Origin of the sequence: Streptomyces luteolus (assembly GCF_029968015.1) — a bacterium.
Classification (GTDB): Bacteria; Actinomycetota; Actinomycetes; order Streptomycetales; family Streptomycetaceae; genus Streptomyces; species Streptomyces luteolus.
On sequence record NZ_JASCIS010000005.1, the window covers coordinates 168,900 to 223,831 of the forward strand.

The following is a 54,932-nucleotide window of genomic DNA, read 5'->3' on the forward strand; positions in this document are numbered from 1 at the left end:
ATGAGCTCCACGCCGGGGCACATCGCGATGATGGTGCACTTCCTCGCGGTGGGCATGGTGTTCTTCTGGCCGATCATGGGCGTCGACCCAGGGCCGCACCGGCCCGGCTATGTGATGCGGATGCTGGAACTGTTCGCCGGCATGCCGTTCCACGCGTTCTTCGGCATCGCGCTGATGATGGCGACCCAGCCGATGGTCGGTACGTACATGAACCCGCCGGCCTCGCTCGGCATCGACGCCCTGGCCGACCAGGAGGCGGCCGGTGGCATCGCCTGGGCGTTCAGTGAGATCCCGTCGGTGGTGGTGCTCGTGGCGCTGCTGTTCCAGTGGCGCAAGTCGGAGGAGCGCGAGGCCCGCCGCAAGGACCGCGCGGCGGACCGGGACGGCGACAAGGAGCTGGAGGCGTACAACGCGTATCTGGCCTCGCTGAACGCGCGAGGGCACTAGGCGCGGTTTCGGTCGCCCTGGAGGGCGGTTTCGGTCGTGCCCGAAAGACCTTTTCTTCCGTCGGCGGCACGGGGTTCCTTGGGTCTTGTGCAGCGGCTGTCGCTGCACGGCAGGGCGACCAGGGGGAAGAAATCATGGTGAGCAAGATCCGTACGGGCCTGGTGGTAGCGGCCGCCGCTCTGGGCACGGCCGCGTTCGCCGTTCCGGCCGGGGGCGCACAGGGCTCGGCGAGCAGCGTGCGGGCGCCGGTCTGCAGGGGCGAGACGATCAGGATCGACGGGGGCACGCTGGAGTACGGAGAGTGCTCCTCGAACGGAATGCGCCAGGTCACCGGCACCTTGAACGACAACAAGAACAACGACCGCTGCGTCCGCAGCAAGGTCGTGTTCGTGCCGAACGGTCCGACCGTCAAGGACAAGGACTGCGGCGGCGCCAAGACCAAGGTCACGACCGGCTGGCACAAGGCATCCGACGCCAAGGTGTACCTGAGCGGCTGAGGAGTGCACCGATCAGGCCCTCGGAACGCGCAGTTCCGGGGGCCTTCTGTTACGCACGCTGGCGGAACCGGGCCCGGGCGCGAGACCATGGCACCAGGTCACCGGTGGACACCGGCCGGGTGTCTGCTCGGGCGCGAGGAGGGTGTTGCGATGCCCGGTTCCACGAAGATGCCCAGTTCCACGAAGACGATGGGGGTGGCCACCGTCGGAGCGCTCGTCGCGGTGACGGGCTACACGGTCGCCCTCGGCAGCAACGGCTGGCTGTGGTTCGGCTGGATCGTGCTCGGACTGATCACGGCCGCGATCGCGTTGTCCAACCCGGCTCCCTGAGGGCCCGCCGTCCGCGCCGTGCCCGTGCGGCCCGCCGTCCGCGCCGTGCCCGTGCAGGGGCGTCCGTACGACACCTGTGAGCAGGCGAACGGGCCCCGCCCCCGGGGGATGGGGGCAGGACCCGTTCGGGGTGTGGGCGGTCAGGCCACGGGGGCGATGGACCGTCCCGCCCAGTCGGGGGCCGCCTCCGTGAAGGAGGTCAGCCGGGCCTGGATCTCGTCCGGGAAGGGCGTGGTGCGGCCGGCCTGCTGGTCGACGTGGAGGGCGAGCAGCTCACTGGTGGCCACCGGCTCGGCGCCCTCGGGGACCGGGGACTCGGCCTCGTCCAGGACGAAGAGCTCGTGCACGAAGTGCGCCTTCTTCGCGGCGGCTCCGAGGATCCGGGTGCGTACGGCGAGGTGGGCGCCCTCGGGGACGTCGTTCAGGTACCGGATGTGCGACTCGACGGTGTAGAGGGAGCAGCCGCTGGACTCGCGGTACGCGGAGTGCAGGCCCGCCTCGATCATCATGGCGTCGGTGGCGTGGCCGAAGACGAGGACGTAGAAGGCCTCGCTCATGTGGCCGTTGTAGTCGATCCACTCCGGCCTGACCGTGCGGTGCAGCAGGGGGAGGGCCTGCTCGGGGGTGGTGGTCATGCGGTCTCCTGGTGCTTTTCGTGCTGTGCGGCGCGCTGGGCACGCCGCTGCTGCGGCAGGCGGCCGGTCGCGCGCAGGACGTCGATGACGCCCTGGTCGCGTTCGGCCACCAGGTCCGCGATGGTGCGTTCCCCGGCCTCCTCGTCGCAACCCTCGACCACGGCGTCGTACAGCTTCTTGTCCAGCTCCGGGGCCTCCAGGCGGGTCCACGGGGACTTCAGGGAGGGGCCGAAGTGGTCCAGCATGTGCGCCATGCCACCCTCGCCGCCCGCGAGCGCGAAGGTGAGCATCGGGCCCATGAACGCCCAGCGGAGGCCGGGGCCCTCGGTGATGGAGTCGTCGATCTCCCGCACCGTGGCCTCGCCGTTGGCAACCATGTGCAGGGCCTCGCGCCAGAGGGCTTCCTGGAGGCGGTTGGCGATGAAGCCGGGCACCTCGGCCTTCATGGTGATCACGGACTTGCCGGCCACGTCGTAGAAGCGGGAGGCCCAGTTCACGGCGTGCTCGGCGGTCCGCTCGCCGCCGACGACCTCGACGAGCGGGATCAGGTACGGCGGGTTGAAGGGGTGGCCGACGACCAGGCGGCCGGGGTCGGCGGCGGTGGTCTGCATGTCGGTCATCGGGTAGCCGGAGGTCGAGGAGGCGATGACGGCTCCGGCCGGGGCGGCCGCGTCCAGCTGGGCGAGCAGGTCGCGCTTGAGCTCCAGCTTCTCGGGGGCGCTCTCCTGCACGAACTGGGCGTCGGCGACGGCCTCTTCGAGGGTGGCGGCCACGGTGAGCCGGTCGCGGGAAGCGCCGTCGGCGAGGCCGAGCTGGGTGAGCGCGGGCCAGGCGGCGTCGACGAGGCGGCGCAGCTTCAGCTCGGCGTCGGGGGCCGGGTCCCAGGCGGTGACGTCGTACCCGCGGGCCAGGAAGTGGGCGACCCAGCCGCCGCCGATCACGCCGGCGCCGATGCAGGCGACGCGGGTGACGTCCTCGGGGGCGCAGGGGGCGGCGGGGGTGTTGATTGCGGTCATGAGGGGTCCTCGGGCAGGGGTGTTCGGGGTGCTTGCGAAGGGGTCAGGCGCGGGGCTTGAGGCCGAGCTTCACGCGGGCCTCGTCCGGGCTGACGACACGGGCGCCGATGGACTCGGTGATCTGCACGGCGCGCTCGACGAGTTGGGCGTTGCTGGCCTTGTTGCCCTTGCCCAGGTAGAGGTTGTCCTCCAGGCCGACGCGGACGTGCCCGCCGAGCAGGATGGACTGGGCGACCCAGGGCATCTGCATGCGGCCGATGGCGAAGCTGGCCCACTGGGCGTTCTCGGGGAGCATGTTGACCATGGACTGCAGGACGCCCGGGTCGGCGGGCGCGCCCCACGGGATGCCCATGCAGAGCTGGAAGACGGTGGGGTCGTCGAGCAGTCCCTCTTCGCGCAGCTGCTTGGCGAACCACAGGTGGCCGGTGTCGAAGATCTCCAACTCCGGTCGTACGCCGAGCTGTTGGATGCGCCGGGCGCCCTGGCGGAGCATCTCGGGGGTGGAGACGTAGAGGTTCTCGCCGAAGTTGAGGGAGCCGCAGTCGAGGGTGCAGATGTCGGGGAGCAGTTCGTCGACGTGCGGGAGCCGGTCGAGGCCGCCGACGAGGTCGGTGCCGGGCAGCTCGCCGAGCTTCTCCAGGGGCTGGACGGGGTCGACGACGAGGTCGCCGCCCATGCCGGCGGTGAGGTTGATGATGACGTCGGTGCCGGTCTCCTTGATCCGCTCGACGGTCTCGCGGTAGAGCCGCGGGTCGCGGGAGGGGGCGCCGGTCTCGGGGTCGCGTACGTGGATGTGCACGGCGGCGGCCCCGGCCTCGGCGGCCTCGACGGCGGACTTGGCGATCTGCTCGGGCGTGACGGGCACGTGCGGGCTCTTGCGGACGGTGTCGCCGGCGCCGGTGAGCGCGGCGGTGATGATGACGTCCTGGTTCATGGGCATGCTGAACTCCCTTTTCTGGTACGGGACATGACGGGATATGACGGGGTATGAAGAAGTCGTTGGGGTGCTGCCCGGGGGCGGGGGTTGCGCTCAGCGCGCGGCGAGCGCCGTCTCGACGTGGGCGAGCAGGGCGCGCCGCATGTCGTCCGCGCTCGTGCCGGGTTCGCCCGGGGTGGTCGCGAGGACCTGGGAGGCGAGGCCGTCGATCAGGGCGGTCAGGGTGAGCGCGGCGGCCTCCGGGTCGACGGGGCGGAAGGCTCCGGCGGCGACGCCTCGGCGGATGACGTCGGCGACGGTCTCGCGCCACTGCCGGTAGTACTCGACGTGCAGCCGGCCCACGACGGTGGAGCGGGCGGCCTCCGCCCACAGGTCGAGCCAGACGCTCCACTGGCGGCGCTGCCGTCGGGTGTCCGGGGTCTGCAGCTCGATCAACTGCCGTAGTTCGCCCGCCACATCGGCCGCTTCCGCGATGTGGGCGGCGCGGCGGGCGGTGTCCTCGTCCATGCACCAGCGCACGGCCGCTTCGAGCAGGTCGTCACGGCCCGGGAAGTGGTAGTGGATCGCGGCGGTGCTGGTGGCGCAGGCCTCGGCGATGTCGGCGACCCGGACCGCGTGGAAGCCGCGTTCGGCGATGAGCCGGACCGTCTCCCGCACGATCTGCAACGGCCGCCCGCCGTCCGCCGGCGCCGGTCCCGCCGTACGCCGTGTACGTGCCGCGGCCCGTCCCGTGGCGGCCTCGTCCGGCCGGCCGCCTGAGCCGAGCAGCCAGGCCGCGTCGACGTTCCCGGTGTCCGCGACGCGGGCCAGCTCGGCGACGGTGAAGCGGCGGGCTCCGCTCAGGGAGCGGGAGAGCTTGGACGGGTCCATGACGATACGGCGCGCGAACTCGCGCTGGCTGACGCCGACGGCGGCGATCACCTGACGGACGCGTTCCGCCACCTCGCCGCCGGTGTCACCGACTCGGCTTCCCGGTTCCTGCTGCATGGTGGACGACCGTACCCGCGTGTTGAGATAACCGCAACACGCTCCTCCTGCCCCTTCTGTCGCTTCCCCTCTAATGCTGGGCTTTGAGCGGACACTCCGGCGGTGTTGCGATGGCGACTGACTCATCAGTCGGCTTGCGCAACACCAGGCGGCGGGCCCATCGGCCCCGGCCCCGTCTCCGTACCCACTCCCCCGTGAGCGTCAGGAGCACGACCGTGCCGAACGAGAGCAGCAGGCCGTACACGGGGCGGTCGGCGAAGGCGGCTCCGCCGAGGGCGCCGACGGCCACGCTGAGGACGGCCCAGACGCTCGCTCCGATCACGTCGAAGAGGAGAAAGCGGCGTACGGGATAGCGGACGCCGCCCGTGCTCAGGCCGGTCACCACACGCCCGCCCGGGACGTACCGCCCGGCCACGATCAGCAGCGCTCCGTGCCGCGCGACCAGGGAGTGGGCGGCGGCGAGGCGGCACCTGCCCTTCTCACCGCGGAGCAGCAGAGCCGTCAGGCGGGGGCCCGCGCGGCGCCCCACTCCGTACCCGCCGAGGTCGCCCGCGACCGCGCCCGCCGCGGCCAGGACCGTAAGCAGGGCGAGGCGGCCCGGGTCGGCGCCGATCAGGACGGCGGCGGTGACGACCGTGCCCTCGCTCGGCATGAACGGAAGCAGGGCGTCCAGGGCGGCCGTGCCGAAGATGACCAGCCACAGCCAGGGCGAGTCCAACAGGCCCTGCAGGAACGCCACATAGGGGTCGAGCCAGTCAGCCATGGCGCCTCGGCTGGTCCCGGAAGACCGACTCCTGCGCGGCCGCCGCGAGTTCCCGCCGGTCGCTGCCGGGGCCGGTGGGCAGCGGTGCGTGGGCGCGGATCCGGACGGCCAGGCCGTCCGCCCGCGCCACCCGGTGCAGGGAGGGGACGAAGCCCTCGTCGCCGAGGAATCCGGCGACCGCGCTCGGCCTGCCGTGCTGGAGATAGCTCAGGGTGACCGGGCGGACGGGCACGCTCGCGTCGATCGCGGCCTGGAACATCGCGCGGCGGAATCCGCCGCCCGCGGCCGAACACCAGGTGGTGCCCTGCGGGAAGACCGCGACAGTTCGGCCCGCGGCCAGGAACTCCCGCACCCGGTCGACCGCTCGGGGCAGCGCGCGCAGACTGCCGCGGTCGATGAAGCAGGTGTCGACGCGGCGGGCGAGCGGGCCGACCACCGGCCAGCGGCCCACCTCGCGCTTGGCGACGAGCGTGACCGGCTCACAGGCGAGCAGCGCCACTATGTCGAGCCAGGAGATGTGGTCGGCCACCACGAGCGTGCCGGTCCCGGGGACGGTGAGCGGGACGTCGCCCGCGTCCAGGCGCACGTCGAGCGAGGCGAGGAGGGCGCGGGCCCGGTCGCGTACCGCCTCGCCGTCGCGGGTCGCGGACGGGGAGGCGAGGGCGCCGGCGACGACCTGCCCGAACGCGGCGTAGCGCCGGACGGTGGCCAGGCGGGGCACGGGCGGGGCGGCCGGGCGGGCGCAGCGCGGCGTGCAGGGCGAGGCCGGAAACCAGGGGCTCTGCGGCCGGGGTGGCGCGAGGGAGGCACCGGGTGGGGCGAGGGAGGCTCCGGGTTGCGCGAGGGAGGCGCCGGGTGGGGTGACGGGGGTCGAGGCGGCCGTGGCGACCGGTCCGTTCACTGCTCCTCCCCCAGGAAGTACCGGCGGTAGCGGTCGTTGATGCGGTCCATCGGCAGCAGGACGTAGAAGTCCGCGACGTCGAACTCCGGGTCGTGGGCGGGTGCTCCGCACATCCAGGCGCCGAGCCGCAGATAGCCGCGAAGGAGCGGCGGCAGGTCGGCGGGGCGGGCCGGGCCGTCGAGGGGGCCCGAGGGGTGCCAGGGGCGGTGCGGGTGGACGCGCAGTTCGGGCGGCGAGGCGTGCTTGCCGTTGCCGAGGAGCCAGGCGCTGCTCGCGGCCCGGCCGCCGTCGGCGAGCGGGACGGAGGCGCAGCCGCCCAGGTACTTGTGCCCGGAGAGCAGCAGATAGCGCGCGAGGGCCGCCCAAAGGAGGTTGATCACCGCGCCGCTGCGGTGCTCGGGGTGGACGCAGGAGCGGCCCGTCTCGACCAGCTGGGAGCGGATCCCGGCCAGGTCGGTGAGGTCGAACTCGCCGTCGGAGTAGAGCCGTTGGGTGCGTCCCGGGGGGATCAGGCGGTACGTCCCGACGACCTCGCCGGTGCCCGCGTCGGTGACGACCAGGTGGTCGGCCACCGCGTCGAAGTCGTCCACGTCGTGGCCCGGCAGCGGGGTGTGCAGGCGGGCTCCCATCTCGCCTGCGAAGACCTGGTGGCGCAGGCGCTGGGCCGCGCGGATCTGATCGTCGGAGTCGGCGATCGCGACCGCGTAGCTGCTCGAGGCCGCGACTACAGTGGACGGTGCAGGACTGGGCATGACGAACCCGCTTTCTACGCAGGGGAAGGCCCGCGCGGGTCGTGGCTGATGACCGCGCGAGTCGGCTCGGTCGTGCACGGGCCGTCGAGTTGCCGCTCGGCGGCCCGCCTCACCCCACGGTGCAGTCGTCCGGTGAACAGGTCAAAGATTTCTGACAGTTGTCAGGGAAGGATGAGGGACATTCAGGGTTGCCTCAGGGTTACTCGCGGCGCGGCGGCTCGCGCGGCCTCCCGACCGCCGGACCGCGCTCTCCCCGGCACTCCTGCGACCTGGTAAAACGCAGTGTCGACATGGCCCTGCCGAGTGAGGAGCGACCCTCTTGTTCTACTACGTGCTCAAGTACGTGCTGCTTGGTCCCCTGCTCAGGCTGGTCTTCCGGCCGCGGATCGAGGGCCTGGAGCACATCCCCGAAGACGGTGCGGCGATCGTCGCGGGGAACCATCTGTCGTTCTCGGACCACTTCCTGATGCCCGCCATCCTCAAGCGGAGGATCACCTTCCTGGCGAAGGCCGAGTACTTCACGGGCCCCGGCGTCAAGGGCCGGCTGACCGCGGCGTTCTTCCACAGCGCGGGCCAGATCCCGGTGGACCGCTCGGGCAAGGAGGCGGGCCAGGCGGCGATCCGGGAGGGGCTCGGGGTGCTCGGCAAGGGCGAGTTGCTCGGCATCTACCCGGAGGGCACGCGCTCGCACGACGGCCGGCTCTACAAGGGCAAGGTCGGCGTCGCCGCGATGGCGCTGAAGGCTCATGTGCCGGTGATCCCGTGCGCGATGATCGGCACGTTCGAGGCGCAGCCTCCGGGCCAGAAGCTGCCGCGGTTCCAGCGCGTGACGATTCGTTTCGGCGAGCCTCTCGACTTCTCCCGTTACGAGGGCATGGACGGCGAGAAGGCCGTGCTGCGGGCGGTCACGGACGAGATCATGTACGCGATCCTGGGGCTCTCGGACCAGGAGTACGTGGACCGGTACGCGGCCGTGGTCAAGGCCGAGGAGCAGGCGGAGGCGCAGGCGGAGAAGGAGCGGCAGGCGGCGGCCGGAGGCCGCAGGTTCCCCAAGCTGCCCGGGCGTTGAGGGGCCGCTCGCGCACTTGGGCGCCACCCTGTACCCGGGCCAGTGGACCTCAAGCGACGACCGCTCCCGCGCGCCCGCGAATCTGCGGTCAGCAGAACACCCTGGGACGAAGGGCCCTGAGCGTCGTACGTTCCAGACATGACTCATGCGCTGGTGATCGGGGCCACAGGACAGATCGGGCGGGCGGCGGTGCGCGCGCTCGCGCAGGACGGCTGGGACGTCACCGCGGCGTCGCGCGGCGCGACCCCTGACGCGGACCGGCCGGAGGGGGTGCGCACGGCCCGCCTCGACCGCGAGGACGACGCCGCTCTCGCCCGGCTGATCGGCGACGGCGTGGACGTCGTGGTGGACGTGGTGGCGTACGGCCGGGGCCACGCCCGGCAGTTGAGGGCCCTGTCCGACCGCATCGGCTCGGCGGTGGTGATATCGAGCGCGGCGATCTACGAGGACGAGCAGGGCCGCAGCTTCCTCACCCAGGACGAGCCGGACGGGCACCCGCGCTATCCGGTGCCGCTCCCCGAGTCGTACCGCAGGCTGGCCCCGGGCGAGACGTACGGCGGGCGCAAGGTGGTCCTGGAGGACGAACTCCTCGCCGCCGGGGACACGTTGCCGACGACGCTGCTGCGCGCGGGCGCCGTGCACGGACCGCACTGCACCACGCCGCGTGAGCTGTACTTCGTCAAGCGGGCCCTGGACGGCCGGCCGCGGCGGATCCTCGCGTACGGCGGGGCGAGCAGGTTCCATCCGGCGAGCGTGCACAACATCGCGGAGCTGGTGCGCCTGGCGGCCGCCAGACCGGGTTCACGCGTCCTGAACGCCGCCGATCCGACGGCGCCCACGGTGGCCGAGATCGGCGCGGCGATCGACGCGCTGCTCGGCGTGGAGTCGGAGACGGTCCTGATACCGGGCGAGCCTCCGGCGCCGACGGTCGGCAGCACTCCGTGGAGTCTGGCGCACCCGCTGGTGCTCGACATGTCGGCGGCGGCACGGGAGTTGGGCTACCGCCCGGTGGTGTCGTACGAACAGTCCCTCCCCGAGACCGTCGAGTGGCTCGGCGCGCGGCTGCGCGGCAAGGACTGGCGGGAGGCGTTCCCGGTGATGGCGGCGGCGTACGACCCGATGGGCGACCTCTTCGACTACGAGGCGGAGGATGCGTGGCTCGCGCGGCGCGGGACCACCGTCTGAACCGGCGGAGAGGCGGGCGGAGTTGTCGCCGCCCGCCTCTCGGTGCCGCACCGGTCCGGAAGGAGGACCTACGGCTTGGGCGCGGCGTGCGGGGCGCACGTCACGTCGCGGCTGCCGGTCTTCCCGCGCAGCAGGTAGCTGTCGACCCGCTGGTTGACGCAGGAGTTGACCAAGTTGGTCACACCGTGCGAACCGGCGTCCTTCTCGGTGATCAGGCGGGAGCCCTTGAGCCGCTTGTGCAGCTCGACCGCGCCCTCGTACGGCGTGGCCGCGTCCCGCTCGGACTGGACGATGAGGACCGGCGGCAGGCCCTTGCCGGACTTCACGTCGACCGGGGTCTGCTGCTTCACGCCCCAGGTGGCGCACGGCAGGTTCATCCAGGCGTTGGCCCACGTCATGAAGGGGTGGTCCTCGTGCAGACGCGTGTTGTCACGGTCCCACTTCTTCCAGCTGGTGGGCCACTTGGCGTCGGTGCACTCCACGGCGGTGTAGACGGCGTTGCCGTTCTCCGCGGAGATGTTGCCGGCGGTGTCGGACAGGTCCGGGCCCGCGGCCTCGACGAGGGCCTTCTCGTCACCGGCGAGGTACTTGCTCCACACCTCGGCGGTCGACACCCACGCGGAGTCGTAGTACGGCGCGCCCTGGAAGAAGCCGATCAGCTCGGCAGGGCCGACGACGCCACCGATGGGCTCCTTCTTGGCGGCGGCCCGCAGCTTCAGCCACTGGGCCTCGACCTTCTGCGGGGTGTCGCCGATGTGGAAGGTGGCGTCGTGCTTCGCGACCCACTTCTTCCAGTCCTCCCAGCGGGTCTGGAAGGCGACGTCCTGGTCCAGGTTGGCCTGGTACCAGATCTTCTCCCGGGACGGGTTCACAACACTGTCGACGAGCATCCGCCGCACGTGGTCCGGGAAGAGCGTGGCGTACACCGCGCCGAGGTACGTCCCGTAGGACACCCCGATGAAGTTGAGCTTCCGGTCGCCGAGCGCGGCGCGGATCACGTCCAGATCGCGGGCGGTGTTCGGAGTCGTCATATGCGGCAGCATCTCGCCGCTGCGCTCCTTGCAGCCCTCCGCGTACTCGGCGGCGAGCTTGCGCTGCGCGCGCTTGTCGGCCTCGGAGTCCGGCACCGGGTCGGGCTTGGGCGCCTTGACGAACTCCTGCGGGTCGACACAGGAGATGGGCGCCGAGTGACCGACACCGCGCGGGTCGAACCCGACGAAGTCATAGGCCTCGGCGGTCTTCTTCCAGAGCGGGGCCTTGGTGGTCACGCGCAGCGGGAAGCGCATTCCGGAGCCGCCGGGGCCGCCGGGGTTGTAGAGCAGGGAGCCCTGCCGCTCGCTCTTGGTGCCGGTGCTTCTCGCCCGGTCGACGGCGATTTTGATCTTCTTGCCGTGCGGCTTGCTGTAGTCGAGCGGAACGCTGACCCAGCCGCACTGGACGGGCTTCGCGAGCCCCCAGTCCGCCGGGCAGTCCTTCCAGTCGATCCCCGTCTTCGCCGCCCGCGCCGCGGCGATGGCCACGCCGCGCGCCTCGGAGACGGTGCGACGGCCGCTGTCGGCGTTCGCCGCCGGAGCCGCCATCGCACCCGCTATGAGGGTCCCCGCGATCAGAGTGCCGGCCGAGCCGAGCACCGCTGTGCGTCTCAAGTGGTACCTCCCCCAGATCGTTTCGATCAGATCGTCACGCGTTCTCAGGTCGTCACGCGCTCTCCGGGGGATCCTTGCGTCTGACGGGTACCTGGCAACAGATCGGACAGATGTTCTTTGCCAATCCGATAACCGGTGGCCCCTGCTCCGCTCAGCGGTGGCCCCGCGCGAGGGAGTTCACCGTGTCGGGGGTGGCCGCCGCCCGCTCCCTCACCCGGCCACCCGTCGTACCGCCTCGTCCAGAACCCGCCGCAACCGCAGCGCGTCGGACGCCACCGCCGTCACCAGCAGTCCCGGACCGGCGAGCGGGGTCAGCGCGGCGAGCTCGCCCAGCATCTGCGGCCGCATCGGGGCGTGCGCCAAATCCGGTCGTACGACGACGCGTTGACCGATCGCGCGATGTCGGCCAAGGCAGCGAGGGAGCTCACCGTGTCACCGACCGCCCTGCCGCTGCCCGCTCGCTCACGGGACCACCCGTCGTACCGCCTCGTCGAGAACCCGCCGCAACCGCAGCGCGTCGGACGCCACCGCCGTCACCAGCAGTCCCGGACCGGCGAGCGGGGTCAGCGCGGCGAGCTCGCCCAGCATCTGCGGCTGCACCGGGGCGTGCGCCAAATCCGGTCGTACGACGACGAGTTGTCCGATCGCGCGATGCCCGGCCAGGGCGGCGGGGCCGTCCCAGCCGCCGGGTGCGCCGGGGCCGCAGGCCAGCTCCTGGTCGAGCAGGACCCGCCCCTCGCAGCGCACGGTGAGCCGACTGGTGAGACCGCCCGGCTCCTCCCCCGCCCGCCCGAGCACCTGCTCCTCGCGCAGCAACAGGCGGGCCCCGGAGGCGAGTTCGGCCCGGGTGGTCACGCGCAGCTCGCTGCCGTTCGCCGAGATCAGCTGCTCGGGCAGCCAGCGCAGCTCGGCGCCCTCCTCCACGCTCAGCCGCACGTCGTAGTGGGCGGGCCGCTTCGACTGGCCGGGCAGCGCGATGGTCGCGGCCGTCGAGGTCACGTCGAGCCGCGCCCCCGGCCCCGCCTCGGCCGACACGGTCAGCCGGTCGCCGCCCAGCGGGGCGCTCATCGCGCCGACGAGGGCGACGCGCGCCTCCCGGCCCGCGCTGCGGATCCGCCGTACGGCGAGGGGCCCTTCGCCGTCGAGTACGGGGAGCCGGCTGGTGCCGCGGGCGTCCGCCTCGGCGCGGATCCGGGCGGTGGCCCGCAGCCCCCCGTCCGCCTGGGCCTGCCCCGCGGGCACGCTCACGCGGCGGTCCAGGCGGCGATCCGCTCCCGCACCCAGGCGGCGACCTCGGACACGCCCTCCTCGGACCTCAACGACTGGAAGACGACCGGGAGTTCGGCCCGCTGCGCCTTCGCGTCCCGCGCCATCCGCTGCAGATCGGAGCCGACGTACGGGGCGAGGTCGGTCTTGTTGACCACGAGCAGGTCGGCCGTCGTCACGCCGGGGCCGCCCTTGCGGGGGATGTCGTCGCCGCCCGCCACGTCGATGACGAACAGCTGGGCGTCGACCAGACCGCGCGAGAACGTGGCCGTCAGGTTGTCGCCGCCGGACTCGACGAGCACCAGGTCGAGCGGCCCGACCTCGTCCTCCAGGTCCTCGACGGCCTCCAGGTTGGCGGAGATGTCGTCGCGGATGGCGGTGTGCGGGCAGGCGCCGGTCTCGACGGCGGCGATCCGCTCGGGCGGCAGCACGGCCTCGCGCAGCAGGAACGCGGCGTCCTCGCGGGTGTAGATGTCATTGGTGACGACGGCGAGGGACAACTCGTCGCGCAGGGCCCGGCAGAGCGCGGCCACGGTCGCGGTCTTCCCGGACCCGACGGGCCCACCGAGCCCGACCCGCAGCGCCCGCCGCCGCCCGTCGGGCCGCACGGCATCGGCACTGACGGCGGCGGGACCGTCGTGGGTGTGGGAGTGGTCGAGGTGCATTTGGGGCTCCTAGGGGTTGTCGGGTTCAGGGGTCAGGGGGCGCGGCCTCGGGGGCTCCGCCCCCGGACCCCCGCTCCTCAATCGCCGGAGGGGCTGAATTTTGCGGCTGGGGCTCAAAATTGAGCCCCTCCGGCGATTGAGGAGGCCCGTCCGGCGAGGCCACGCGGCGCCAGCCGCATATCGGACGCTGCGGGAAGGGGCGGGGCGGGGAGCAACTACGACGCGAACAGCCGTACCGCCCAAGCCGCATGGGCCTCCGCCCCGATGTCCAGGAGCGGCGCGGAGGACGCCGGCAGGGCGTCGACGCCCTCGATCGGCACCCGCCGCGCGCACTCCGCCGCGTCCGCCGCGACCCGGTCCAGGTCGGGGGCGAGCCGGGCCAGGACGGCGGTCGCGTCGAAGGGGTCGAGGCTCAGGAGGCGTACGACCGCAGTGGCGGGACCGCTGACCGACTCGTACGCCGCGACGTACACCGCGTCCTCGGGCCCGAGTCCGGCCGAGCGCGCGGCGAGGCCGAGCACGACGGGCTGGTGGGCGCCCTTGGGGCGTACGGACGCGAGGGCGTCGAGTTCGGCCGACGGCCAGGTGGCGCGGGCCGCCCGCATCATCTGCCGGCCCAGCTTCCGCGCGGCGGTGCGCAGGGCGGCCGACGGGGTGCGGGCGTCCGCGGCCTCGTCGAGCTCCAGCGGGTCGACGCCGACCGCGGCTGCGGCGGCGAGGGCGGCCGCGACCAGGCCGCTGGTGTGCAGTCGGCCGCGGCAGAACTCCGCCAGGTCGGCCGCGTCCTTGATCCGGCCTGCGGCGACGGCGGCCTCGGCCCCGCCGGAGTGCGCGTGCCCTCCGGCGGGGAAGCGGCCGTCGGCCAGGACCAACAGGGTTGCTCTGTTCATCGCTGTGACCCGGCGCTCAGAAGAGGAAGTACCGCTGGGTCATGGGCAGTTCGGCGGCGGGCGCCGACTCGATCAGCTCGCCGTCGACGGTGACGGCGAAGCTGTCCGGGTCGACGTGCACCCGCGGCATCGCGTCGTTCTCCCGCATGTCGGCCTTGGTGACCCCGCGCGTACTGGCGATGGGCGCGAACTCCTTGCCGACGCCGAGGCTGCCGAGGCGTTCGGGCAGACCGTCGTCGAGGGCGGACCGCGTGACGAAGTTCAGCGAGTTCCCGGCGGCCGCGGAGCCGAGGGCGCCGAACATCCGCCGCGGAAGGACCGGCTGGGGCGTGGGGATGGAGGCGTTGGCGTCGCCCATCTGCGCGTAGGCGATCTGTCCGCCCTTCAGGACGACCAGCGGCTTGACGCCGAAGAACGCCGGGTCCCACAGGACGAGGTCGGCGAGTTTGCCGCTCTCGACGGAGCCGATCTCGTGGTCGAGGCCCTGGGCGGCGGCGGGGTTGATCGTGTACTTGGCGACGTACCGGCGTACGCGATGGTTGTCCGCGCGGACGTCGCCCGGCAGGAAGCCGCGGCGCCGCTTCATCACGTGCGCGGTCTGCCAGGTGCGAAGGACGACCTCGCCGATCCGGCCCATGGCCTGCGAGTCGGAGGAGATGATCGAGATGGCGCCGAGGTCGTGCAGGACGTCCTCGGCGGCGATCGTGGACGGCCGGATCCGGGACTCGGCGAAGGCCAGGTCCTCGGGGACGGCCGGGTTGAGGTGGTGGCAGACCATCAGCATGTCGAGGTGCTCCTCGACGGTGTTGACGGTGTGCGGCCGGGTCGGGTTGGTCGAGCTGGGCAGCACGTTGGGCTCGGAGACCACGGTGATGATGTCGGGCGCGTGCCCGCCGCCCGCGCCCTCGGTGTGGTACGCGTGGATGGAGCGTCCGGCGATCGCGGCGAGGGTGTCGGCGACGAAGCCCGCCTCGTTCAACGTGTCGGTGTGGATGGCGAGTTGGGCACCGGACGCCTCGCACACGTTCAGGCAGGCGTCGATCACGGCCGGGGTGGCGCCCCAGTCCTCGTGGATCTTGAACCCGAGGGCGCCGCCGCGCAGTTGGGCGTGCATGGCGTCGGCGGACATGGTGTTGCCCTTGCCGAGCAGGCCGATGTTGAGGGGCGTCGAGTCGAGGGCGGCGAACATCCGGCCCAGATGCCAGGAGCCGGGCGTGATCGTGGTGGCCTTGCTGCCCTCGGCGGGTCCGGTGCCGCCGCCGACGAGGGTGGTGATGCCGCCCGCGAGCGCGGCGTCGACGAGGGTCGGCGAGATGAAGTGCACATGCGCGTCGATGGCACCGGCGGTGACGATCCGGCCGTTGCCCGCGATCACCTCGGTCTCGGGTCCGATGACCAGGTCCGGGTGCACCCCGTCCATGGTGTCGGGGTTGCCGGCCTTGCCGATGCCGGTGATCCGGCCGTCCCGGATGCCGATGTCGGCCTTGACGATGCCCCAGTGGTCGACGATGACGGCACCGGTGATCACGGTGTCCGGGGCGCCCTCGGCGCGGGTGACGCAGGACTGCCCCATGGACTCGCGGATCACCTTGCCGCCGCCGAACACGGCCTCGTCGCCGGAGCGTCCGGGCCCGCCGCTGCGGTCCTCCTCGATCTCGATCAGGAGGTCGGTGTCGGCGAGCCGGATCCGGTCACCGGTCGTGGGGCCGAACAGATCGGCGTAGGCGGCACGGGTCAGTTCAGCCATCGAGGGCACCTCCGGTCTCACCGCGCAGGCCGGGTACGCGGCGCAGTCCTGCGAGGGGGACGAGTTCGACGTCGACGGGGATGCCGGGTTCGAAGCGGACGGCGGTGCCCGCGGCGATGTTCAGACGCAGTCCGCGCGCGGCGGAACGGTCGAAGTCCAGGCCCGGGTTGGCCTCGGCGAAGTGGTAGTGGGAGCCGACCTGGACGGGCCGGTCGGCGGTGTTGAGGACGGTCAGCGGGGTGACCGGGGCGCCGGCGTTGAGGACGACGGGCTCGTCGGCGTACAGGATCTCTCCGGGGACCAGCGGCTGGAGGGAGACGGCGGCGGACGCGTGTTCGGCGGGTGACTCGAAGGGCATCGGCAGGACTCCCCGTCAGGCGATCGGCTCGTGCACGGTGACGAGCTTCGTCCCGTCGGGGAATGTCGCCTCGACCTGGACGTCGTGGAGCATCTCGGGGATGCCCTCCATCACGTCGTCGCGGCTGAGCAACTTCCGCCCGGACGACATGAGTTCGGTGACGCTGCGGCCGTCGCGGGCGCCTTCGAGCACGTGCGAGGTGATCAGGGCGACCGCCTCGGGATGGTTGAGGCGCAGCCCGCGTGCCCTTCGCTTCTGAGCCACGTCCGCGGCCACATGGATGAGCAGTCGCTCCTGCTCGTGCGGGGTCAGTTGCACGCGTGCCACCTCACAGTCCGTCATGGTCCGCCTGTGTGCGGGCAGGCGTGACCGGCATCGTCCTGGCCGAGGAGGCCGCTGGGGCGCAGCCTCCACCAGGACGCAGGCGGAGACTAGTTGTGTTCAACATCTTGTTGACTCGGGTTTGGGCGTCCCGCCGGAAGACATTGCACGCTAATGCCGAAGTTTTTCCTGCGCGTTAACTGACCTTGGGTACTTCCATACGCATCAGGGCCCGCAGCCCGCCCTCCAGCTGCTCGACCTCCGCGTCCCCGAACAGGGCCCGCTGGGCGATGAAGCCCTGCGCGAGCGCCATCATGGTGCGCGCCACGTGGTCGGGCTCGACGTCGTCCGGCATGAGCCCCGCCTCACGGTAGGCGTCGACCAGCCCGCCCCACGCGGCCCTCATCTCCACGAACCCCTGCCGCAGCGGCGCCGCCAGCTCCTCGTTGCGCAGCGTCTCGGCCCACACCTGGAGGACGAGGCGCGGGAACTCGATGCTGCCGCCGCCGACCCGCCCGTTCAGGACGATGTTCAGCACCTGCCCGAGGAGCTTGTCCGGCAGCGGCGGCGGGTCCTGGTTGGCGGCGTCCTCGAAGGCTCCCCTGACGGTGCCGAAGACCTCGCCGACGATGGCGGCGATCAGCTCTTCCTTGCCGCTGAAGTACCGGTAGACGGCCCCGGCGGAGAGCCCGGCCTCGCGCAGCACGTCCTGCATCGACGTGGCGTGGAATCCGCCCTGCGTGAAGCTGCGGACGGCGCCGTCGATGATCTGCCGACGACGGGCGTCGAGGTGTTCCTGGGATACGCGAGCCATGGCCTCAAACTAAAACGAACATTCATTCTTGACAAGGTTGCAGCGGCGGCGGGACAGTGGCCGCATCACGTAAAACGAACGGTCATTCTCTATACGGTCCCGATACGAGCGGAGCCCTGCCATGTCCGCCACACCCACCCCCGGCACGCCCACCCCGGCAGCACCGAGCCCGGCCGCCGGGCGGCCCCGGCACGTGCTCGCGGTGCTCGTCCTCATCCCGGCCGTCGTCGCGCTCGCCCTGTGGGCCTTCGCCTGGCCCGCCGCTCGTACGGCGCCGCGCGACCTGCCGATCGCGGTCGCCGGCGCGCCCGCCGCTGTGGTCGGCCTGGAACGCCAACTGGAGCGCAAGGAGGGCGCGTTCGAGGTGCACCGGTACGACGACGAGGCGGCCGCGCGCGCCGCCATCGAGGACCGGGACGTATACGGGGCGATCGTCGCCACCGAGCGCGGGCCCCGGCTGCTCACCGCCTCGGCCGCGAGCCCCGTCGTCGCGCAGATGCTCAAGCAGACGGCCACGGCCCAGGCACCGAAGGGCGCCCCGGTGCAGGTCGAGGACGTGGTGGCGGCTCCGCCCGGCGACCCGCGCGGGGCGGTCCTCGGCACGAGCGTGCTGCCGATGGCTCTTGCTGGGGTCGCGGCCGGTGCGGTGGTGACGCTGCTCGGCCTGCGCGGGGTGCGCGCCGCCTGCGCCCTGGTGGGCGCCGCCGCGCTGGTCGGCGTCGTGGCGGCCGCGCTGACGCACAGCTGGCTCGGGGCGCTGACCGGCGACTGGTGGACCGAGGCGGGAGTCCTCGCCCTGTCGACGCTGGCGGTGAGCGCGGCCGTGGCCGGACTCGCGGCGGTGCTCGGCCGCGCCGGGATCGCCCTCGGCGCCCTGACCGTGGTCCTGATCGGCAACCCCTTCTCCGGCATCGCCTCGGCACCCGAGCTGCTTCCGGAGCCCGCGGGCGCGATCGGCCAGTGGCTGCCGCCGGGCGCGGGGGGCACGCTGCTGCGCTCGGTCTCGTTCTTCGACGGCGCGGCGGCGTCCAGGCCCGCGTGGACACTCGCCGTGTGGGCGGGGGCGGGGCTGGTGCTGATTCTGGTCGGTGGGGCGGTGCGGGTGCGGCGGGCCGGCTGAGGCCGGGCCTCTCCCCTCCCCGCCCCTTCCCGACTGTGCCGATATGCGGCTGGCGCCGCGTGGCTGCGGAGCTTCGGGGGCTCCGCTCCCGGACCCCCGCTCCTCAATCGCCGGAGGGGCTGAATTTCAGCCCCCCGTAGCCCCCCGATGCTCCGCCGCGATGCCGAACCGCTGACGCTCTCCCGGCGCGGACGCGCCTGAGCCGACCGTCGAGACGGCGCTGATCACCTGCTCCTCCGGCGCCTCGGCCGGCTCGGGCGACTCCTGCAGGCGGCGCAGATCCTCCGCCGAGACCAGGGCCACGAGCGGTTTGCCGTGCCGGGTGACGACCACGCGCTCGCCGCCGTACACCACACGGTTGATCAGGTCGGCGAGCTCAGCGCGGGCTTGCGTCACCGGAATCTCGTAGGCCATGGGTCCATCATATCGTCACGTACGTCCTGTACATTTTTTACAGAACGCGCGATGCCGTGCCCCGAAGGAGCCCGCCATGAACCTGAACCGGAACCGCCCGTACGCACGCCATGTCCTGCCGGAGTTCACCGAGCGCACGAGTTCGGGGACGCGCACCCGGGACCCGTACTCGAAACTCCTCGAGGAGCGGATCATCTTCCTCGGCACGCCCATCGACGACACGGCGGCCAACGACGTGATGGCGCAGTTCATGTATCTGGAGCACAGCGCGCCCGACCAGGACATCTCGCTCTACATCAATTCGCCGGGCGGCTCGTTCAGCGCGATGACCGCCGTGTACGACACGATCCGGTACGTGAGTTGCGACGTGGAGACGGTCTGCATGGGCCAGGCCGCCTCCGCGTCGGCCGTGCTGCTCGCGGCCGGAACTCCGGGGAAGCGTTCGATGCTGCCGGGGGCCCGAGTCCTCATCCACCAGCCGGAGTTCACCGAGCCGATCCAGGGCCAGACCAGCGATCTGGCGATCGAGGCGGCCGAACTCCAGCGCGTCAGGGCCCTCTTGGAGGAGATGCTCGCGCGGCACACGGGGCAGAGCCGGGAGCGGATCTCCGCCGACATCGAGCGGGACACGATCCTCGACGCCGTACAGGCCCGGGAGTACGGCCTGGTGGACCGGATCATCGACAGCCGCAGGTCCACCCTGCTCGCGCCCGGCGACGACTGAGGGGACGCGATGCTGCCACCGGATCTGCCCCGGCTGCCCGCACTGACGCGCGCCGAGGGCGAGTTGATCGACCGCTACCTCGAAGTCGTCGACCTGCTCGGCCGGATCAACCCCGCCCGCGGCCGTGACACCTACGGCGGACTGCGCGCCGCCCAGGCCCTGGTCACCAAGGCGGCGGCGCTGCGGGACGCGTTGACCGTGATGCACCAGCGCGGCGAGAACGAGGTGCACGCCGAGACGCTGGCGCGTGCCCTGCGCGTCCTGGACGGCGAGCGGCGCGCGGGGCGGGTCACGGTGCCGCCCACGTCCCCGAGTTGACGGTGCGTCGGCGCGCGGGTCGTCCGTTCGGCCTCATGGCGTGACCAGTTGGGCTCGCACGGATGGCCTACGGGCCGATCTCGCCGACGTACCCGCGCAGTTGCGATCTTCGCGGCGCCGCCTCGGCGCTGTGATCTCCTCCACTGCTGGTACGGGCCTCAAGGCTCTTGATCGCGCCGTCGGCGAAGATCCCTTGTCCACCCGAACAGTGCACATGTGACGAACATCACACCCGGCCGGGTATGCACAGATTTGACACGTTCTGTGCGTGAGGATCCCTGCGACGACAAGCCCCCGCCGCAGCGGCGGGGCGGTCCGGGCGGACGCCGAGTCCTGCCGCCGCCCGGATGCCAGGTCGACGACGGTGTGGACCGGCAGGAGTGGAGGACCCGAGCACGACGGGGTGCTGGGGGTGCCAGACACCCTCCAGCCCCTTGGGGTGAAGCCGCGGCGCAGGCCGCGGCCGGGCAGATTCTTCGTTGGCCCGAATCCGACAGGTCATCCTTCACAGGCGGCTGACGAAGGGTTGCGCATGACCTCGCGCATTCGGATTCCCGCCCTGCTCACCCGAGCCGGGACCGCTTCTGCCCTGACGCTCGCCGCGGTCGGCGGCACCGCACTGGCCCCCGGAGCCGTGACCGAGGCCGCCTCGGCGTCGGCGCGGGCCCTCCAGGTCGCGGCGGCGAAGAAGGGCTCGCCCTACCGCTACGGCGCCTCCGGCCCGCGTCGCTTCGACTGCTCGGGCCTGACCCAGTACTCCTTCAAGAAGGCCGGCAAGAAGCTGCCGCGCACCGCCGCCCAGCAGTACAACCGCACCCGCCGCGTCTCCTCCGACCGGCGCGAACGCGGTGACCTGGTCTTCTTCCACTCGGGCCGGAAGATCTACCACGTCGGCATCTACGCCGGTAAGGGCCGCATCTGGCACGCGCCCAAGACCGGCGACGTGGTGCGGCTGCAGAAGATCTGGACCAGCAGCGTGTCGTACGGGCGGGTTCGTTAGGTCCGGTCGGTGTGGAGCGGTGGCGCGCCGTGTGCCCTGGCGGCACGCCGGTGAGCCGCCGCCCCGCCTGCGGGGCTTGAGAGCGCCCGGACTGGATACTCGTCCGCCATGGCCGATGAATCCAGGGACGACGCATCAGGCAACGACGCAGCAGGCAACGACGCATCGAGGCACGGGGCGGCCCGGGAGCAAGCCCGCCACGAGACCACCTTCGAGCGCGCCGACCGGAACTTCGGTGAGCTCCTTCAGGAGCTGCGGGTCACGCAGACCGGGGTGGCGATCCTCTTCGCGTTCCTGCTGACCCTGGCGTTCACGCAGCGCTTCCCGTCCCTCGACTCCGTGCAGCGGGGCATGTACGTGACGACGCTGCTGCTCGCCGTGGCGGCCGCCGCGCTGTTCACGGCGCCCGCCGCCGTGCACCGCGGGCTCTTCCAGCGGCACGCCAAGCCACAGATCGTGCAGGTCTCCTCGCGGCTCGCGTCGATCGGCATGGCGGTCCTTGCACTCGCCCTGACCGGGTCCGTGCTGCTCGTCGTGGACGTCGCCATGGGCCGTACCGTCGGAATCATCGCGGCCGTGGGGACCTTCGTGGTGTGCGCCGGACTGTGGGGCGTACTGCCGCGCGTGCTCAGGGCCGGGGTCCCCCGCAAGCGCGACGAGTAGCGGCAGCGGGTCAGCTCTGCACCGGGGCCGTCCACGGCAGCGCGATCCACACCGTCTTGCCGCCCTCCGCCGTCGGCTTCACCGAGAGCCGGCCGCCGCACTCCACCGCGAGCCAGCGGATGATCACCATGCCGCGCCCGTTGTCCTGCTGCACCGCCGCCGGAAGCCGCTTCGGCAGGCGCGGATGGCTGTCGGTGACGCCGATGCGCAGCTGCTCGTCCCGCTCCAGCTCGATGTCGACGGTGAACGTCGGCGACTGGCCGAGGGTGTGCTGGACGGCGTTGGTCGCCAGCTCGGAGACGATCAGGCGGACCGTGTCCGCGGTCTCCGTGTCGTCCGGCAGGCCCCAGTCGGCGAGCACCTCCGTCACGTACCGCCGTGCTCTGGAGACCGAGGCGGGATCGCTCGGCAGAGTGACGGAGGCTTCCTTGTGATCTGCCATGGCGACGCTGTCCCTTTCCCACCGGGCCGGCATCCGGCACGCGGTCGATGACCTGTGAATCACCGGATGACCGACGGACCCGGAATGGTGCTTCGCGCCAGAGTGCCACTCCGGAGCCGCCCGACGTGCCGATCCCCCGAGATATGCATATATCTGTCGCTCGAAGCGGTGAACTCTGCCACGGAAGACCGTATTTGCGCGGCAGACTGGCGCATCGAGGTGCGTCTGCAGCACAGTTCGCCCACCACCGCAGCCGGAGAGGAGTCGGCCATGCAGTACGGACCTGCCGTCCGGCGCCGCAAGCTCGGCTCGGAGCTGCGGGCGCTGCGCGACCGCGCGGGGCTCACCAGCGGGCAGGCCGCGCTCCGGGTGGGCTGGCACCAGTCGAAGGTCAGCCGGATCGAGACCGGCCGCAGCAGCGCGAAGGCGGCGGACGTACGGCTGCTGCTCGACGCGTACGAGGTGGGTGACGCCCAACTCCGCGCGCTTCTGGAGGCGTTGGCGGGTGCGGCGGACGGTGACCGGGGTGCGCGGCAGCAGTGGTGGCACGCCTACAAGGGGCTACTGCCGCCCGCGTACCGCGATTTCATCAGCCTGGAGGCGCAGGCCTGCCGCCTTCGTACGCTCGAAACCTCCGTGGTGCCCGGCCTGTTGCAGACGCCCGACTACGCACGGGCGGTCACGCGCGCCTCACTCGACGGGCTGCCGGAGGACCAGGTGGACACGCTCGTGGAGATCCGCCTCGCCCGCCAGGACGTGCTGCGCGGGGACCCGCCGCTCGAACTGAGCGCGGTGCTCGACGAGGCGGTGCTTCGGCGTCCCATCGGCGGATACGGCGTGATGGCACGGCAGTTGAGGCACCTGGTGGAGGTGGGCCGGGAGCTGCCGCACGTACGGCTGCAGGTGCTGCCGTACGCGGTCGGGGCGCACATCGGGTTGACGGGCCCTTTCGTCATCTTCTCCTTTCCGAACATCGCTGATCTGGACGTGGTTGTTCTCGACCACCTGATGAGTAGCCTCTATCTCGAACGGAAAGAAGACCTCCAGGCCTACAGCGAGGCCTTCGACTCGCTGGGAGAACACGCTCTTCCGCCCGATGACAGCCTGGAATTCATCGCCGGGATCGGTGATGGCACGTAAGGAGGCACCATGTCAGCTCTGCCTCGGTACGTACCCACCAGCACTTCGTTGAACAGCGCACCGCACGACGCCCGTTGGCGGCGCAGCAGCCGCAGCACCGGAATGAACAACTGCGTGGAGACCGCGCCGATCAGCCGGGGCCCGCTGGCCGGCCGGCTCGCCGTACGCGACTCGAAGCGCACGTCCGGTCCGGCTCTGTTGTTCACCTCCGCCGCCTGGGACTCCTTCCTCGCCGCCGTCCGACGGTAGGCGTCCCGGATCAGCCCCTGAGGGCACCCGCGGGCGCGGTACGCACGATCGTGTGTACCGCGTCCGTGACTTGAGCCTCCGTCAGGTCGGCGCGGGCCGTGAGGCGGAGGCGGGAGATGCCGTCGGGCACGGAGGGCGGGCGGAAGCAGCCCACGACCAGTCCCGCCGAGCGGCAGTCCGTCGCCCACCGGACCGCCTCGTCCGGGGTCGGCGCGTGCACGGAGACCACCGCGGCGTCCGGGCGCACCGTCGTCAGACCGGCCGCCGTCAGCCGCGTGTGCAGGGCGCTCGCCACCTCGCGGGCGCGGGCCGCGCGTCGGGGTTCACGGCGGATCAGGCGGAGCGCGGCGAGCGCGGCACCCGTGGCGGCCGGGGCGAGGCCGGTGTCGAAGATGAACGTACGGGCCGTGTTGACCAGGTGCTCGATCACCCTGGCCGGGCCGAGGACCGCACCGCCCTGGCTGCCGAGCGACTTGGACAGGGTGAGCGTGGCGACCACGTCGGGCGCGCCCGCGAGCCCCGCCGCGTGCGCCGCACCCCGGCCGCCGTCGCCGAGTACGCCGAGCCCGTGTGCGTCGTCGAGGATCAGGGCGGCGCCGAACGAGCGGCAGACGGCGGCGAGTTCGGGGAGCGGGGCGGCGTCGCCGTCGACGGAGAACACCGCGTCGGTGACCGCGACCGCCGGACCCTCGTGGCCGTCGAACGCCTTGCGGGCCGCGTCCGGGTCGGCGTGCGCGACGACGGACGTGGTGGCGCGGGCGAGCCGGCAGCCGTCGATGAGCGAGGCGTGGTTGCCCGCGTCCGAGACGATCAGGCCGCCGTGCGGGCCCAGGGCGGTGACGGCGGCGAGGTTCGCGGCGTACCCGGAGGACAGCACGAGCGCGGCTTCGAATCCGCAGAACTCGGCCAGTTCACGCTCCAGTTCGGTGTGCAGGGCCGTGGTGCCGGTGACGAGGCGGGAGCCGGTGGCGCCGCCGCCCCAGCGGTGCGCCGCGGCCGCCGCGCCCCCGGTGACCTCCGGGTGCAGCGCGAGGCCGAGGTAGTCGTTGCTCGCCAGGTCCAGGAGGTCGCTGTCGGCCGTGCGCGGCCTGAGGGTGCGTACGAGACCGGCGGCGCGGCGGCGCTCCGCCTGGTCGTCGAGCCAGGCGAAGGGGTCGCGGTGCGGCTCGCCGGCCGGGCCTGCGGCGGTGCGGTCGTCGGTCTCCTGGCGGTGCATCGGCCATCCCTCGCACGGCGGGCGCACGGGCGTGGACCACCCGGTGTGCGCGCGCCTTGATAGTCCCGGTCGCTTTGTCAGCAGTCAACAGACCCTAGTCGGCGGAAGGCGGGGTCAGGGTGTGGCAATACCCACACCCCGTGGCCGCTCTCTTGTGAGGTTCCTACTTGGCTGCGGGCCCTGCCGTAAGCGAGGATCACACCTCATGGACCTGCTGAACACGCTGGTGGACAAGGGGCTCAGGCGCGAACTGCCGACCCGTGAAGAGGCGCTCGCCGTACTGGCGACTTCCGACGACGAACTCCTGGACGTGGTGGCCGCGGCGGGCCGCGTGCGCCGCCAGTGGTTCGGGCGGCGGGTGAAGCTCAACTATCTGGTCAACCTCAAGTCCGGCCTGTGCCCCGAGGACTGCTCGTACTGCTCGCAGCGGCTCGGCTCCAAGGCGGACATCCTCAAGTACACCTGGCTGAAGCCCGACCAGGCCTCCGAGGCGGCGGCCGCGGGCGTCGCGGGCGGCGCGAAGCGGGTCTGTCTGGTGGCGAGCGGCCGCGGGCCCACCGACCGGGACGTGGACCGGGTCTCGAAGACCATCGAGGCGATCAAGGAACAGAACGAGGACGTCGAGGTCTGCGCCTGCCTCGGGCTGCTGTCCGAGGGCCAGGCCGACCGGCTGCGGGACGCGGGCGCCGACGCGTACAACCACAACCTCAACACCTCCGAGTCGACGTACGGCGAGATCACCACCACGCACACGTACCAGGACCGGGTGGACACCGTGCAGCAGGCGCAGGCCGCCGGGCTCTCGGCGTGCTCCGGCCTGATCGCGGGCATGGGCGAGAGCGACGAGGACCTGGTCGACGTGGTCTTCTCGCTGCGCGAGTTGGACCCGGACTCGGTGCCGGTGAACTTCCTGATCCCGTTCGAGGGCACACCGCTCGCCAAGGAGTGGAACCTGACGCCGCAGCGGGCGCTGCGCATCCTGGCGATGGTGCGGTTCGTCTGCCCGGACGTCGAGGTGCGGCTCGCGGGCGGGCGCGAGGTGCATCTGCGCTCGCTGCAGCCGCTCGCCCTGCACCTGGCCAACTCGATCTTCCTGGGCGACTACCTGACCAGTGAGGGCCAGGCGGGCAAGGCCGACCTGGACATGATCGCGGACGCCGGGTTCGAGGTGGAGGGCGCGGACAAGGTGACGCTTCCGGAGCACCGGCGAGCGGAGTCGGGTGCGGGTGCGGGCTGCGGTTCGCACGAGAGCGCGGGCGGAGGCTGCGGTTCGCACGCGGACTCGTCCGGCGGTGGCTGCGGACCGTGCGGTTCCGGTCCGGTGGAGGAGCCGGCCGCCGCCGACGAGGCGCGTACGGATCTGGTCGCGGTGCGCCGCCGCGGTGCGGGCACGGATCTGGCTCCCAATGCCTGAGCCTGTCCCCACCCCGCACGCATCCGCGTACGCACAGCAAGAACTGCTCGACCTCGACCGCCGCCACGTCTGGCACCCGTACGGTCCGATGCCCGGCCGGCAGGAGCCGCTGGTAGTCGAGTCCGCGTCCGGGGTAAGACTCCGACTCGCGGACGGCGGCGGCGAGTTGGTGGACGGCATGTCGTCCTGGTGGTCGGCCATCCACGGCTACAACCACCCGGTGCTCAACGACGCCGCGCGCTCCCAGCTGGAGCGGATGAGCCATGTGATGTTCGGCGGGCTCACGCACGAGCCCGCCGTACGGCTCGCGAAGCACCTTGTCGACATGTCGCCCGAGGGGCTCGAACATGTCTTCCTGGCCGACTCGGGCTCCGTGTCGGTCGAGGTGGCCGTCAAGATGTGCCTGCAGTACTGGCGCTCGCTCGGCCGTCCCGAGAAGCACAAGCTCCTGACCTGGCGCGGCGGTTACCACGGGGACACCTGGCAGCCGATGTCGGTGTGCGACCCCGAGGGCGGCATGCACGAGCTGTGGTCGGGCGCGCTCCCCCGGCAGATCTTCGCCGACCCGCCGCCCGCCGCGTACGAGGAGTCGTACGCGGAGCACCTGCGGGAGACGATCGCCGCGCACGCGCACGAGGTGGCCGCGGTGATCGTGGAGCCGGTCGTGCAGGGCGCGGGCGGGATGCGCTTCCACGCCCCCGCGTATCTGCGGGTCCTGCGCGAGGCCTGCGACGCGCACGGCGTGCTGCTCGTCTTCGACGAGATCGCCACCGGCTTCGGGCGTACGGGGACGCTGTTCGCCGCCGACCACGCGGCCGTGACGCCCGACGTGATGTGCGTCGGCAAGGCGCTGACCGGCGGCTATCTGACGCTCGCGGCCACGCTGTGCACGGCGCGGGTCGCGGACGGGATCTCGCGCGGCGAGGTGCCGGTGCTCGCGCACGGGCCGACGTTCATGGGCAACCCGCTCGCCGCCGCCGTGGCCTGCGCGTCCATCGAGCTGCTGCTCGCGCAGGACTGGCGGACCGAGGTCAAGCGGATCGAGTCCGGACTGGCGGACGGCCTCGGCGCGTTGGCGGACGCGCCGGGTGTACGGGACGTACGGGTGCTCGGCGCGATCGGTGTCGTGCAGCTGGACCATGAGGTGGACATGGCCGCGGCGACCCGGGCGGCGGTCGACGAGGGCGTGTGGCTGCGGCCGTTCCGCGACCTCGTCTACACGATGCCGCCGTTCATCACCGGCGATGCGGACCTGGCCCGGATCTGCCGGGCGGTCGGTGCTGTGGCGAGGGCGGCGTGAGCCGGATTGGGTGCGTGAGATGACGATTCTGCTGGTCAGCGGCACGGGTACGGAGATCGGCAAGACGGTGACGACGGCCGCGCTCGCCGCCGCCGCGCTCGCCGAAGGGCGTTCGGTCGCCGTGCTCAAGCCCGCGCAGACGGGTGTGGCGCCGGACGAGCGGGGCGACGCGGACGAGGTGGCGCGGCTGGCGGGCCCGGTGACGACGCTCGAACTCGCCCGCTACCCGGAGCCGTTGGCCCCCGACACGGCCGCGCGCCGCGCGGGGCTCCCTCCGGTACGGCCGTACGAGGTCGCCGACGCGGCGCGGAAGCTGGCCACCGAGCACGACCTGGTCCTCGTCGAGGGCGCGGGCGGCCTGCTCGTACGGTTCGACGCCGAGGGCGGCACGCTGGCGGACGCGGCGCGGCTGCTCGGGGCGCCGGTAGTCGTGGTGGCCCCGGCCGGTCTGGGCACGCTGAACGCGACGGCGCTCACGGGTGAGGCGTTGCGGGCTCGGGGGGTTGAGCAGGCGGGGGTCGTGGTCGGTAGCTGGCCTGCGTCGCCCGGCCTTGCGGAGCGGTGCAACCTCGACGATCTTCCCGTTGCGGCGGGGGCGCCGTTGCTGGGTGTGATCCCGGAGGGCTCCGGGGGCCTCGCTCCTTCGGAGTTTCGTGCGGCGGCGGCGGGGTGGTTCTTCCCCGCCCCGCCCCTTCCCTGAGGGGCTCAATTTTGAGCCCCTCCGGCGTTTGAGGAGCGGGGTACGGGGCGGAGCCCCGAAGCGCCGCAGGCTTACGGGAAGGGGCGGGGCGGGGAGAATGCGAAGTGAGCGACCACACCGGGAGGTTCCGCCATGTTGCAGCGCACCCGTCGTGCCCCGAAGCACACCGTTCACCACCCCCTCTTCGCCCGGTTCTACGCCTGGCAGAGCACGATCTCCGAGTCCGCCGTCGGACCGCACCGGGACGAACTGCTCGCCGGGCTCTCCGGGCGCGTGATCGAGATCGGCGCGGGCAACGGGCTGAACTTCGCGCGCTATCCGAGCACCGTCGCCGAGGTCGTCGCGATCGAGCCGGAGAGCGTGCTGCGCCGGCACGCGGTCGAGGCGGCGCTGCGGGCCGAGGTTCCGGTGGACGTCGTGCCGGGTGCGGCCGAGGCGCTGCCGGTGAAGAGCGAGGCGTTCGACGCGGCCGTGCTCTCGCTCGTGCTGTGCAGCGTGCGGGACGTGCCACGGGCGCTCGGCGAGCTGCGCCGGGTGCTGCGGCCCGGCGGTGAGCTGCGGTTCTTCGAGCACGGGCGGGCGCCCGATGGCCGCGGCATGCAGGCCGTGCAGAGCGGACTCGACCGTACGGTCTGGCCGCGGCTGTTCGGCGGCTGCCACGTCGGCCGCGAGCCGCTCGGCTCGCTCCGTGAGGCCGGTTTCGAGGTGACCTCGTACCGCCGGTTCCTCATTCCGGAACGGGGGCCGAAGCTGCCCTCGTCGTACTGCGTGCTCGGCACCGCGCGGCGGCCGGTCGCGGACGGTACGTGACTCAGTTGCTCCACTGCCGCAGCTCGGCCGCGATCGTGTGCACGTCGGCCGTGCCGTCCTTGACCAGACGGGCGAGGTCGCGGACCTGCTCGGGCGAGGTGACGACCTTCTGGCCGTCGGCGACGAGATAGGCGTACGCGACGGCCGAGGCGAACATCGCGTTGGCCCGCTCCAGGGCGGGGATGTGCAGCAGCTGTTGCAGCAGGGCGGCGGCGCGGGTGTGCGGGTCGTCGTAGACGGGCACGCCGAAGATCTCCGCCTCGTGCCGGGCGACGGCGGCGACCAGGGAGCCCCAGTCGGCGACCTGCGGGTCGGACGGCGTCTTCTGTTCGGCGATCATCAACAGCCAGGCGAGGTCGATCCGCAGGCTCAACGGCTGCCCTCGGTGCGCGCCGGGTTCTGGGGGTCGGTGACCGCGAACTCCTGCGCGAACACCGATTCGTACTGCTTCATGAAGTCCGCCGCGGCGTCCACGAAGGTCTGGCCGGTCTCGCCGACGTCCTGGCGGACCAGCTCCTCGATATAGCGGTTCACGCTCATGCCGCGGGCCAGGGCGCGTTCGCGGGCGGCCCTCGCGGTGTCCTCGTCCACGCGTACGTTCAACTGTGTCTTCGCCACCCCTCCAAGCTAGCGCCGAAACGCTAGCAGCGGCAAGGGCGGGCTCCGGCATTCCGGGCATCGCGAGTTCCGGCATTCCGGGCATCGGACTACCGTGGTCTTTGGCCGGTTCCCCGGCCCCCGCGGTCGACCCCGAGGAGGCGGCCTTGTCCAGATCTGCCGCAGCCGCAGCCGCCGTCCAGGACGCGGAGCCCGGCCCCGTCGCGGCCCGCGCCCGCGGCCTCACCAAGGCGTACGGGACCGGGGAGACCGCGGTCCTGGCCCTCGACGCCGTCGACGTGGACATCGCGCGCGGCCGGTTCACCGCCGTGATGGGGCCCTCGGGCTCCGGCAAGTCCACGCTGATGCACTGCCTGGCCGGGCTCGACTCCGTGTCGGCGGGCCGCGTCTGGCTGGGCGGGACGGAGATCACCGGCCTGAAGGAGCGGGAGCTGACCCGGCTGCGGCGGGACCGGATCGGCTTCATGTTCCAGTCGTTCAATCTGCTGCCGACGCTCACCGCCGCCGAGAACATCACGCTTCCCCTGGACATCGCGGGCCGCCGCCCGGACCGGGCGTGGGTGGAGCGGGTCGTGGACACGCTCGGCCTGCGGGACCGGCTCGGGCACCGCCCTGCCCAGCTCTCCGGCGGCCAGCAGCAGCGGGTGGCCTGCGCGCGGGCGCTCGCCTCCCGGCCCGAGCTGATCTTCGCGGACGAGCCGACCGGCAACCTCGACTCGCGTGCCGGGCTCGAAGTGCTCGGCTTTCTGCGCGAGGCCGTGGACCGGCTCGACCAGACCGTCGTGATGGTCACCCACGACCCGGGCGCGGCCGCCCACTCCGACCTGGTGCTCTTCCTCGGCGACGGGCGGATCGTGGACACGATGGCCGAGCCGAGCGCCGAAGCCGTACTGGAGCGGATGAAGCGCTTCGACACGCTGCTGCCGGAGACCGACCAGCGCCCAGGGACCGTCTTGCCGTCACGCCCAGGGGCCGCCTCGCCGTCAGGCCCAGGGGCCGCCTCGCCGTCACGCCCAGGGCCCGTCTCGCCGTCAGAGGCCGGGCAGCGGCCAGGCGCCGGATCACCGTCAGAGGCCCGGCAGCAGCCAGACACCGGATCGCCATCTGAGGCCCGGCAGCGGCCAGACGTCGGGGCGCCGTCAGAGACCGGCCAGCGGCCAGACACCCGATCACCTTCAGAGGCCCGACAGCGGCCAGACACCGGATCACCATCCGAGACCCGACACCAGCCAGACACCCGATCACCATCCGAAACCCGACAGCAACCAGACGCCGGGGTGCCCCCAGGAGCCGGGCCGGGTGGCGGGGCGCAGGCCGGGGCCGGGTTGCGCGAGGGGTGACGCGGTCGTGCTCAAAGCCACCCTGCGCAGCTTCTTCGCCCACAAGGGCCGGCTCGTGCTCTCCGCGCTCGCCGTCGTCCTGTCCGTGGCGTTCGTCGCGGGCAGCCTGATCTTCTCGGACACGGTGAGCCGTACGTTCGACCGGCTCTTCGCGTCCACGTCGGCGGACGTCACCGTCGGGCCGAAGGAGAGCTTCGGGGAGTCGGTGCCGTCCGGGACCGTGCCGACGATCCCAGCCCAACTCGCCGAGCGAGTAAGGGCGGTGGACGGAGTCGCGGACGTCCAGGTCGACGCGGCCGTCGAGAACGTCACGGTCGTGGACGCCCGCAGAGAGCCCGTGGGGCCAACCACCGGCGCGCCGACCATCGCCACCAACTGGTACGTCAGCGACCGCAGTCCGGTCGAGCTGACCTCCGGGCACGCGCCGCGCGGACCCGGGCAGGCGCTGCTCGACGCGGACACCGCCGACGAGAAGGGCGTCGCGATCGGTGACACCCTGACCGTGCTCGCGCCGCCCGGCTCCTTCGACGTACGGGTCGTCGGCATCGCCACCTTCACCACCACCAACCCCGGCGCAGCCCTGGTCTTCCTCGACACCCCGACAGCGCAGCGCGAACTCCTCGGCGACCCGGACGCGGCGACCGCGCTCTCCGTGACCGCCGGTCCCGGAGTGGACGACGCCACGTTGAAGCAGCGGCTCGGCGCGGAACTCGGCGGCGGCTACGAGCTGCGGACCGCCGCCGAGCAGGCCGAGTCGTCGGCGGCCCAACTGGGCGGATTCCTCGACGTGATCAAGTACGTGATGCTCGGCTTCGCCGGTGTCGCCGTGCTCGTCGGGGTGTTCCTGATCGTCAACACCTTCTCGATGCTGATCGCGCAACGCACCCGCGAGCTGGGCCTCCTGCGCGCCCTCGGGGCCGACCGGGCGCAGGTGCGCCGCTCCGTGCTCGTCGAGGCGCTGCTGCTCGGCGTGGTCGGTTCGACGCTCGGCCTGGCCACCGGCATCGGACTCGCCTTCGGCCTGATCGAGCTGATGGCGCTCGCGGGGATGAACCTGGACGCCACGGAGATGGTGATCGGCCCGGTGACCCCGGTCGCGGCGTACGTGGTGGGCGTCGGCGTCACGTTCGTCGCCGCGTATCTGCCGGCCGGGCGGGCCGCCAAGGTCTCCCCGATGGCGGCGCTCGCGGATGCCGAAGTCGCCGGTGTGGGGCGGCCGTTGACGGTGCGTGCCGTGGTCGGTGCGGTGGTGGCGGTGGCCGGGGCGGCGGCCCTGACCGGCTGTGCGGTGAGCGCGGACACCTCCACCTCGGCCTCACTGCTCGGCCTCGGGGTGGTCCTCACCCTGGTCGCGACGGTGGTCGCGGGCCCGCTCCTGGTGCGGCCGGTGATCCGGGTCCTGGGCGGGGCGTTCCCGGCGCTGTTCGGCTCGGTGGGCCGGATGAGCCAGCGCAACGCGCTGCGCAACCCGCGCCGCACCGGGGCCACCGCGGCGGCGCTGATGGTGGGGCTCGCGCTGGTGGGCGGGCTCTCGGTGGCGAGCGCGTCGATGACGGCGTCCTTCGACAAGGAGATCGACCGGACCCTGGGCGCCGACTTCATGGTGCAGTCGGCCAACTTCCGCCCGTTCCCCCGCGAGATCACCGAGCGGGTCCAGGACGTCGACGGCGCGGGTCTCGTCGTACGGCAGCGTTTCGTACCGCTGGCGCTGTCGCTGCCGGACGGGAAGCGCGTGGAGTCGGCGGCCGCCGCGTACGATCCGGGGCTCGACCGGGTGGCCCGCGTCGAGTACACGGTGAACGGTACGGCCGAGGCGCTCGCGCCCGGACACATCGGCATGGACCAGGAGTTCGCGGCCGACCACCGGGTGCGGGTCGGCGACACGGTGCCCGTGGAGTTCCCCGGCGAGCGGAAGGCCGAGCTGATCGTCGGGGCGCTCACCGACCTGGGTGGTCCGAGCACTCCGGGCGCGCAGGGCAACCTCGTCGTCGGCATGGCCACGGCGGACCGGTACGTGCCGGGCGGGCAGGACTCGGTGCTGTTCGTGAACGCGGCGGACGGCACGGGCCCGGACACCCTGCGCGCGGCCCTGAACGAGGCGCTCGATCCGTATCCGCAGGTGCAGGTGCGGGACCAGGCCGACTACAAGGAGCTGGTGCGCGAGCAGATGGCCGTGCTGCTGTATCTGGTGTACGCGCTGCTCGGCCTGGCGATCGTGATCGCGGTGCTCGGCGTGGTCAACACCCTGGCCCTGTCGGTCGTGGAGCGCACCCGGGAGATCGGTCTGCTGCGCGCGATCGGGCTCTCGCGGCGGCAGTTGCGGCGCATGATCCGCCTGGAGTCGGTGGTGATCGCCGTGTTCGGCGCGGTCCTGGGCCTCGGTCTCGGTCTGGTGTGGGGGCTCGCCGTGCAGCAGGTGCTCGCCCTGGAGGGCATGACGGAGCTGGCGATCCCGTGGGGCACGGTCCTCGCGGTGGTGCTCGGCTCGGTGGTGGTGGGCCTGGCGGCGGCGCTCGTACCGGCGTTGCGGGCGTCCCGGATGAACGTGCTCGCGGCGATCGCGCACGAGTGAGCCACGCCCGTGCGGCCGCGGCAATCGCGCACGAGTGAGCCACACCGTACGACCGGTGGCCGCGGCCCGAACTCTCCTCATCCGTACGGGAGTTACTTCTGGGGCTCCCAGAGCGTGGCCGTCGTCAGATACGTGGGCAGGCTGTCGGGCGTGTCCCGGTTGACCTTGCGGATCCACAGGTGGGCCACCGCCTTGTCGGCGGTCTCCACGCAGAGGCCGACGCCCTTCTTCAGGACCGAGTCGTCGCGCAGCTTGTCCAGCGGGACCGGGTTGGGCAGAGAGGTGTCCCGGGCGGCCTTGAGGCAGGCGCTCGGGGTGGGGAACTCGGCGGTGACGGTGTTCATGATGCTGCCGTCGGTGGCCTGCAGACCCTCATCCTCCTCGGGTTCGGCGCAGGCGTGGTACGCGAGGGCGCCGAGGTAGTCGGCGGCGTCGATGTTGCCGCGGCGGGTCACCCGGAAGTCGTTGTCGATGTCGACGTGCAGGGTGTCGCACTTGGAGACGTTGGTGGCCTTCTCCGGCTTCGGACCGGCGATCGTGACCGTCTTGTCCTGCACGGTCAGCCGCCAGCCCGCCTCGGTCCTGGCGCCGCCCGGTTTGGGCTGCTCACCGCCCGAACCGCCTTCCCCGCCACCGGAGTCGGCGTTCCCGTCGTCGGCACTGCCGTCGCCGGTGGGCTGCTCGGTGTTGTTCTCGCCGGGCTGTTCGGTGCCCTGGCCGTTCGCCTCGTTCGAGGGGGGCGTGTCGTCCTCGGTGAGCATTTTGTACCCGAGCACCGAGCCCACGCCGACGGCCACCACGGCGACGGCGGCGGCCGCCACGATCAGGCCGGTCTTCCGGCGGGGCGGCGTCGAGCCCGGCGCGGTCTGCGCCTGGAGCTGCTGGTCCGGTACGGGGGCGGCGTGCTGAGGCGGCGGGGGCGTGCTCGGCGCGAAGGCGGGCGGCGGCTGGGGCGGCTGCGTCGGCAGGTGCGCGACGGGGGCCGCCTGCGGGGGCTGCTGCATCGACGGCTGCGGGGGCTGGTGCGGGGCCTGGTGCTGGGCCTGTTGCTGGGCCTGTTGCTGGGCCTGTTGCGGGGTCGACGCGGCGATCCGCATCGTGTGCTCCTGCTGCTGCACGGCCTGCGCCAGGTTCGGCGGCAGCCACCAGCCCTCCGAGCGGTCGAGCCCGGCCGCGCCCGCGACGGCGTGGCAGTGGTCGACGATCTCCGCCGGGGACGGCCGGGCCGCCGGGTCCCGGCTCAGACAGCTCTCCAGCAGGCCGCGCAACTCCTGCGGGCAGCCGTCCAGTTGGGGCTCGTTGGCGACGATGCGGTGCAGGATCGCCTGCGAGGGCCCCTCGCCGTAGGCGTGCGTACCGGTGACCGCGTAGTGCAGCACCAGGCCGAGCGCGAACACGTCGAGGGCCGGGCCGATGTCGCCGCCGGTGGCCTGCTCCGGGGCCATGTAGGCGGGCGTGCCGAGCGCGACGTTGGTGCCGGTTAGGGCCGCGGTGTCGGCGGCGCGGGCGATGCCGAAGTCGATGACGCGCGGGCCGTCCGCGCCGAGCAGCACGTTGGACGGCTTGAGGTCGCGGTGCACGATGCCCGCGCCGTGGATCGTCTGCAGCGCCTCGGCCACACCGCCGGCCAACTGCAGGACCGTGCGCAGCGGAAGGGCCCCGTGCCGGCTCACGGCCTCGGAGAGCGGCGGCCCGGGGACGTAGGCGGTGGCGAGCCAGAGTTCGCCGTCCTCGGTGCGGCTGTCCAGGACGGGCGCGGTGTACGGACCCTGTACGCGGCGTGCGGCGGCCACCTCCTGGCTGAACCGCTCCTTGAACAGCGGGTCCTGGGCGTACTCGCGGCGCACCACCTTCAGGGCGACGGGCTGGCCGCCGCGCGTGTGCGACAGATAGACCACGCCCATGCCGCCCTGGCCGAGGCGCCCTTGCAGCCGGTAACCGGCTATCTCCCTGGGCTCGTCAGGAGCCAGCTGTTCCATCCGCGTACGCCTCCCCGTTCGTTGGAGTGGACATGATACGAACCGGCGTACGGGCCTCCGGACCCGCCCGCGTCCTGTCGTCTCGGCCCGTGAAATCCCCTCGCGGCCGTCGCGCGCCCCGTGCTTCGCTGGCGATCATGAGCGCCCTGACGATCCGTACCGCCGAACCCGCCGACGCCACCGACGTGCTCGCCTTCTGGAAGGAGGCAGCCGAGGGGACCAGCGTCAGCGACGACGAGGCCGGGGTGACCGGGCTCATCGCGCGCGACCCCGGCGCCCTGCTCCTCGCCGAGGCCGACGGGCTGCTCGTCGGCTCCGTGATCGCGGGCTACGACGGCTGGCGCTGCAGCCTGTACCGGCTGGCCGTCCTGCCCTCGCACCGCAGGCGGGGCATCGCGACGGCGCTGCTCGACGCGGCCGAGGAGCGGTTCGTGGTGCTCGGCGGCCGGCGCGGGGACGCCATGGTCCTGGAGGCCAACGAGCGGGCGCAGCAGGCCTGGTCGGCGGCCGGTTATCGGCGCGAGGACCACTGGCGGCGCTGGGTGAAGCCACTGGCCGAGCGAGCCTGAACGCTTCCCTGGAGCGCGCCTCGGAGCTGGTCCCGGAGCCGGGGCCGGAGGCCGGAGGCCGGAGCTGGTCCCAGACGCCGGAGCCAGAGCCGGTCCCGAAGCCGGAGCCGGAGCCGGAGGCCCGAGCCGCCGCCCGAGCCGGTCCCGGACGCCGGAGCCAGAGCCGGTCCCGGACACCGGAGCCAGAGCCGGTCCCGAAGCCCGAGACGGTCCCGGAGGCCCGAGCCGGTCCCGGACGCCGGACCCGGAGCCGGGCCCGAGCTCGGCCCCGCCCCTTCCTTTGCTGGTCCTTTACTCTGGTAACTCCGCTCCCGCTCGCTTCGAGCCGAGCAGCCGTACCCGAACGAAAGGTGTGAGCGTCCGCCCATGGGCGAGCCTCCCAGTAGCGTCTCCGTAGCGTCTCCGCGACCAGAAGCACATCGGGCCGACATCGCGCGGCCGTCCCTCCCCTGTCCGATCATGGGACGGAGGTGACCCGATGACCGAACTGCTCCTGCTCGGCGTGGCCCTGCTGCTCACCCTGGCCTGCGGTGTGTTCGTCGCCGCCGAGTTCTCCCTCACCACCGTCGAGCGCAGCAGCCTCGACCGTGCCGTCGCCGACGGTGAGCGCGGTGCGGACAGCGCCCAGAAGGCCGTCCGCAGCCTCACCTTCCAGCTGTCCGGCGCGCAGCTCGGCATCACCGTGACCGGCCTGGTCATCGGCATGCTCGCCAAGCCGTCGATCGGCAAGCTGCTCTCCGGGCCACTGGACGACCTCGGCCTGTCGAAGAGCGCCGCCGACGGCGTCGCCCTGACCCTCGGCACCGTGATCTCCACGGTCGTCCTGATGGTCGTCGGCGAGCTCGTCCCGAAGAACTGGGCGATCTCCTCGCCGCTCGCCGTGGCCAAGCGCGTGGCCACCGCGCAGCGCTGGTTCAGCGCCGCGTTCAAGCCGCTGATCACGCACCTCAACAACACAGCGAACCGCTCCGTGCGCCTGATCGGCCTGGAGCCCGCCGAGGAGCTGGCGTCCGCGCGCGGCCCGCAGGAGCTGGTCGCCCTGGCCCGGCACTCCGCGAAGGAGGGCGCCCTGGAGGCAGACACGGCCGAGCTGTTCGTCCGTACGCTCAATCTGGCGGACCTCACCGCCGAGAACGTGATGACGCCGCGCGTGCAGGTGATGGCCCTGGACATCCAGGCCACCGCCGAGGACGTGGCCACCGCGACCCGCGCCACCGGCCTGTCCCGCTTCCCCGTCTACCGCGGCAACCTCGACTCCGTCGTCGGCGTCGCGCACATCAAGGACGTGCTCGCCATACCGGCCGAGCGCAGGCCCCGCTTCCCCGTCGCCGAGCTGCTCCGCGAGCCGCTGCTCGTCCCCGAGACGCTCACCGTGGACCGCCTCCTGGACCGCATCTCCGGCAAGCGCACGATGGCCGTCGTCATCGACGAGTACGGCGGCACGGCCGGCGTCGCCACCCTGGAGGACATCGTCGAGGAGGTCGTCGGCGAGGTCCGCGACGAGCACGACCCGCACGAGACGTCCGACCTGGCCCCCGCCGGCACCGACGAGCACGGCCGCAGGCTGTACGACGCCGACGGCGCCGCCCGCACCGACCAGCTCGCGAAGATCGGCCTGCGCACGCCGGACGGCCCGTACGAGACGCTGGCGGGTCTGGTCGCCTCCGAGCTCGGCCGGATTCCCGCGGCCGGGGACGTGGTCGAGGTCGACGGCTGGCGCCTCGACGTCCTCGACGCCACCGGCCACCGCGCCGCCCGCCTGCTCCTGCACGCACCGCTCGACCTGCCCGGACGCACCGCCGCGTCCACCGGCCCGACCAGCACGCCCGGGACCGGGGAGGGTGCGCGATGACCGCGATCCAGCTACTGATCGGCCTGGCCACCCTCGTGGTCAACGCCTTCTTCGTCGGCGCCGAGTTCGCCCTGATCTCGGTCCGCCGCAGCCAGATCGAGCCGCACGCCGAAGGGGGCGACCGGCGGGCCCGCAGCGTCATGTGGGGCCTGCAGCACGTCTCCGCCCTGATGGCCGCGGCCCAGCTCGGCATCACGCTGTGCACCCTGGTGCTCGGCATCGTCGCCGAGCCCGCGATCGCCCACCTCCTGGAGCCGGTCTTCGACGCGGTGGGCGTGCCGCACGGCCTGATCCACCCGGTGTCGTTCGTGATCGCCCTCGCCGTGGCCACGTATCTGCACATGCTGCTCGGCGAGATGATCCCGAAGAACATCGCGCTCGCCGAACCCGTGCGCAGCGCGCTGCTCCTCGGTCCGCCGCTCGTGGCGACCACGCGGGCCCTGCGCCCGGTGATCTTCGCGATCAACGCCTTCGCGAACGCCCTGCTCAAGCTGCTCAGGGTGGAGCCCAAGGACGAGGTGGAGGCCACGTTCTCGGACGACCAGCTGGCCCGGCTCGTCAAGGACTCCGGGGACGCGGGCCTGATCGACGACCGCGCGCAGGAGCGCCTGCACGACGCCCTCGAACTCGGCCGCCGCCCGGTCCGTGACGTGGTGCTGCCCCTTGAGCAGGTGGTGTACGCGGAGATCGGCGTCACCCCCGAGCAGTTGGAGCGGCTGTCCGCCCGCTCCGGGTTCTCCCGCTTCCCCGTGGTCGACCAGGGGCGCCGCATCGTGGGCTATCTGCACGTCAAGGACGCCCTCGACGCCTCGCCGCGCGACCTGCCGTTCCAGGTCAGGGACATGCGCCCGATCGCCCGCGTACGGGAGTCCACTCCGCTCGACGACGTGCTGACCGCGATGCGCCGCAGCCGCACCCACGTGGCGGCGGTCCTCGGCGAGGACGGGCGGCTCGCGGGCCTGGTGACCATGGAGGACGTCCTGCGGGAGCTGTTCGGCCAGCCCGTCTGAGCGCGGGGGGCCTGTGCGAGAGGGGTGCTGGTGAGTCAACTGGTCCTGCGGGACGTGTCGTTCGGCTACCCCGAGCGGCCGGTCCTGGAGCGGGTCTCGCTGTCCGTGCGGCCCGGTGAGCACGTCGGCGTGATCGGGGAGAACGGTTCCGGCAAGTCGACGCTGCTGCGGCTCGTCGCGGGGCGTGCCGTGCCCGGCGAGGGCGAGGTGCGGGTGGTGTCGGACGGCGGTACGGGGTATCTCGCGCAGACCCTCGAACTGCCGCCGCACGCCACCGTGCAGGACGCCGTGGAGGACGCGCTCGCCGAGCTGCGGGACCTGGAGCGGCGCATCCGGCTGGCCGAGGAGTCCCTCGGCACGGCCGGTCCCGCGGAGCTCGCCGCGTACGCCGACCTGGTCGCCGCCTTCGAGGCCCGCGACGGCTACCGGGCCGACGCGCGCCTGGACGCGGCCCTGCACGGCCTCGGCGTACCGCATCTCGGGCGTGGGCGGACGCTCGGCTCGCTGTCCGGCGGGGAGGCGGCGCGGCTCGCGCTCGCCTGCGTGCTCGCGGCCGCGCCCGAGCTGCTGCTCCTCGACGAGCCGACCAACCACCTGGACGCGGCCGCCCTCGTCTGGCTGGAGGAGCGGCTGCGCACCCACCGCGGCACGGTCGTCGCCGTCACCCACGACCGGGTCTTCCTGGACCGGGTCGCGGACACGATCGTCGAGGTCGACGGGGACCGGCAGAGCGTCGAGCGGTACGGCGGCGGCTGGCACGGCTATCTCGCCCAGCGCACGGCGGCCCGGCTGCGCTGGGAGCAGCGCTACCGCGAGTGGCGGGACGAGGTGGAGCGCCAGGAGAAGATCGCCGAGGGCGCCGCCGACCGGCTCTCCTCGGGCTGGCGGATGCGGGACAGCAGCACGTTCGCCAAGTTCTCCAAGCACCAGCGGTCGGTGGAGGGCCAGGTGTCCGGCGTCGTCCGCAACGCACGGGAGCGGCTGCGGCGCCTGCGGGCCGATCCGGTGCCGCGGCCGCCGGACCCGCTGCGGTTCACGGCCGAGCCGGAGGGCGGGGACCACCCGTTCCTGCTGCCCGTGGAGCTGACGGATGTGGCGGTGGGCGAACGTCTGGCCGTGGACCGCCTCCGCCTCGCGCCGGGCACGCGGCTCCTGGTCACGGGGCCCAACGGCGCGGGCAAGTCCACGCTGCTGGGCGTCCTCGCGGGTTCGGTCACCCCGGACCGCGGCGAGGTCCAACGCCCGGTCCGCGTCGGCCACTTGCCGCAGGAGGTCCCGTACGACGACGGCTCGGAAGGTGCGCGTACACTCCTCGCCGCCTTCGCCGCGGGCCTGCCCGGCCTGCCCGAGGACCACGCGGACCGGCTCCTCGCCCTCGGTCTCTTCCGCGAGGCGGACCTCGTGGTTCCGGTACGCGGAGTCTCGATCGGCCAGCGCCGCCGCCTGGCCCTGGCCCGCCTGCTCACCCGCCCCGCCGACCTGCTCCTCCTCGACGAGCCCACCAACCACCTCTCCCCCGCCCTGTCGGAAGACCTGGACCAGGCCCTCGCGACCTACCCCGGCACCCTGGTGATCGTCTCCCACGACCGCCGCCTACGGGCCACGTTCACGGGACACCGGATCGAGGTGGTCGGGGGTCGGCTTCGGGGGGAGCGAGACTTCGGGTGAGCCCCCCATTCCGGGGGCCGGCCCCCGGACCCCGCTCCTCAAACGCCGGAGGGGATGAGCTGTGCAGGCGGGGCTGGGCTCTTAGGGGCGCGGGGAACTGCGCGACCAGCCACGACGGCGCGGCAGCCGAACAACCGGGCACGGGGCAGAGCCCCGAAGACAAGGGCCAGGGGCGGAGCCCCAAAACAGGCGCCGGGGGCCGGGCCCCGAAGCACCGGGGCGCAGCCCCGTAGAGAGGGTCCGGGGGCGGAGCCCTCGGGACGTCACAACGCGGGCCGAGGCCGGCGGATACCATCGCTGACGCCATGCAGATAAATGCCACCTACACCAGTCTCGTCGCGACAGGCGACTCCTTCACCGAGGGCATGTCCGACCGCCTCCCCGACGGCTCCTACCGCGGCTGGGCCGACCTGCTCGCCGAGCGGATGGCGGCCCTACAGCCCGGGTTCCGGTACGCCAACCTCGCCGTGCGCGGCAAGCTCATCGGGCAGATCGCCGCCGAGCAGGCCGACGCCGCGGCCGCCCTGCGACCCGACGTCGTGACCCTGGTCGGCGGGCTCAACGACACCCTGCGCCCCAAGTGCGACATGGGCCGCGTACGGGCGCTGCTCGACGAGGCCGTGGAGAAGCTGGCGCCCGCCTGCAAGCAGCTCGTGCTGATGCGCAGCCCCGGCCGGCAGGGCCCGGTGCTCGAACGGTTCCGGCCGCGGATGGAGGAGCTGTTCGCGCACATCGACCGCCTCGCCGAGCGGCACGGCGCCCTCGTCGTCGACCTGTACGGCGCGTCCGTGCTCGGCGACCAGCGGCTGTGGGACGTGGACCGACTGCACCTCACCGCCGAGGGGCACCGCCGGGTCGCGGAGGCGGTGTGGCAGAGGCTCGGGTACGCGGCCGAGGACGACTGGCGGGCCCCGCTGCCCGCCCCCGTCCACCCGCGCTGGGCGCAGCGCCGCGCCGCCGACGCCCGGTTCGCGCGGGAGCACCTGGGGCCGTGGATCGGCCGCCGCCTGACCGGCCGGTCCTCGGGCGACGGACGCAACGGCGCCCAGTTCGACCCGGCCGAGGGCAAGGCCTTCTGGATCGGCCCCGCCGAGGACGGCACGCCGGGTCCGGTGACGGGCTGGCACCGCGTCGAGGCCTGAGCCGCCGTACGGGGCCGGGGCCGCCCGCGCCCCGGAGCGTCGCGGGGCGCCGCGCCAGGGGCGTCCCCCGACATGCGAAGGGATTGTGCCGATACGGGGTGGCGGGAACTCTCCGGTGCCTTCTACCGTCTGCCACCCAACAGCCTTCACCAGAACACCAGTTGTCGGGGGTACGCAGGTGGATCCCGCACTCGTCCTCAGCCGTCTCACCCAGCCGTTCGTCGCCGCCCTCGTGAAGCGGCTCCTCGTCGCGCCCGGCCCCGGCGCCGGACTCGTCGAGAAGAGCGCCGTGCCGGTCCGGCGGCTCGTCGGCTTACGCGGCGAGCCCCGCACCGTACGCGACCGCGAACTGCACGCCCTGGGCGCGAAGCTCGTACGGCAGGCGGTGGGCGGGCCCGGTGAGCGGCCCGTGCGGCCGGACGAGGACCAGGTCGTCGCCGACGCGCTCGCCCGCACCCTCGACGCGCTCGGCGAGGTCGAGATGAGCGACGTCCAGGCGGTGGCGCTGCAGGCCGACGGGTTCGCGCAGCACCTCGGCTCGCTCGTCCCGGACGCCGCCCGCGAGCTGTCCGAAGAGGGCGCGCTCCTGCACGCCCTGCTCCTGGAGGTCACCGCCCGGCACATCCTGGAGTTCTTCACCAGCCGGTCGGCGTTCGTACCCCGCACCCTGGTCGAGCACAGCGGCTTCCTCGCCGAACTCTGCAAGCGGTACGAGCGGTTGGAGGCGCGCGTGCCCTCGCAGGGGGCCGCCGACGCCGCGTTCGAGGAGCGCTTCGCACGGGACACCGCGATCCTCCACAACCGCCTGACGATCTTCGGCATAGACCTCGCCAGCGCCCCCGACTCCTGGCCGCTCGACTCCACGTACCTCGGACTGCGCTGCGAACCCGGCGGCGGGCCGCAGGGCTCGGCCACCCCGGTGCCGGTGTCGCGCGCGCTGGCCGGGCGCAGCCGGATCCTGGTGCGCGGAGTGGCCGGATCCGGCAAGACGACACTGCTGCAGTGGCTCGCCGTCGCCACCGCCAAGGGCGAGCTGCCGCAGCAGCTGGCAGGCCTGCGCGACCGGGTGCCGTTCGTGCTTCCGGTACGCCGCTTCAGCCGCGAGAACCCGCCTGTGCCGGGCGAGTTCCTCGCCGTGAACGGCTACCCGGGCTCGGACGCGCAGCCGCCCGGCTGGGCGGACCGGGTGCTGAGACAGGGCCGCGGGCTTCTGCTCATCGACGGGGTGGACGAGGCTCCCGAGCCCGCCCGCGAACGCCTCCGCCACACCCTGCGCGACTGGACGGCGCTCTACCCGGGCAACGTCTGGCTGGTCACCACCCGCCCCTCCGCCGTACCCGAGGAGTGGCTGGCCGCCGAGGAGTTCGCCGAAGTCCAGCTGGCCCCGATGAGCCGCGACGAGGTCGCCGCGTTCGTCGAGCGCTGGCACGCCGCCGCCCGCCAGGAACCCGGCGCCGACCCGGCGGTCCTCGCCCGGTACGAGCAGACACTGATCGACGCCCTGCGCCTCACCCGCGACCTGGGCCGCCTCGCCACCAACCCGCTGATGTGCGGACTCCTCTGCGCGCTGCACCGGCATCTGCGCGGCTATCTCCCCAGCGGCCGCAAGGAGTTGTACGACGCGGCCATGTCGATGCTGCTCGAACTGCGGGACCGCCAGCGCGTCGTACCGGACGACGGCATCGCGCTCAGCCGGCAGCCGAAGATCCAGCTGCTGCAGAAGCTCGCGCACTGGATGCTGATCAACGGCAAGTCGGAGATGGAGCGGGACATCGCCGTCGACATCCTGCGGCGCCATCTGCCCGCCGTACCGGCCGCGGCCAGGCAGGGCGACGCCGAGACGATCTACCGCCACCTGCTCAACCGCACCGGCCTCCTGCGCGAACCCACCGCGGGGTCCGTGGACTTCATCCACCGCACGTTCCAGGACTATCTCGCCGCCGACGCGATGGTGCAGCAGCACGACTTCGGGCTGCTGCTCAACCACTCCCATCTCACCGAGTGGGAGGACGTGGTCCGTATGGCGGTCTCCCTGTCCCGGCCGAACGAGGTCGCGGAGCTGCTGCGCGGCATGGTCTCCCGCCGTCCCGGCCTGCGCACCGCGCACGCCCGGCACAGCAAGCTGCTCGCCGCGGCCTGTCTGGAGAACGTGAGCGAGATCGACCCGGAGGTACGGCAGTTGGTGCAGCGGGCCACCCAGCAGATGGTGAACCCGGCCAGCCCCGCCGGAGCCCGCGCGCTCGGCTGGATCGGCCCGATCGTCCTGGAGATGCTGCCGGACCCGCGCACGGTCTCCGACGACCGGGCGTACATCCTCGCGATCACCGCGTCCTCCGTCGCCGACGACATGGCCATCGACTACCTCGCGGGCCTGCGCGAGCGCGAGCGCATGGACATCCGCGTCCAGCTCGCGAACGCCTGGCCGCGGTACGACACGGCCCGCTACGCGCAGCAGGTCATCGCCCACCTCGACGAGCACGGCGGGCTCTACTTCCCCGTCTCCGACCTGCACGAGGCCCGCGCCCTCGCCGACCTCGGCGGCCGCGCCCATCTGTACGTCAAGGGCCAGCTCGACCCGGCGCGGCTGGCCGGGATACTGCCCGTCGAGCGCGTCCGCCGACTGCGCCTCGAACCCGACCACCCGGCCACGGACGAACAGTGGCAGGCCTCGTTCCCGTACGTGGAGGGGCCGATCTGGCGGGAGTGAGCCCTCCCGGCACACCCCTGGGCTCTCGTAGGTTCCGACGAAGGGGACCGGGGCGTCAGCCTGTCCGAAAGTGTCAGTAAACTGGCCGACTGTGACTGCAAAGCCCCGCATCCCCAACGTCCTGGCCGGCCGCTACGCCTCCGTCGAGCTCGCCGCCCTGTGGTCCCCCGAGCAGAAGGTGAAACTGGAGCGCCAGCTGTGGCTGGCCGTCCTTCGCGCCCAGAAGGACCTCGGGATCGAGGTGCCGCAGGCCGCCCTCGACGACTACGAGCGGGTCCTCGACCAGGTCGACCTGGCCTCGATCGCCGAGCGCGAGAAGGTCACGCGGCACGATGTGAAGGCCCGTATCGAGGAGTTCAACGCCCTCGCCGGGCACGAGCAGGTCCACAAGGGCATGACGTCCCGCGACCTGACGGAGAACGTCGAGCAGCTGCAGGTCCGGCTCTCCCTCGAGCTGGTGCGGGACCGCACGGTCGCCGTCCTGGCCCGCCTCGGCAAGCTCTCCGGTGAGTACGGCGAGCTGGTCATGGCCGGCCGCTCGCACAACGTCGCCGCCCAGGCCACCACCCTCGGCAAGCGCTTCGCGACAGCCACGGACGAGCTGCTCGTCGCGTACGGCCGCATCGAGGAGCTGCTTAACCGCTACCCGCTGCGCGGCATCAAGGGCCCGGTCGGCACGGCCCAGGACATGCTGGACCTCCTCGGCGGCGACGCCGACAAGCTGGCCGACCTGGAGCAGCGGATCGCCGGGCACCTGGGCTTCGCGCAGGCCTTCACCTCGGTCGGCCAGGTCTACCCGCGCTCGCTCGACTACGAGGTCGTCACCTCGCTCGTCCAGCTGGCCGCCGCGCCCTCCTCGCTGGCGAAGACGATCCGCCTGATGGCCGGGCACGAGCTGGTCACCGAGGGCTTCAAGCCGGGCCAGGTCGGCTCATCGGCGATGCCGCACAAGATGAACACCCGCTCCTGCGAGCGCGTCAACGGCCTGATGGTGATCCTGCGCGGGTACGCGTCGATGACCGGCGAGCTGGCGGGCGACCAGTGGAACGAGGGCGACGTGTCCTGCTCCGTGGTACGCCGGGTCGCGCTGCCGGACGCGTTCTTCGCGCTCGACGGCCTCCTGGAGACGTTCCTGACGGTGCTCGACGAGTTCGGCGCCTTCCCCGCCGTCGTCGCCCGTGAGCTGGACCGCTACCTGCCGTTCCTCGCCACCACGAAGGTGCTGATGGCGTCGGTGCGCGCGGGCGTCGGCCGCGAGGAGGCGCACGAGGCGATCAAGGAGAACGCGGTCGCCTCCGCCCTCGCGATGCGCGAGCAGGGCGCCGAGCGCAACGAACTGCTCGACAAGCTGGCCGCCGACTCCCGGATCCCGCTCGACCGTGCGCGGCTCGACGAGCTGATGGCGGACAAGCTGTCCTTCACGGGTGCGGCCGCCGGCCAGGTGACGCAGGTCGTGGCCCGCGTCGAGGAGATCGTGAAGCAGCACCCGGAAGCCGCCGGTTACACGCCGGGGGCGATCCTCTGACGCTCCCGGGCCGGGACGAACTCGAAGCCGCCCGCGACCGCATCGTTCCCGATGTGGTCGCGGGCGGTTTGGATGTGCTGTTCTGCGGCATCAACCCCAGCCTGATGACGGCGGTGACGGGCCACCACTTCGCCCGTCCCGGCAACCGCTTCTGGCCGGTCCTGCACCGCTCCGGCTTCACGCCCCGTCAGCTCCACCCGTCCGAGCAGCGGGAGTTGCTCTCGTACGGGCTCGGCATCACGAACGTCGTGGCCCGCGCGACTGCCCGTGCCGATGAGCTGTCCCGTGCGGAGTACGAGGAGGGCGGCCGGATCCTGGAGGAGAAGGTGGCCCGGCTGCGGCCCGGGTGGCTGGCGGTCGTCGGGGTCACCGCCTACCGCGCGGCGTTCGGCGAGCGCACCGCGCAGATCGGCCCGCAGGAGCGGACGATCGGAGGCAGCGGCGTTTGGGTGCTGCCCAACCCCAGTGGGTTGAACGCGCGTTGGACGGTGGAGGCGATGGCCGAGGAGTACGGCAGGCTCAAATCCAGCCCGTCCGGCGCTTGAGGACGAGGCCTCCCCCAAGCTCTCGGCTGCGCTCGAGCAGGGAGGTACCCCCACGCCGAAGGGGGGTCTGGGGGCGCAGCCCCCAGGAACCGAGCCCCGGACGACGGCGCCCTCACGGTCGACGTGAGATCAAGGCTTACGCCCCATCGCCCCGTACTGCGCGACCTGCCGAGGCTCCGTGCCCGGCTCCGCGCGCCAGCGGGAGCAGGAGACCAGGCCGGGCGGGAGCAGTTCGAGGCCGTCGAAGAACGCGGCGATCTCCTGGCCGGTGCGGGCGGTGATCGGCGGCTTGGCGTTCTCGTTCCAGAAGGCCATGGCCTCCGTGTTTCCGGAGCCGCCCAGCTCCAGGGTCGGGTGGGTGACCACCAGGTAGCTGCCGGACGGCACCGCGTCCACGAGGCGTCGCACGATCTCCGTGGCCTGCTCGGTGTCCAGGACGAAGTTGAGGATGCCGAGCAGTATCACCGCGACCGGGCGGTCGAGGTCGAGGGTCTCGGCGGCGGCGCGCAGGATGGCGTCCGGGTCGTGCGCGTCCGCGTCGACATAGCTCGTGGCGCCCTCCGGTGCGCTGGTCAGCAGGGCGCGGGCGTGGGCGAGGACCGTGGGGTCGTTGTCGACGTAGACGATGCGGGAGTCGGGGGCGATGCGCTGGGCGACTTCGTGGGTGTTGTCCGCGGTGGGCAGCCCCGTACCGATGTCGAGGAACTGGCGGATGCCGGCCTCGCCCGCGAGGTACCGGACGGCGCGGCCGAGGAACTCCCGGTCGGCGCGGGCGACTTGGCCGATGCTCGGGTACATCGAGGTGACCTGGTCGCCGACCTCCTTGTCGACGGTGTAGTGGTCCTTGCCGCCGAGCCAGTAGTTCCAGACGCGGGCGTTGTGCGCGACCTGTCCGCTGTGCTCAGTCATCCGGGCTCCTTCGGCCGTCCATGGGCTTCGCCGTCCATGATCCTCAAGAGGCCATGGTGACACGGCCGTTGGCGCTGCCGTTCAGCTCCGGCGCGTTCGCGGACCGGGACGCCCTGGGGACCTGACGCCCTGGCGCCTGGCACCTGGCGCCCGCCCGGCACCCGGCACCCAGCACCCGGCACCCGGCACCCGGCCCCCGGCCCCCGGCCCCCGGCCCCCGGATCACGGATCACGGTGGGTCGACGTCCGTGGCCACCGCGAGTAAGCGCAGCAGCCGGGGGCGCTCCCGGTCGGTGACGGCCAGGGCCAGCCAGCGGTCGCCGGTGTGCCACAGCTCGGCGCTGCTAGCCGACCAGCTCAGGCCGTGCCACGGCTCGGGTATGTCCTCCCCCTCTCCGCCGCGCAGCAGCACGCCCTGCAGCCCGAACGGGCCGTGGGCCACCCACTTCTCCCCCAGCGGCTCGTGCAGGGCCGCCAGCTCCGCCGCGTACTGCTCGCATCTCTCTTCGTACTCCCCCGGGTCCGTCGCGTCGCAGTCCGTGCGCCGCAGCTCCTCGACGCGGAACGCGCGCTCCGCGGGCAGCGCGCGGGAGCACAGCTGGTCTATGGCGTGCAGATGCCGGGCCGAACTCATGCCTCAAGTAAACCGGCGACCACTGACAACGGGGGCGGCGGCCGGCCGACGGCCGCTCGCGCACGGGGGTTCAGGCGTCCCTTCGGCGCAGGGCCCACCAGCCGGCGAGAAGCGTCGCCGCCGACCAGGCCGCGCACACCGCGAGTCCGGTCCACGGGCCGAGATGGCCGGCCGGGTGCGCGTGCAGGATCTGCTGCCCGGCCCGGTCGGGCAGGAACTCCGCGACCGAACCGGCCACGTCCCCGATCACGAACGGCACGATGAGCACGAACGGGACGAGGGTGCAGAGGACGGCGACGCCGCTGCGCAGCACGGTCGTCAGTCCGGCCGCGAACAGGGCGAGCAGAGCGAGGTAGATCCCCGCGCCGACGCAGGCGCGCACCGCTCCCGGATGGTCCAGCCCGATCGCGTACGGGCCCATGAAGGACTGCCCGAGCAGGAACGAGGCGAAGGCGGTGACGAGGCCCGTCGCCAGGGCGAGCCCGCCGAGCACGGCGATCTTCGCGGCGTAGAACGGTCCGCGGCGCGGTACGGCGGCGAGCGAGATCCGCAGGGCGCCGTTCAGGTACTCGGAGGACATCGCCGTCACGCCGAAGCTGATGGCGGCGATCTGGCCGAAGTTGAGCGCGTAGAAGGCGTCGTAGAGCGGTTCCGCGCCCGGATCGTCTGCCTCCGCCTGGCCGATGGTGGCGAAGGCGAGGGCGGTGGTGCCGAGGGTGACGAGGAGAACGGCGATCAGCGAACCGGCCGTTCCGCGCAGGGACTTGACCTTGATCCACTCGGAGTGGAGTACGGCGCTGAAGCTCATTGCCGGGCCTCCTCGCGGGGTGAGGCGGCGGTCTCGGTGGGCGGTGCGTTACGGGCCGTGTACTCCATCGCGTCTGCCGTCAGGGCGAGATACGCCTCCTCCAATGTGCCCTCCTGGGCGGCGAGTTCGAGGATCGGTAGGCCCGCGCGTGCCGTGATCCGGCCGATGTCCTCCACGCGCGCGTCGGCGACGTTCCAGCGCCCCGAGTCCAGCCCCGAATCCAGCTCCCGTACGGGCCGGTAGCCGTGCCCTTCGAGCAGGGCGGCGAGCGCGGCGTCGTCGGAGCTGCGCACGCGGACACGCGGCTGCACCTGGGTGTCGATGAACTCCTGCATCGGCGTGTCCGCGAGCAGCCGGCCCCGGCCGAGCACGACCAGGTGGTCGGCGAACGAGGCGGTCTCGTTCATGAGGTGGCTGGAGACCAGGACGGTGCGGCCCTCGCGGGCGAGGCGGCGCATCAGCTCCCGGATCCAGATGATGCCTTCGGGATCGAGCCCGTTGGACGGCTCGTCGAGCATCAGGACGGCCGGGTCGCCGAGCAGCGCGGCCGCGATCCCGAGCCGCTGCCGCATGCCGAGGGAGTACGACTTCACGCGCCGCCCGGCCACGGCGCTCAATCCGGCCTCGTCGAGCACCTCGTCGACCCGGCGGGCCGGGATGCGGTTGCTCGCGGCGAGCGCCCGCAGGTGGGCGCGGGCGGTACGGGAGCCGTGCGCGGCCTGCGGGTCGAGGAGCGCGCCGACGTGCCGCAGCGGTTCGCCGAGCGCGGCGTAGGCGCGGCCGCCGACGGTGGCCGTGCCCGAGGTGGGGTGGTCGAGGCCGAGGACGAGGCGCATCGTGGTGGACTTGCCGGCGCCGTTGGGGCCGAGGAACCCGGTGACCCGGCCCGGTTCCACGGCGAAGCTGAGCCGGTCCACGGCACGTGTGCTGCCGTACTCCTTGGTGAGTTCGAGGACATCGATCCTTGTCATGGTCCGAGCCTCGCGGGGCCGGCCGGGTGCACGCCTCCCCTGCGAGTGGCGGGCGCCTCCCCCGTGCGGGGGAGCCCGTGCGGGGCGGCCGCTGGCACGATGGCGGCATGTCCCCTCCGTCCCACCTGCTGCGGGCGCCGACCCGTTCCGTCACGTACACGCGCTGGCTGCATCTCTTTGTCGGCTGCGTGGTCTTCGGGATCTGGCAGTTCGTTTCCGAGGACGCGAACTGGGTTCCGTTCCTGTTCGTGGCGCTCGCGGGTCTCGTGCCGTGGGTGCGGGTCGCGGAAGGCATGCAGGCACGGCTGCTCCTCGCCCCGGACGGCTCGGTGCCGATCGCGACGGAGCCGTCGTCGACCTGGGCGGACCGTGGCAGGACCTCGCTGTGGATGGTGCTGCGCCTGACGCTCGGCCTCGGCTCGTCCCTGTTCGCGATGCACTGCCTGGTGCTCTCCTTCGATCTCGTGCGCGTCGCGGCGGGCGGCACGGCGGTCGGATCGCCGGTGCCGCTGCCGGGCCACTCCTGGTGGTACGCGGTGCTCGCACCGCTGCCGCTGCTCGTCCTGCTCGTCGCGGTCGTTCTGGCGGGACGCCTTGTGACGGAGCTGGCCGTGCGGCTGCTCGGTCCGTCGGCCGCGGAGCGGGTCGCCGCCCTGGAGGCGCGTACGGAGCAACTCCTCGAACGCACCCGCATCGCAAGGGAGTTGCACGATTCCATCGGGCACGCCCTGACCGTCGCGGTCGTGCAGGCCGGTGCGGCGCGGGCAGCGGGCAGCCCGGAGTTCACCGACCGCGCCCTGGACGCGATCGAGGAGACGGGCCGCGCGGCACTCGAGGATCTGGACCGGGTCCTGAAGGTGCTGCGCGAGCCGGACCGCCCGCCCGGCAGCAGCCCCGCGCTCACCGCGGCGGACCGCCTCCTGGACTCGGCCCGCGCCTCGGGCGCGAAGGTCGACTCCGCGCTGACCGGCCCCCTGGACAAGCTGCCGGGCCCCGTCTCCCGCGAGGGCTTCCGCATCCTGCAGGAGTCCCTGACCAACGTGCTGCGCCATGCCGGCTCCCCCTCGGACACGACGGTACGGGTACGGATCTCCGCCGCCGACCGCTGCCTCACCCTGGATGTGACCAACCCTCTGGACGCCTCCGCGACCGCCCGCGCGGCGGGCTGCGGCAGCGGGCTGCGCGGCATCCGCGAGCGCGTCGCCCTCCTCGGCGGCACGGCGCACACGGGTCCGGACGGGGGCGAGTGGCGGGTCCGGGTTGAGCTGCCGCTGCGGTGAGCCCTCAACGGGGCTGCCTGCTCTGCGGCTTGGGCGTGGGCTCCTCTAGGCTGACGTGGTGCCGCTGACCGTCCTGCTCGTAGACGACGAACCACTCGTACGCGCGGGCCTGCGCGCCGTCCTGGAGGCGCAGCCGGACATCACGGTCGTGGGCGAGGCCGCCGACGGCGCCGCCGTGATCCCGCTGGTGCGGCAACTGCGCCCGGACGTCGTCGCGATGGACGTGCGGATGCCGCTGCTCGACGGGATCGAGGCGACGCGCGCAGTGCTGCGGACCGTGCAGGACCCGCCGAAGATCGTCGTCATCACGACCTTCGAGAACGACGAGTACGTGTACGACGCGCTGCGCGCGGGCGCCGACGGCTTTCTGCTCAAGCGGTCCCGGCCGGCGGAGATCGTGCACGCCGTCCGGCTGGTCGCCGAGGGCTCATCGCTGCTCTTCCCGGCGGCGGTGCGCTCGTTGGCCGCGCGGTACGGCAACCCGAAGGCCCGCGAGGCGCTCGACCGGGCGGCCCTCACCGAGCGGGAGGCGGCGGTGCTGCGGCTGATGACGCGCGGCCTGTCCAACGCGGAGATCGCCGCCGAGCTGACCGTCGGCACGGAGACGGTGAAGACCCACGTGAGCGCGGTCCTCGCGAAGCTGGGCGCTCGGGACCGGACGCAGGCGGTGATCGCGGCGTACGAGTCGGGGTTCGTGTCGCCCGGGTAAGTCTCCCCTCCCCGCTCCTTCCCAGAAGTCCTCAGCGGACAGCTTCGAGGCCCCCCTGGACCCCGCTTCGGGGGTCGCCGTTCGACTGCCGCGCCGTCGTGGCTGGTCGCGCAGTTCCCCGTACCCCTGTTGGGGCACAGATCCGGCCCATCCGGCGTTTGAGGACGAGCCCGCAGGGCGATCAGACGGCGCCCGAGCCAACGGTGCCGGACCCGATCGGGGGCTCACCCTCGCCGGGGACCGACCTTGCGAGTACGATCCGGCGAACACGCTCGCGACCAGGGAGGACGACGGTGGGGCGGCTGACCGGCGGGGACCCCTCGCTGCTGCGGCGGATCAACTCCGCGGTGGTGCTGCACGCCCTGCGCGGCGTGGAGTTCGCGACGCTCACGGAGATCACCCGCGTCACCGGCCTCTCCCGGCCCACGGTCGAGGGCGTCGTCGAGGGCCTGATGGGCGCGGGCCTCGTCGTCGAGGTCGCCGCCGAGGAGGGCGTCGCGCGGCGGCAGGGGCGGCCCGCACGCCGGTTCCGCTTCCGCGCCGAGGCCGGCCATCTGCTGGGCCTGGAGATCGGCGCTCACCGGGTCGCCGCCGTCCTCTCCGACCTGGACGGGCAGGTACTCGGCACCGCGGAGCGGGAGGTCGGCGAGACGGCCTGCGCCGACGAGCGCCTGGAGCGGCTCCGGCTCACCGTCACGGACCTGCTCGCCAGGGCCGGGATCGCCCGGGAGTCGCTGCGCGCCGTGGGCGCGGCCAGCCCCGGCATCGTGCAGGCCGACGGCGCGGTGCGGCTCTGCACGGCCCTGCCCGGCTGGACCGGTCTCGCGCTCGGCGACCGGCTGCGGCGCTCCTTCAAGTGCCCGGTCCTGGTCGAGAACGACGCCAACACGGCGGCGGTGGGCGAGCATTGGAAGGGCACGGCTACCGACTCGGACGACCTGGTGTTCGTGCTCGCGGGCCTGAGCCCGGGCGCGGGTTCGCTGATCGGCGGGCGGCTGCACCGCGGCTTCGGCGGCGCCGCGGGCGAGATCGGCGCGCTGCATCTGCTCGGCCGCGAGGTCACGCCCGAGTCCCTGCTGTCCACCACGGGCGAGCCGCTGCACCCCCTGGACGAGCAGGCCGTCACCGACGTCTTCGCGCACGCCAAGCGGGGCGACGAACAGGCCGCGGCGGCCGTGGAACGCTTCATCCGGCGCCTGGTGCACGATGTGGCGGCGCTGGTGCTCGCCCTCGACCCGGAGGTCGTGGTGATCGGCGGCTGGGCGGCCGGCCTGGACGGCGTACTGGAGCCGCTGCGCCGCGAGTTGGCCCGCTACTGCCTGCGCCCGCCGCGCGTCACGCTCTCCACGCTCGGCGAGGCCGCGATCGCCACGGGCGCCCTGCGTCTGGCCCTCGACCACGTCGAGGAGGAGCTGTTCGCCGTGGAGGGCACGGTCACGGCCCGCCGCGCGTAGCGACGGGCGGCCGTGAAGGGCGGTTTCACCGCCCACCGCGCGTGCGACCGCTCGCGTCGTACGCACAGGCCGTACGCACAGGCCGTACGCACAGGCCGTACGCACAGGCCGTACGCACAGCTCGTACGCACAGGTCGTACGCGGAAGGATCCTCAGAACGTGAGGCGGCAGGTGTCCGCTCGATACGTGGCCACCGCGACCGCCGCCGTCCGCCCCTGCGCGAAGTAGCGCGTCGTGACGACCAGGACCGGAGCGCCCGGCAGCCGGTCCAGCTGCTTGGCCTCGTCCGCGCGGGCGGAGCCCAGCTCGACCGCCTGGTCCTCGTCGTCGAAGCCGAGGTTCCGCAGCTCGCGCAGGACGGCACGCGCGCCCGCGGGGCCCGCCGGGGCGTCGTCAGCACAGAGCGCGGGCACGGATGCGGCGGGGACGTAGAGCAGCTCGGTGGCGACGGGCTGGCCGCCGGTCACGCGGGAGCGGCGGACGATGTGCACGGCTTCGCCGGCCTCGGTGCCGAGGAGGCGGGCGACGGCGGCGGGCGGAGCGGCCGGGGTGCTGTCGGCCGCCTCCCAGTCGTCCCCGCTCTCGCCGGGCCGGCCCTGCTGCGCGGAGCCGACGGAGACGCCCATACGGGGCGGGGCGACGGTGGTGCCGACGCCGCGGCGGCGCTGGAGCCGGCCTTCGAGTTCGAGCTGCTCAAGGGCCTGACGCAGGGTGGCGCGGGCCACGCCGAAGCGGGCCGCGAGCTCTCGTTCGTTCGGCAGGATCTCGCCGACGGCGAACTCGGAGTCGAGCGCCTCGGCGAGCACGGTCTTGAGGTGCCAGTACTTCGGCTCCGGCACCGTTTCCAGCTGCGTGGTCCCCACCCTGTCCTCCGCAATCGCCGTGGCCCGGCGGCTCATTACGCGCCCTTGTTTATTAAAGGTTCCTGCACTATCTACGCGACGATAGGCGCGCCCCCACCCTTGGTCAAGACCAATCCTCAGGCTGTTACAGAGTGAACTCACCTGATTCCGCTGAGTGTTCATGTGCTGTTCGCAGCGGCACACGCGCCCGCAATCCGGCGAACCGATCGGCCGGGAGACGGCACGGAGCCCTCGCCCGACAGGGGCGAGGGCTCCGAGGTGCGCGAACGCGGCCGCGTCGGGGCTCAGTCCGCGAGCGAGACGAGTTTGTCCGGGTTACGCACGATGTAGACGGACTTGATGCGACCGTCGACGACATCGACCTGGAGGACGCTGTCCGGCCTGTCGTCGGAGAGGATCAACAGGGCCGGGCCGCCGTTGAGTTCGAGGACGCGGATCTCGGGGTTCGGCACGCCCTGCCGGACCACACTCGCCATGAAGCGGCCGACGTGTTCGGCGCTCTCCAGGACCCGCAGCGGCACCTTGGACTTGCCGCCGCTGTCGCCGACGAGCCGGGCGTCGGGCGCGAGCAGCCGCATCAGTCCGTCCAGGTCGCCCTCGGCCGCGGCGCCGAGGAAGCGCTCGGTGAGGTCGCGGCGCTCGACCGGGTCGACGTCGAAGCGCGGCTTGCGCTCCTCGACGTGTTTGCGCGCGCGGCCCGCGAGTTGGCGTACGGCGGCCTCGGAGCGCTCCAGGGCCGTCGCGATCTGCGAGAACGGGAAGCCGAAGGCCTCGCGGAGCACGAACACCGCGCGCTCCAGCGGCGAGAGCGACTCCAGGACCACCAGGACCGCGAGCGAGACTGACTCGGCGAGCACGGCCTGCTCGGCGGTGTCCGGCACGGTCGCGCCGAAGTCCGTGGCGAGCGGCTCGGGCAGCCACGGCCCGACGTACGCCTCGCGCCGGGCCTTGACGTGCCGCAGCCGGTCGATGGCGAGCCGGGTGGTGATCCGTACGAGATAGGCGCGGGGTTCGCGGATCTCGTCGTGCTCGGCCGCGGAC

General features: G+C 72.7%; 56 protein-coding genes and 1 pseudogene (2 of these 57 cut by a window edge). 29 read left to right on the forward strand and 28 right to left on the reverse strand.

Annotated elements, in window-relative coordinates:
• From QIT00_RS06780 to QIT00_RS06790, 3 genes are all read left to right on the forward strand, one after another.
• Positions 1-447 carry the final stretch of a cytochrome c oxidase assembly protein gene (locus tag QIT00_RS06780; RefSeq protein ID WP_282534180.1) on the forward strand. The gene continues 504 nt to the left of window position 1, outside the view, so only the last 447 of its 951 coding nucleotides appear in the window; its start codon lies off the left edge, out of view; the stop codon is at positions 445-447.
• 134 nt (positions 448-581) lie between these two features.
• Entirely contained in the window at positions 582-944 is a 363-nt protein-coding gene (locus tag QIT00_RS06785; RefSeq protein ID WP_282534181.1) for a hypothetical protein, read from the forward strand.
• A 150-nt stretch (positions 945-1,094) separates the two neighbouring features.
• Positions 1,095-1,274, forward strand: a complete 180-nt coding sequence (locus tag QIT00_RS06790; protein WP_282534182.1) for a hypothetical protein — start codon at positions 1,095-1,097, stop codon at positions 1,272-1,274.
• Between the two features lie 140 nt (positions 1,275-1,414).
• Here QIT00_RS06790 and QIT00_RS06795 read toward each other — a convergent pair whose 3' ends face one another.
• The 7 genes from QIT00_RS06795 to QIT00_RS06825 form a co-directional block, all read right to left on the reverse strand.
• The gene (locus QIT00_RS06795; protein WP_282534183.1) at positions 1,415-1,909 is read right to left on the reverse strand and encodes a thioesterase family protein; all 495 of its coding nucleotides are present in this window, start codon (positions 1,907-1,909) and stop codon (positions 1,415-1,417) included.
• Positions 1,906-2,925: a 3-hydroxyacyl-CoA dehydrogenase NAD-binding domain-containing protein gene (locus QIT00_RS06800; protein WP_282534184.1), complete on the reverse strand. Its 1,020-nt coding sequence runs from the start codon at positions 2,923-2,925 to the stop codon at positions 1,906-1,908. Before QIT00_RS06800 ends, QIT00_RS06795 begins: the two co-directional genes overlap by 4 nt.
• A gap of 43 nt (positions 2,926-2,968) precedes the next feature.
• Positions 2,969-3,865, reverse strand: coding sequence for a BKACE family enzyme (locus QIT00_RS06805; protein WP_282534185.1), 897 nt, complete (start codon positions 3,863-3,865; stop codon positions 2,969-2,971).
• 90 nt (positions 3,866-3,955) lie between these two features.
• A complete protein-coding gene (locus QIT00_RS06810; RefSeq protein ID WP_282534186.1) occupies positions 3,956-4,849 on the reverse strand; it encodes a TetR/AcrR family transcriptional regulator in 894 nt (297 codons plus the stop codon).
• A gap of 70 nt (positions 4,850-4,919) precedes the next feature.
• A complete protein-coding gene (locus QIT00_RS06815) occupies positions 4,920-5,612 on the reverse strand; it encodes a DedA family protein (protein ID WP_282534187.1) in 693 nt (230 codons plus the stop codon).
• A complete protein-coding gene (locus QIT00_RS06820; RefSeq protein ID WP_282534188.1) occupies positions 5,605-6,513 on the reverse strand; it encodes a lysophospholipid acyltransferase family protein in 909 nt (302 codons plus the stop codon). Before QIT00_RS06820 ends, QIT00_RS06815 begins: the two co-directional genes overlap by 8 nt.
• The gene (locus QIT00_RS06825; RefSeq protein ID WP_282534189.1) at positions 6,510-7,265 is read right to left on the reverse strand and encodes a GNAT family N-acetyltransferase; all 756 of its coding nucleotides are present in this window, start codon (positions 7,263-7,265) and stop codon (positions 6,510-6,512) included. Before QIT00_RS06825 ends, QIT00_RS06820 begins: the two co-directional genes overlap by 4 nt.
• 319 nt (positions 7,266-7,584) lie before the next feature.
• Between QIT00_RS06825 and QIT00_RS06830 the strand changes: the two genes are divergently transcribed.
• Positions 7,585-8,334: a lysophospholipid acyltransferase family protein gene (locus QIT00_RS06830; protein WP_282534190.1), complete on the forward strand. Its 750-nt coding sequence runs from the start codon at positions 7,585-7,587 to the stop codon at positions 8,332-8,334.
• Between the two features lie 138 nt (positions 8,335-8,472).
• Positions 8,473-9,519 carry an NAD-dependent epimerase/dehydratase family protein gene (locus tag QIT00_RS06835; protein WP_282534191.1) on the forward strand — a complete coding sequence of 349 codons (1,047 nt, stop codon included), beginning with the start codon at positions 8,473-8,475 and terminating at the stop codon, positions 9,517-9,519.
• A gap of 68 nt (positions 9,520-9,587) precedes the next feature.
• Here the strand turns inward: QIT00_RS06835 and QIT00_RS06840 are convergent, their stop codons facing one another.
• The 9 genes from QIT00_RS06840 to QIT00_RS06880 form a co-directional block, all read right to left on the reverse strand.
• Positions 9,588-11,165, reverse strand: coding sequence for an alpha/beta hydrolase (locus QIT00_RS06840; RefSeq protein ID WP_282534192.1), 1,578 nt, complete (start codon positions 11,163-11,165; stop codon positions 9,588-9,590).
• 210 nt (positions 11,166-11,375) lie between these two features.
• Positions 11,376-11,513, reverse strand: coding sequence for a hypothetical protein (locus QIT00_RS06845; RefSeq protein ID WP_349017163.1), 138 nt, complete (start codon positions 11,511-11,513; stop codon positions 11,376-11,378).
• Positions 11,514-11,627: 114 nt separating this feature from the next.
• Positions 11,628-12,413 carry an urease accessory protein UreD gene (locus QIT00_RS06850; RefSeq protein ID WP_282534193.1) on the reverse strand — a complete coding sequence of 262 codons (786 nt, stop codon included), beginning with the start codon at positions 12,411-12,413 and terminating at the stop codon, positions 11,628-11,630.
• Entirely contained in the window at positions 12,410-13,096 is a 687-nt protein-coding gene (gene ureG, locus QIT00_RS06855) for an urease accessory protein UreG (protein ID WP_282534194.1), read from the reverse strand. The genes QIT00_RS06850 and ureG overlap by 4 nt, the downstream gene beginning before the upstream one ends.
• 215 nt (positions 13,097-13,311) lie before the next feature.
• Positions 13,312-13,986, reverse strand: coding sequence for an urease accessory protein UreF (locus tag QIT00_RS06860; RefSeq protein ID WP_282534195.1), 675 nt, complete (start codon positions 13,984-13,986; stop codon positions 13,312-13,314).
• 16 nt (positions 13,987-14,002) lie between these two features.
• Positions 14,003-15,733: an urease subunit alpha gene (locus tag QIT00_RS06865; protein WP_282534196.1), complete on the reverse strand. Its 1,731-nt coding sequence runs from the start codon at positions 15,731-15,733 to the stop codon at positions 14,003-14,005.
• A complete protein-coding gene (locus tag QIT00_RS06870; protein ID WP_282534303.1) occupies positions 15,726-16,037 on the reverse strand; it encodes an urease subunit beta in 312 nt (103 codons plus the stop codon). The genes QIT00_RS06865 and QIT00_RS06870 overlap by 8 nt, the downstream gene beginning before the upstream one ends.
• Before the next feature lie 69 nt (positions 16,038-16,106).
• Positions 16,107-16,409: an urease subunit gamma gene (locus QIT00_RS06875; RefSeq protein ID WP_282534197.1), complete on the reverse strand. Its 303-nt coding sequence runs from the start codon at positions 16,407-16,409 to the stop codon at positions 16,107-16,109.
• Between the two features lie 199 nt (positions 16,410-16,608).
• Positions 16,609-17,226 (reverse strand): TetR/AcrR family transcriptional regulator, encoded by a 618-nt coding sequence (locus QIT00_RS06880; RefSeq protein ID WP_282534198.1) that lies wholly within the window; start codon positions 17,224-17,226, stop codon positions 16,609-16,611.
• A gap of 121 nt (positions 17,227-17,347) precedes the next feature.
• Here QIT00_RS06880 and QIT00_RS06885 point away from each other — a divergent pair, with 121 nt between their 5' ends.
• Positions 17,348-18,346: an ABC transporter permease gene (locus tag QIT00_RS06885; protein WP_282534199.1), complete on the forward strand. Its 999-nt coding sequence runs from the start codon at positions 17,348-17,350 to the stop codon at positions 18,344-18,346.
• A 126-nt stretch (positions 18,347-18,472) separates the two neighbouring features.
• Here the strand turns inward: QIT00_RS06885 and QIT00_RS06890 are convergent, their stop codons facing one another.
• Positions 18,473-18,760: a type II toxin-antitoxin system Phd/YefM family antitoxin gene (locus QIT00_RS06890; protein ID WP_282534200.1), complete on the reverse strand. Its 288-nt coding sequence runs from the start codon at positions 18,758-18,760 to the stop codon at positions 18,473-18,475.
• Between the two features lie 76 nt (positions 18,761-18,836).
• Between QIT00_RS06890 and QIT00_RS06895 the strand changes: the two genes are divergently transcribed.
• From QIT00_RS06895 to QIT00_RS06910, 4 genes are all read left to right on the forward strand, one after another.
• Positions 18,837-19,484, forward strand: a complete 648-nt coding sequence (locus QIT00_RS06895; RefSeq protein WP_282534201.1) for an ATP-dependent Clp protease proteolytic subunit — start codon at positions 18,837-18,839, stop codon at positions 19,482-19,484.
• Positions 19,485-19,493: 9 nt separating this feature from the next.
• Positions 19,494-19,802 carry a hypothetical protein gene (locus tag QIT00_RS06900; RefSeq protein ID WP_282534202.1) on the forward strand — a complete coding sequence of 103 codons (309 nt, stop codon included), beginning with the start codon at positions 19,494-19,496 and terminating at the stop codon, positions 19,800-19,802.
• Between the two features lie 532 nt (positions 19,803-20,334).
• Positions 20,335-20,802 (forward strand): C40 family peptidase, encoded by a 468-nt coding sequence (locus QIT00_RS06905; RefSeq protein WP_282534203.1) that lies wholly within the window; start codon positions 20,335-20,337, stop codon positions 20,800-20,802.
• A 108-nt stretch (positions 20,803-20,910) separates the two neighbouring features.
• Positions 20,911-21,465 (forward strand): DUF6328 family protein, encoded by a 555-nt coding sequence (locus tag QIT00_RS06910; protein ID WP_282534204.1) that lies wholly within the window; start codon positions 20,911-20,913, stop codon positions 21,463-21,465.
• A 10-nt stretch (positions 21,466-21,475) separates the two neighbouring features.
• Here QIT00_RS06910 and QIT00_RS06915 read toward each other — a convergent pair whose 3' ends face one another.
• Entirely contained in the window at positions 21,476-21,907 is a 432-nt protein-coding gene (locus QIT00_RS06915) for an ATP-binding protein (protein ID WP_282534205.1), read from the reverse strand.
• 270 nt (positions 21,908-22,177) lie between these two features.
• Here QIT00_RS06915 and QIT00_RS06920 point away from each other — a divergent pair, with 270 nt between their 5' ends.
• Both QIT00_RS06920 and QIT00_RS06925 read left to right on the forward strand, forming a co-directional pair.
• The gene (locus tag QIT00_RS06920) at positions 22,178-23,047 is read left to right on the forward strand and encodes a helix-turn-helix domain-containing protein (RefSeq protein ID WP_282534206.1); all 870 of its coding nucleotides are present in this window, start codon (positions 22,178-22,180) and stop codon (positions 23,045-23,047) included.
• 9 nt (positions 23,048-23,056) lie between these two features.
• Positions 23,057-23,296 carry a DUF397 domain-containing protein gene (locus QIT00_RS06925; protein ID WP_282534207.1) on the forward strand — a complete coding sequence of 80 codons (240 nt, stop codon included), beginning with the start codon at positions 23,057-23,059 and terminating at the stop codon, positions 23,294-23,296.
• 10 nt (positions 23,297-23,306) lie between these two features.
• Here the strand turns inward: QIT00_RS06925 and QIT00_RS06930 are convergent, their stop codons facing one another.
• The gene (locus QIT00_RS06930; protein ID WP_282534208.1) at positions 23,307-24,512 is read right to left on the reverse strand and encodes an 8-amino-7-oxononanoate synthase; all 1,206 of its coding nucleotides are present in this window, start codon (positions 24,510-24,512) and stop codon (positions 23,307-23,309) included.
• 205 nt (positions 24,513-24,717) lie between these two features.
• Here QIT00_RS06930 and bioB point away from each other — a divergent pair, with 205 nt between their 5' ends.
• The 4 genes from bioB to QIT00_RS06950 all read left to right on the forward strand — a co-directional run bounded on the left by bioB (position 24,718) and on the right by QIT00_RS06950 (position 28,736).
• Positions 24,718-25,926 carry a biotin synthase BioB gene (gene bioB, locus QIT00_RS06935; protein WP_282534209.1) on the forward strand — a complete coding sequence of 403 codons (1,209 nt, stop codon included), beginning with the start codon at positions 24,718-24,720 and terminating at the stop codon, positions 25,924-25,926.
• Positions 25,919-27,226: an adenosylmethionine--8-amino-7-oxononanoate transaminase gene (locus tag QIT00_RS06940; protein WP_282534210.1), complete on the forward strand. Its 1,308-nt coding sequence runs from the start codon at positions 25,919-25,921 to the stop codon at positions 27,224-27,226. Before bioB ends, QIT00_RS06940 begins: the two co-directional genes overlap by 8 nt.
• Before the next feature lie 19 nt (positions 27,227-27,245).
• Positions 27,246-27,926, forward strand: coding sequence for a dethiobiotin synthase (bioD, locus tag QIT00_RS06945; RefSeq protein ID WP_282534211.1), 681 nt, complete (start codon positions 27,246-27,248; stop codon positions 27,924-27,926).
• Between the two features lie 132 nt (positions 27,927-28,058).
• Positions 28,059-28,736, forward strand: a complete 678-nt coding sequence (locus QIT00_RS06950; protein ID WP_282534212.1) for a class I SAM-dependent methyltransferase — start codon at positions 28,059-28,061, stop codon at positions 28,734-28,736.
• Position 28,737: 1 nt separating this feature from the next.
• Here the strand turns inward: QIT00_RS06950 and QIT00_RS06955 are convergent, their stop codons facing one another.
• Both QIT00_RS06955 and QIT00_RS06960 read right to left on the reverse strand, forming a co-directional pair.
• Positions 28,738-29,109, reverse strand: a complete 372-nt coding sequence (locus QIT00_RS06955) for a fic family toxin-antitoxin system, toxin component (RefSeq protein WP_282534213.1) — start codon at positions 29,107-29,109, stop codon at positions 28,738-28,740.
• Positions 29,106-29,354, reverse strand: a complete 249-nt coding sequence (locus tag QIT00_RS06960; protein WP_282534214.1) for an antitoxin — start codon at positions 29,352-29,354, stop codon at positions 29,106-29,108. The genes QIT00_RS06955 and QIT00_RS06960 overlap by 4 nt, the downstream gene beginning before the upstream one ends.
• Before the next feature lie 146 nt (positions 29,355-29,500).
• Here QIT00_RS06960 and QIT00_RS06965 point away from each other — a divergent pair.
• Positions 29,501-30,289: pseudogene (locus tag QIT00_RS06965) on the forward strand (ABC transporter ATP-binding protein); the annotation flags it as partial.
• A gap of 412 nt (positions 30,290-30,701) precedes the next feature.
• Positions 30,702-33,266: an ABC transporter permease gene (locus QIT00_RS06970; RefSeq protein WP_282534215.1), complete on the forward strand. Its 2,565-nt coding sequence runs from the start codon at positions 30,702-30,704 to the stop codon at positions 33,264-33,266.
• Between the two features lie 92 nt (positions 33,267-33,358).
• On the opposite strand, the gene QIT00_RS06975 is transcribed toward QIT00_RS06970, so the two are convergent.
• Positions 33,359-35,245 carry a serine/threonine-protein kinase gene (locus QIT00_RS06975; RefSeq protein WP_282534216.1) on the reverse strand — a complete coding sequence of 629 codons (1,887 nt, stop codon included), beginning with the start codon at positions 35,243-35,245 and terminating at the stop codon, positions 33,359-33,361.
• A gap of 137 nt (positions 35,246-35,382) precedes the next feature.
• Here QIT00_RS06975 and QIT00_RS06980 point away from each other — a divergent pair, with 137 nt between their 5' ends.
• From QIT00_RS06980 to mug, 8 genes are all read left to right on the forward strand, one after another.
• Entirely contained in the window at positions 35,383-35,814 is a 432-nt protein-coding gene (locus tag QIT00_RS06980) for a GNAT family N-acetyltransferase (protein ID WP_282534217.1), read from the forward strand.
• 478 nt (positions 35,815-36,292) lie between these two features.
• Entirely contained in the window at positions 36,293-37,666 is a 1,374-nt protein-coding gene (locus tag QIT00_RS06985) for a hemolysin family protein (protein ID WP_282534218.1), read from the forward strand.
• Positions 37,663-38,676 carry a hemolysin family protein gene (locus QIT00_RS06990; RefSeq protein ID WP_282534219.1) on the forward strand — a complete coding sequence of 338 codons (1,014 nt, stop codon included), beginning with the start codon at positions 37,663-37,665 and terminating at the stop codon, positions 38,674-38,676. Before QIT00_RS06985 ends, QIT00_RS06990 begins: the two co-directional genes overlap by 4 nt.
• Positions 38,677-38,706: 30 nt before the next feature.
• Positions 38,707-40,344: a ribosomal protection-like ABC-F family protein gene (abc-f, locus tag QIT00_RS06995; protein ID WP_282534220.1), complete on the forward strand. Its 1,638-nt coding sequence runs from the start codon at positions 38,707-38,709 to the stop codon at positions 40,342-40,344.
• 305 nt (positions 40,345-40,649) lie between these two features.
• Complete coding sequence (locus tag QIT00_RS07000; protein ID WP_282534221.1) at positions 40,650-41,486, forward strand: SGNH/GDSL hydrolase family protein; 837 nt, start codon at positions 40,650-40,652, stop codon at positions 41,484-41,486.
• A gap of 178 nt (positions 41,487-41,664) precedes the next feature.
• Positions 41,665-44,193 (forward strand): NACHT domain-containing protein, encoded by a 2,529-nt coding sequence (locus QIT00_RS07005; RefSeq protein WP_282534222.1) that lies wholly within the window; start codon positions 41,665-41,667, stop codon positions 44,191-44,193.
• A gap of 91 nt (positions 44,194-44,284) precedes the next feature.
• The gene (purB, locus tag QIT00_RS07010; protein WP_282534223.1) at positions 44,285-45,718 is read left to right on the forward strand and encodes an adenylosuccinate lyase; all 1,434 of its coding nucleotides are present in this window, start codon (positions 44,285-44,287) and stop codon (positions 45,716-45,718) included.
• Between the two features lie 53 nt (positions 45,719-45,771).
• Positions 45,772-46,263: a G/U mismatch-specific DNA glycosylase gene (gene mug, locus QIT00_RS07015; protein WP_282534224.1), complete on the forward strand. Its 492-nt coding sequence runs from the start codon at positions 45,772-45,774 to the stop codon at positions 46,261-46,263.
• A 129-nt stretch (positions 46,264-46,392) separates the two neighbouring features.
• Here mug and QIT00_RS07020 read toward each other — a convergent pair whose 3' ends face one another.
• From QIT00_RS07020 to QIT00_RS07035, 4 genes are all read right to left on the reverse strand, one after another.
• Positions 46,393-47,172, reverse strand: coding sequence for an SAM-dependent methyltransferase (locus tag QIT00_RS07020; protein ID WP_282534225.1), 780 nt, complete (start codon positions 47,170-47,172; stop codon positions 46,393-46,395).
• A 229-nt stretch (positions 47,173-47,401) separates the two neighbouring features.
• A complete protein-coding gene (locus QIT00_RS07025) occupies positions 47,402-47,806 on the reverse strand; it encodes a hypothetical protein (RefSeq protein ID WP_282534226.1) in 405 nt (134 codons plus the stop codon).
• Positions 47,807-47,876: 70 nt separating this feature from the next.
• Positions 47,877-48,614: an ABC transporter permease gene (locus QIT00_RS07030; RefSeq protein ID WP_282534227.1), complete on the reverse strand. Its 738-nt coding sequence runs from the start codon at positions 48,612-48,614 to the stop codon at positions 47,877-47,879.
• The gene (locus tag QIT00_RS07035; protein ID WP_282534228.1) at positions 48,611-49,585 is read right to left on the reverse strand and encodes an ATP-binding cassette domain-containing protein; all 975 of its coding nucleotides are present in this window, start codon (positions 49,583-49,585) and stop codon (positions 48,611-48,613) included. The genes QIT00_RS07030 and QIT00_RS07035 overlap by 4 nt, the downstream gene beginning before the upstream one ends.
• Before the next feature lie 107 nt (positions 49,586-49,692).
• Between QIT00_RS07035 and QIT00_RS07040 the strand changes: the two genes are divergently transcribed.
• From QIT00_RS07040 to QIT00_RS07050, 3 genes are all read left to right on the forward strand, one after another.
• Positions 49,693-50,865 (forward strand): sensor histidine kinase, encoded by a 1,173-nt coding sequence (locus QIT00_RS07040; RefSeq protein WP_282534229.1) that lies wholly within the window; start codon positions 49,693-49,695, stop codon positions 50,863-50,865.
• Positions 50,866-50,923: 58 nt separating this feature from the next.
• Positions 50,924-51,574: a response regulator gene (locus QIT00_RS07045; protein ID WP_282534230.1), complete on the forward strand. Its 651-nt coding sequence runs from the start codon at positions 50,924-50,926 to the stop codon at positions 51,572-51,574.
• A 293-nt stretch (positions 51,575-51,867) separates the two neighbouring features.
• Positions 51,868-53,028, forward strand: a complete 1,161-nt coding sequence (locus QIT00_RS07050) for an ROK family transcriptional regulator (protein WP_282534231.1) — start codon at positions 51,868-51,870, stop codon at positions 53,026-53,028.
• A gap of 152 nt (positions 53,029-53,180) precedes the next feature.
• Here QIT00_RS07050 and QIT00_RS07055 read toward each other — a convergent pair whose 3' ends face one another.
• Complete coding sequence (locus QIT00_RS07055) at positions 53,181-53,891, reverse strand: GntR family transcriptional regulator (RefSeq protein WP_282534232.1); 711 nt, start codon at positions 53,889-53,891, stop codon at positions 53,181-53,183.
• Between the two features lie 284 nt (positions 53,892-54,175).
• Positions 54,176-54,932: the 3' portion of an RNA polymerase sigma-70 factor gene (locus tag QIT00_RS07060; protein WP_282534233.1), read on the reverse strand. Its footprint extends 125 nt past the window's final position; only the last 757 of its 882 coding nucleotides appear in the window; its start codon lies off the right edge, out of view; it ends in the stop codon at positions 54,176-54,178.

What these genes read in the sequence shown, in the direction of transcription:
- QIT00_RS06930 (WP_282534208.1), bottom strand. Translation starts at nt 24,512, where the DNA reads ATGCACCGCCAGGAGACCGACGACCGCACCGCCGCAGGCCCGGCCGGC.
- QIT00_RS06825 (WP_282534189.1), bottom strand. Translation starts at nt 7,265, where the DNA reads ATGCCCAGTCCTGCACCGTCCACTGTAGTCGCGGCCTCGAGCAGCTAC.
- QIT00_RS06885 (WP_282534199.1), top strand. Translation starts at nt 17,348, where the DNA reads ATGTCCGCCACACCCACCCCCGGCACGCCCACCCCGGCAGCACCGAGC.
- QIT00_RS06860 (WP_282534195.1), bottom strand. Translation starts at nt 13,986, where the DNA reads ATGAACAGAGCAACCCTGTTGGTCCTGGCCGACGGCCGCTTCCCCGCC.
- QIT00_RS06785 (WP_282534181.1), top strand. Translation starts at nt 582, where the DNA reads ATGGTGAGCAAGATCCGTACGGGCCTGGTGGTAGCGGCCGCCGCTCTG.
- QIT00_RS06920 (WP_282534206.1), top strand. Translation starts at nt 22,178, where the DNA reads ATGCAGTACGGACCTGCCGTCCGGCGCCGCAAGCTCGGCTCGGAGCTG.
- ureG (WP_282534194.1), bottom strand. Translation starts at nt 13,096, where the DNA reads ATGCACCTCGACCACTCCCACACCCACGACGGTCCCGCCGCCGTCAGT.
- QIT00_RS07040 (WP_282534229.1), top strand. Translation starts at nt 49,693, where the DNA reads ATGTCCCCTCCGTCCCACCTGCTGCGGGCGCCGACCCGTTCCGTCACG.
- QIT00_RS06940 (WP_282534210.1), top strand. Translation starts at nt 25,919, where the DNA reads ATGCCTGAGCCTGTCCCCACCCCGCACGCATCCGCGTACGCACAGCAA.
- QIT00_RS06905 (WP_282534203.1), top strand. Translation starts at nt 20,335, where the DNA reads ATGACCTCGCGCATTCGGATTCCCGCCCTGCTCACCCGAGCCGGGACC.
- QIT00_RS06865 (WP_282534196.1), bottom strand. Translation starts at nt 15,733, where the DNA reads ATGGCTGAACTGACCCGTGCCGCCTACGCCGATCTGTTCGGCCCCACG.
- QIT00_RS07035 (WP_282534228.1), bottom strand. Translation starts at nt 49,585, where the DNA reads ATGACAAGGATCGATGTCCTCGAACTCACCAAGGAGTACGGCAGCACA.
- QIT00_RS06810 (WP_282534186.1), bottom strand. Translation starts at nt 4,849, where the DNA reads ATGCAGCAGGAACCGGGAAGCCGAGTCGGTGACACCGGCGGCGAGGTG.
- QIT00_RS06915 (WP_282534205.1), bottom strand. Translation starts at nt 21,907, where the DNA reads ATGGCAGATCACAAGGAAGCCTCCGTCACTCTGCCGAGCGATCCCGCC.
- QIT00_RS07025 (WP_282534226.1), bottom strand. Translation starts at nt 47,806, where the DNA reads ATGAGTTCGGCCCGGCATCTGCACGCCATAGACCAGCTGTGCTCCCGC.
- QIT00_RS07030 (WP_282534227.1), bottom strand. Translation starts at nt 48,614, where the DNA reads ATGAGCTTCAGCGCCGTACTCCACTCCGAGTGGATCAAGGTCAAGTCC.
- QIT00_RS06800 (WP_282534184.1), bottom strand. Translation starts at nt 2,925, where the DNA reads ATGACCGCAATCAACACCCCCGCCGCCCCCTGCGCCCCCGAGGACGTC.
- QIT00_RS06890 (WP_282534200.1), bottom strand. Translation starts at nt 18,760, where the DNA reads ATGGCCTACGAGATTCCGGTGACGCAAGCCCGCGCTGAGCTCGCCGAC.
- bioB (WP_282534209.1), top strand. Translation starts at nt 24,718, where the DNA reads ATGGACCTGCTGAACACGCTGGTGGACAAGGGGCTCAGGCGCGAACTG.
- QIT00_RS06835 (WP_282534191.1), top strand. Translation starts at nt 8,473, where the DNA reads ATGACTCATGCGCTGGTGATCGGGGCCACAGGACAGATCGGGCGGGCG.
- QIT00_RS06815 (WP_282534187.1), bottom strand. Translation starts at nt 5,612, where the DNA reads ATGGCTGACTGGCTCGACCCCTATGTGGCGTTCCTGCAGGGCCTGTTG.
- QIT00_RS06985 (WP_282534218.1), top strand. Translation starts at nt 36,293, where the DNA reads ATGACCGAACTGCTCCTGCTCGGCGTGGCCCTGCTGCTCACCCTGGCC.
- QIT00_RS07000 (WP_282534221.1), top strand. Translation starts at nt 40,650, where the DNA reads ATGCAGATAAATGCCACCTACACCAGTCTCGTCGCGACAGGCGACTCC.
- QIT00_RS06925 (WP_282534207.1), top strand. Translation starts at nt 23,057, where the DNA reads ATGTCAGCTCTGCCTCGGTACGTACCCACCAGCACTTCGTTGAACAGC.
- QIT00_RS06900 (WP_282534202.1), top strand. Translation starts at nt 19,494, where the DNA reads ATGCTGCCACCGGATCTGCCCCGGCTGCCCGCACTGACGCGCGCCGAG.
- QIT00_RS06790 (WP_282534182.1), top strand. Translation starts at nt 1,095, where the DNA reads ATGCCCGGTTCCACGAAGATGCCCAGTTCCACGAAGACGATGGGGGTG.
- QIT00_RS06975 (WP_282534216.1), bottom strand. Translation starts at nt 35,245, where the DNA reads ATGGAACAGCTGGCTCCTGACGAGCCCAGGGAGATAGCCGGTTACCGG.
- QIT00_RS06880 (WP_282534198.1), bottom strand. Translation starts at nt 17,226, where the DNA reads ATGGCTCGCGTATCCCAGGAACACCTCGACGCCCGTCGTCGGCAGATC.
- QIT00_RS06980 (WP_282534217.1), top strand. Translation starts at nt 35,383, where the DNA reads ATGAGCGCCCTGACGATCCGTACCGCCGAACCCGCCGACGCCACCGAC.
- QIT00_RS06805 (WP_282534185.1), bottom strand. Translation starts at nt 3,865, where the DNA reads ATGCCCATGAACCAGGACGTCATCATCACCGCCGCGCTCACCGGCGCC.
- QIT00_RS06895 (WP_282534201.1), top strand. Translation starts at nt 18,837, where the DNA reads ATGAACCTGAACCGGAACCGCCCGTACGCACGCCATGTCCTGCCGGAG.
- bioD (WP_282534211.1), top strand. Translation starts at nt 27,246, where the DNA reads ATGACGATTCTGCTGGTCAGCGGCACGGGTACGGAGATCGGCAAGACG.
- QIT00_RS06950 (WP_282534212.1), top strand. Translation starts at nt 28,059, where the DNA reads ATGTTGCAGCGCACCCGTCGTGCCCCGAAGCACACCGTTCACCACCCC.
- QIT00_RS06990 (WP_282534219.1), top strand. Translation starts at nt 37,663, where the DNA reads ATGACCGCGATCCAGCTACTGATCGGCCTGGCCACCCTCGTGGTCAAC.
- QIT00_RS07020 (WP_282534225.1), bottom strand. Translation starts at nt 47,172, where the DNA reads ATGACTGAGCACAGCGGACAGGTCGCGCACAACGCCCGCGTCTGGAAC.
- QIT00_RS06795 (WP_282534183.1), bottom strand. Translation starts at nt 1,909, where the DNA reads ATGACCACCACCCCCGAGCAGGCCCTCCCCCTGCTGCACCGCACGGTC.
- QIT00_RS06845 (WP_349017163.1), bottom strand. Translation starts at nt 11,513, where the DNA reads ATGCGGCCGCAGATGCTGGGCGAGCTCGCCGCGCTGACCCCGCTCGCC.
- QIT00_RS06910 (WP_282534204.1), top strand. Translation starts at nt 20,911, where the DNA reads ATGGCCGATGAATCCAGGGACGACGCATCAGGCAACGACGCAGCAGGC.